The 57,671-nt window shown below is 39.5% G+C and carries 42 protein-coding genes (1 of these 42 running past the window's edge); 21 read left to right on the top strand and 21 right to left on the bottom strand.

Translation table 11 applies throughout. From position 1 onward, the window contains the following. Both HMJ38_RS15455 and HMJ38_RS15450 read right to left on the bottom strand, forming a co-directional pair. Positions 1-747: the start of an FAD-binding protein gene (locus HMJ38_RS15455; protein ID WP_194975320.1), read on the bottom strand. 876 nt of this gene lie to the left of the window's left edge; the window shows 747 of its 1,623 coding nt (coding positions 1-747); the start codon lies at positions 745-747; the stop codon falls past the left edge of the window. An 11-nt stretch (positions 748-758) separates the two neighbouring features. Then, on the bottom strand, positions 759-1,088 hold the full coding sequence (locus HMJ38_RS15450; protein WP_194975319.1) for a hypothetical protein: 330 nt from the start codon (positions 1,086-1,088) through the stop codon (positions 759-761). 198 nt (positions 1,089-1,286) lie between these two features. Between HMJ38_RS15450 and HMJ38_RS15445 the strand changes: the two genes are divergently transcribed. Continuing rightward, on the top strand, positions 1,287-2,531 hold the full coding sequence (locus HMJ38_RS15445; RefSeq protein WP_194975318.1) for a S8 family peptidase: 1,245 nt from the start codon (positions 1,287-1,289) through the stop codon (positions 2,529-2,531). On the opposite strand, the gene HMJ38_RS15440 is transcribed toward HMJ38_RS15445, so the two are convergent. Both HMJ38_RS15440 and HMJ38_RS15435 read right to left on the bottom strand, forming a co-directional pair. Next, complete coding sequence (locus HMJ38_RS15440) at positions 2,522-4,738, bottom strand: adenylate/guanylate cyclase domain-containing protein (protein ID WP_194975317.1); 2,217 nt, start codon at positions 4,736-4,738, stop codon at positions 2,522-2,524. The genes HMJ38_RS15445 and HMJ38_RS15440 overlap by 10 nt on opposite strands. Before the next feature lie 75 nt (positions 4,739-4,813). Then, positions 4,814-5,332 (bottom strand): YfiT family bacillithiol transferase, encoded by a 519-nt coding sequence (locus HMJ38_RS15435; protein ID WP_194975316.1) that lies wholly within the window; start codon positions 5,330-5,332, stop codon positions 4,814-4,816. A 103-nt stretch (positions 5,333-5,435) separates the two neighbouring features. Between HMJ38_RS15435 and HMJ38_RS15430 the strand changes: the two genes are divergently transcribed. Next, a complete protein-coding gene (locus HMJ38_RS15430) occupies positions 5,436-6,674 on the top strand; it encodes a hypothetical protein (RefSeq protein WP_194975315.1) in 1,239 nt (412 codons plus the stop codon). Positions 6,675-6,688: 14 nt separating this feature from the next. Here HMJ38_RS15430 and HMJ38_RS15425 read toward each other — a convergent pair whose 3' ends face one another. The 9 genes from HMJ38_RS15425 to HMJ38_RS15380 form a co-directional block, all read right to left on the bottom strand. After that, positions 6,689-7,234, bottom strand: a complete 546-nt coding sequence (locus HMJ38_RS15425) for a hypothetical protein (RefSeq protein ID WP_194975314.1) — start codon at positions 7,232-7,234, stop codon at positions 6,689-6,691. Between the two features lie 106 nt (positions 7,235-7,340). Then, positions 7,341-8,435, bottom strand: a complete 1,095-nt coding sequence (locus HMJ38_RS15420; RefSeq protein WP_194975313.1) for a DUF6563 family protein — start codon at positions 8,433-8,435, stop codon at positions 7,341-7,343. A 164-nt stretch (positions 8,436-8,599) separates the two neighbouring features. After that, positions 8,600-9,310: a uracil-DNA glycosylase family protein gene (locus HMJ38_RS15415; protein WP_194975312.1), complete on the bottom strand. Its 711-nt coding sequence runs from the start codon at positions 9,308-9,310 to the stop codon at positions 8,600-8,602. A gap of 169 nt (positions 9,311-9,479) precedes the next feature. Beyond that, positions 9,480-11,999, bottom strand: a complete 2,520-nt coding sequence (gene priA / locus HMJ38_RS15405) for a replication restart helicase PriA (protein ID WP_194975311.1) — start codon at positions 11,997-11,999, stop codon at positions 9,480-9,482. Between the two features lie 8 nt (positions 12,000-12,007). Next, complete coding sequence (locus HMJ38_RS15400) at positions 12,008-14,032, bottom strand: thioredoxin domain-containing protein (protein ID WP_194975310.1); 2,025 nt, start codon at positions 14,030-14,032, stop codon at positions 12,008-12,010. A 380-nt stretch (positions 14,033-14,412) separates the two neighbouring features. After that, positions 14,413-15,396 (bottom strand): GSCFA domain-containing protein, encoded by a 984-nt coding sequence (locus HMJ38_RS15395; protein WP_194975309.1) that lies wholly within the window; start codon positions 15,394-15,396, stop codon positions 14,413-14,415. 204 nt (positions 15,397-15,600) lie between these two features. Further along, the gene (locus HMJ38_RS15390; RefSeq protein ID WP_194975308.1) at positions 15,601-15,984 is read right to left on the bottom strand and encodes a GxxExxY protein; all 384 of its coding nucleotides are present in this window, start codon (positions 15,982-15,984) and stop codon (positions 15,601-15,603) included. 186 nt (positions 15,985-16,170) lie between these two features. After that, complete coding sequence (gene purL / locus HMJ38_RS15385; protein WP_194975307.1) at positions 16,171-19,851, bottom strand: phosphoribosylformylglycinamidine synthase; 3,681 nt, start codon at positions 19,849-19,851, stop codon at positions 16,171-16,173. A 454-nt stretch (positions 19,852-20,305) separates the two neighbouring features. Continuing rightward, positions 20,306-22,270: a tetratricopeptide repeat-containing sensor histidine kinase gene (locus HMJ38_RS15380; RefSeq protein WP_194975306.1), complete on the bottom strand. Its 1,965-nt coding sequence runs from the start codon at positions 22,268-22,270 to the stop codon at positions 20,306-20,308. A gap of 166 nt (positions 22,271-22,436) precedes the next feature. Between HMJ38_RS15380 and HMJ38_RS25805 the strand changes: the two genes are divergently transcribed. From HMJ38_RS25805 to HMJ38_RS15360, 4 genes are all read left to right on the top strand, one after another. Then, positions 22,437-22,655: a winged helix-turn-helix domain-containing protein gene (locus tag HMJ38_RS25805; RefSeq protein WP_194975384.1), complete on the top strand. Its 219-nt coding sequence runs from the start codon at positions 22,437-22,439 to the stop codon at positions 22,653-22,655. 273 nt (positions 22,656-22,928) lie between these two features. Further along, entirely contained in the window at positions 22,929-24,131 is a 1,203-nt protein-coding gene (locus tag HMJ38_RS15370) for a DEAD/DEAH box helicase (protein ID WP_194975305.1), read from the top strand. Positions 24,132-24,255: 124 nt separating this feature from the next. After that, on the top strand, positions 24,256-25,080 hold the full coding sequence (locus HMJ38_RS15365) for an amidohydrolase family protein (RefSeq protein WP_194975304.1): 825 nt from the start codon (positions 24,256-24,258) through the stop codon (positions 25,078-25,080). A 47-nt stretch (positions 25,081-25,127) separates the two neighbouring features. Then, positions 25,128-25,907: an L-fucose dehydrogenase gene (locus tag HMJ38_RS15360; RefSeq protein WP_194975303.1), complete on the top strand. Its 780-nt coding sequence runs from the start codon at positions 25,128-25,130 to the stop codon at positions 25,905-25,907. A 232-nt stretch (positions 25,908-26,139) separates the two neighbouring features. On the opposite strand, the gene HMJ38_RS15355 is transcribed toward HMJ38_RS15360, so the two are convergent. Further along, positions 26,140-26,673: a hypothetical protein gene (locus tag HMJ38_RS15355; protein WP_194975302.1), complete on the bottom strand. Its 534-nt coding sequence runs from the start codon at positions 26,671-26,673 to the stop codon at positions 26,140-26,142. Positions 26,674-27,113: 440 nt separating this feature from the next. On the opposite strand from HMJ38_RS15355, the gene fucP reads away from it, so the two are divergent. From fucP to HMJ38_RS15305, 10 genes are all read left to right on the top strand, one after another. Then, the gene (gene fucP, locus HMJ38_RS15350; protein WP_194975301.1) at positions 27,114-28,418 is read left to right on the top strand and encodes an L-fucose:H+ symporter permease; all 1,305 of its coding nucleotides are present in this window, start codon (positions 27,114-27,116) and stop codon (positions 28,416-28,418) included. 601 nt (positions 28,419-29,019) lie between these two features. Next, entirely contained in the window at positions 29,020-29,796 is a 777-nt protein-coding gene (locus HMJ38_RS15345; protein WP_194975300.1) for a hypothetical protein, read from the top strand. A 674-nt stretch (positions 29,797-30,470) separates the two neighbouring features. Continuing rightward, on the top strand, positions 30,471-30,905 hold the full coding sequence (locus tag HMJ38_RS15340) for a hypothetical protein (RefSeq protein ID WP_194975299.1): 435 nt from the start codon (positions 30,471-30,473) through the stop codon (positions 30,903-30,905). Positions 30,906-31,148: 243 nt separating this feature from the next. After that, positions 31,149-31,358, top strand: coding sequence for a helix-turn-helix domain-containing protein (locus tag HMJ38_RS15335; protein ID WP_194975298.1), 210 nt, complete (start codon positions 31,149-31,151; stop codon positions 31,356-31,358). A gap of 29 nt (positions 31,359-31,387) precedes the next feature. Beyond that, positions 31,388-31,693, top strand: a complete 306-nt coding sequence (locus HMJ38_RS15330) for a hypothetical protein (RefSeq protein WP_194975297.1) — start codon at positions 31,388-31,390, stop codon at positions 31,691-31,693. A 610-nt stretch (positions 31,694-32,303) separates the two neighbouring features. After that, a complete protein-coding gene (locus HMJ38_RS15325) occupies positions 32,304-34,913 on the top strand; it encodes a TPR end-of-group domain-containing protein (RefSeq protein ID WP_194975296.1) in 2,610 nt (869 codons plus the stop codon). 136 nt (positions 34,914-35,049) lie between these two features. Next, positions 35,050-36,663 (top strand): ABC-F family ATP-binding cassette domain-containing protein, encoded by a 1,614-nt coding sequence (locus HMJ38_RS15320; RefSeq protein ID WP_194975295.1) that lies wholly within the window; start codon positions 35,050-35,052, stop codon positions 36,661-36,663. Positions 36,664-37,084: 421 nt separating this feature from the next. Next, positions 37,085-38,497, top strand: coding sequence for a sodium:solute symporter family protein (locus HMJ38_RS15315; RefSeq protein ID WP_194975294.1), 1,413 nt, complete (start codon positions 37,085-37,087; stop codon positions 38,495-38,497). Next, on the top strand, positions 38,466-39,647 hold the full coding sequence (locus HMJ38_RS15310; protein ID WP_194975293.1) for a class I SAM-dependent rRNA methyltransferase: 1,182 nt from the start codon (positions 38,466-38,468) through the stop codon (positions 39,645-39,647). Before HMJ38_RS15315 ends, HMJ38_RS15310 begins: the two co-directional genes overlap by 32 nt. 315 nt (positions 39,648-39,962) lie before the next feature. Beyond that, positions 39,963-40,397 carry a hypothetical protein gene (locus tag HMJ38_RS15305; RefSeq protein WP_194975292.1) on the top strand — a complete coding sequence of 145 codons (435 nt, stop codon included), beginning with the start codon at positions 39,963-39,965 and terminating at the stop codon, positions 40,395-40,397. A 60-nt stretch (positions 40,398-40,457) separates the two neighbouring features. Here the strand turns inward: HMJ38_RS15305 and HMJ38_RS15300 are convergent, their stop codons facing one another. Genes HMJ38_RS15300 through HMJ38_RS15285 form a run of 4 tightly spaced genes read right to left on the bottom strand, consistent with a single transcriptional unit; the run spans position 40,458 to position 43,390 of the window. Further along, the gene (locus HMJ38_RS15300) at positions 40,458-40,796 is read right to left on the bottom strand and encodes a nucleotide pyrophosphohydrolase (RefSeq protein ID WP_194975291.1); all 339 of its coding nucleotides are present in this window, start codon (positions 40,794-40,796) and stop codon (positions 40,458-40,460) included. After that, positions 40,789-41,346, bottom strand: coding sequence for a hypothetical protein (locus HMJ38_RS15295; protein ID WP_194975290.1), 558 nt, complete (start codon positions 41,344-41,346; stop codon positions 40,789-40,791). Before HMJ38_RS15295 ends, HMJ38_RS15300 begins: the two co-directional genes overlap by 8 nt. After that, positions 41,339-42,412 carry a mannose-1-phosphate guanylyltransferase gene (locus tag HMJ38_RS15290; protein WP_194975289.1) on the bottom strand — a complete coding sequence of 358 codons (1,074 nt, stop codon included), beginning with the start codon at positions 42,410-42,412 and terminating at the stop codon, positions 41,339-41,341. The genes HMJ38_RS15295 and HMJ38_RS15290 overlap by 8 nt, the downstream gene beginning before the upstream one ends. A 9-nt stretch (positions 42,413-42,421) precedes the next feature. Then, positions 42,422-43,390 carry a KpsF/GutQ family sugar-phosphate isomerase gene (locus HMJ38_RS15285; RefSeq protein WP_194975288.1) on the bottom strand — a complete coding sequence of 323 codons (969 nt, stop codon included), beginning with the start codon at positions 43,388-43,390 and terminating at the stop codon, positions 42,422-42,424. Between the two features lie 102 nt (positions 43,391-43,492). On the opposite strand from HMJ38_RS15285, the gene recQ reads away from it, so the two are divergent. From recQ to HMJ38_RS15265, 4 genes are read left to right on the top strand one after another with little or no spacing between them, the layout of a single operon-like run. Beyond that, a complete protein-coding gene (gene recQ, locus HMJ38_RS15280; protein ID WP_194975383.1) occupies positions 43,493-45,670 on the top strand; it encodes a DNA helicase RecQ in 2,178 nt (725 codons plus the stop codon). Positions 45,671-45,686: 16 nt separating this feature from the next. Continuing rightward, on the top strand, positions 45,687-46,994 hold the full coding sequence (gene purD / locus HMJ38_RS15275; RefSeq protein ID WP_194975287.1) for a phosphoribosylamine--glycine ligase: 1,308 nt from the start codon (positions 45,687-45,689) through the stop codon (positions 46,992-46,994). 33 nt (positions 46,995-47,027) lie between these two features. Continuing rightward, positions 47,028-48,404, top strand: a complete 1,377-nt coding sequence (locus tag HMJ38_RS15270) for a PSP1 domain-containing protein (protein ID WP_228780084.1) — start codon at positions 47,028-47,030, stop codon at positions 48,402-48,404. Between the two features lie 60 nt (positions 48,405-48,464). Then, a complete protein-coding gene (locus HMJ38_RS15265; RefSeq protein WP_194975286.1) occupies positions 48,465-48,917 on the top strand; it encodes a gliding motility lipoprotein GldH in 453 nt (150 codons plus the stop codon). Between the two features lie 84 nt (positions 48,918-49,001). Here the strand turns inward: HMJ38_RS15265 and HMJ38_RS15260 are convergent, their stop codons facing one another. From HMJ38_RS15260 to HMJ38_RS15250, 3 genes are all read right to left on the bottom strand, one after another. After that, positions 49,002-52,946, bottom strand: coding sequence for an AAA domain-containing protein (locus HMJ38_RS15260; RefSeq protein ID WP_194975285.1), 3,945 nt, complete (start codon positions 52,944-52,946; stop codon positions 49,002-49,004). Between the two features lie 6 nt (positions 52,947-52,952). Further along, positions 52,953-53,765 (bottom strand): SDR family oxidoreductase, encoded by an 813-nt coding sequence (locus tag HMJ38_RS15255; protein WP_194975284.1) that lies wholly within the window; start codon positions 53,763-53,765, stop codon positions 52,953-52,955. Positions 53,766-54,026: 261 nt separating this feature from the next. Next, positions 54,027-55,634, bottom strand: coding sequence for a beta-N-acetylhexosaminidase (locus tag HMJ38_RS15250; protein WP_194975283.1), 1,608 nt, complete (start codon positions 55,632-55,634; stop codon positions 54,027-54,029). Between the two features lie 229 nt (positions 55,635-55,863). Here HMJ38_RS15250 and HMJ38_RS15245 point away from each other — a divergent pair, with 229 nt between their 5' ends. Beyond that, the gene (locus HMJ38_RS15245; RefSeq protein ID WP_194975282.1) at positions 55,864-57,333 is read left to right on the top strand and encodes a Gfo/Idh/MocA family protein; all 1,470 of its coding nucleotides are present in this window, start codon (positions 55,864-55,866) and stop codon (positions 57,331-57,333) included. Positions 57,334-57,671: the final 338 nt, after the last annotated feature.

Below are 57,671 nucleotides of genomic sequence, written 5' to 3'. Positions count from 1 at the left end.
TTCCAATAGAAATTTGTCTTCTACTTCCACCAATACGCCATGGATAATCCCAAAGCTTCCAAAACTGACCAAAATGGCATTAAAAAGTGCATCGTCTATAAATACTTCTGCCCCTATCTTTTGATGAAAAATATGGGAAGTGATTTTACGGGAAGCTCTTTCTACATAAATATGCCTATCAGATCCAGTGATGACATGTAAACCAACCACCATGTCAGGAAGTGCTCCAGAAAATACTGCAGCACCATGCGTACCTGTTGAAAAAGCACCGACAATGGTCTGACCATTACTGCCACCACTGACCTTGATGCATTTTGCAGGTTGACATTGCTTTTCGAGATATTCGTTGATATTGATGATGGTATTGCCGCATTGGAGAAAGCGGTAATCTTCGGTTTTTCCGCCGTTACTCAAAAACTCCTGATCGAAATTTTCCGAACCCAACAAAAATTTATGGCGGAGTCTCTTGGTATTGATAAGGGCATCTTCGCTTACCGCAGCTTTACTGAGGGACCATCCACTGCCCATAGCCCTGACGTTCAATTGTTTTTCAAGGCAGTGTTTGATGATCCATTGAAAATTCTCTGTGCATTTATTGTACTGTGATAGCTGATCCAGGTTTTGAAATGAAGGGTCATCCAAAAACATGTCAAATGATTGGTCTTCATCCAAAGGTTGGGTGAAATTCTGGTGTACGTTGGTGAATTCCTTGATCTTCCAAGGTCTGACTCCGGCTGGGAATGGCATGGCTTATCGGTTTAAATTTCTCCTGGTTTAGGTTCTTCTGCACAACAGAAATACTCTAAGGTCTGGGGCACAACAATCCCCAAAGTGATAAATGAAACAATGATTTGACCTGCATTCGTTTTTGAAGTGACTTGGCAGATCGACTTGCAACTGGGGTCTGTCCTTACATCCACAGGCTGTCTCAATCCCCAAAAATAGGAGACCTTTGTGACTGTTGTTGGTACTGGGTTGTCAGAATCATATTTGGCTACTACCCTTAAGTTAGAACAGGCTGATAAAAGGAATATCAGACTGAAAAACAATACTGCCAATTGTATTCTATGTCTTGGATCAACATTCATAAGCAATGAATTAGAGGAGTTAACAATCTAAAAATCAAATATTAAAGAGGATTGAATGTAAACAATTTTGAGGGTAATGGCAAGAATAGTGGAAATGTATTTTTTTAATTCAATTATGCTTGAAATTTATTTGAAAATAAATTAACTTCATGACAGTTAAGTTTTTAGAGTTTTTTTTCACCAATAAATATTTTAGTCATGAAAAGCGAATCAAATCAATCCTTAGTTCCCATTATTGTTTATTTTATACCAGAATTCAGTAATCCCATCATTTCAGAGGAAGATTTAATGGGAGGAGATATAAATAAAATTATAAATTCAAAAAGCCAAGAGATAGAAGATCTCATTGCTAAGATAAATGAATTTTGTTCTTCTTATGGAATCAACCCTGAAAGCATTTTCTACTTGTTTGAGGTTGGATTCACATCTGAATTTCCATTGGAGAAAATTTCAAGTTTAGAGGCTGATCAATATGTCGGGTTTCTTGAGGAGGACATCATAATGCAAAGTGGACCTGCATCCCAAAGGAGTAGACCAAGGATGCAAGGCAGAAGTAGACCAAGGATGCAAGGCAGAAGCAGGCCAAGGATGCAAAATGGAGAACTTGTCTCATTATTTGAACCTTATGATACCCAATTTAATACAAGTTGCGCTGTCTTGTTATCGGGAGGCCCGGTTCCCAATAGTAGTAGTAGAAGGATTTGGGTTCTTGATACAGGGATAGATGGGAATCATCCTGACCTCAATGTCAATAGTCAACTTTCAACTTCCATTCCTAGTACTTTGGGAAGTCCATTGGTAGATAAGAATGGTCACGGAACGCATTGCGCAGGAATAGCTGCTGCAAAATCCACAAATGGCAATCTGTATGGAATGAATGGCATATCTATGGGAGCCGAACTTGTATCAGTTAAAATCCTAAATGAATGTGGTATCGGAAGATTCTCATATGTTTTTCATGCCTTAGAGCATGTGTTGATTCATAAGAGACCTGGGGATGTAGTCATGTTATGTCTTGGAGCAGTGGATCCATATTTGAGCTTTGATACCGACAATCCAATAAGTTTAAGAATAAAATGGCTTACTGAGCTATATAAGGTTTTTGTAGTAATGTCAGCGGGAAATGATTTTGGTGATGCAAATTTGAATTTTCCTGGTAGCTATTCCTATCCAACAAGAGCTATCACCGTGGCAGCGTTGGACTACACCTGCCAATATATATCCGGATTTGCACTTTATTCTAATTTTGGAACCTGTGCCAAATGGGCTGCTCCCGGAAGCGATATTTATTCAACTTTACCCAACAATGATTATGGATACATGTCGGGTACCTCAATGGCCTGCGCCCTGACAGCAGGGATAGTTCATGCAAAAAATGATTTACCCTCAACTCAGGATTATATAACCTACAGAGGTCAGGATTACAAAATCCCTCATCTATAGCAATCCAAAAATGTAGCAATCCCTTTATTAAGATTATCATTGTTGATTTTAAGGGAGTTCTTCCGTTTTAAATTAACTTTCATATTCTGATTGTTAACTGATCTTTTAAATTCAGCTTCATCATTAAAGACATCAAAAATGGGGTTATGGGTTAAGAAAAAAATATCATTCCAATGGTGTATTTCAGCTTCTTTAAGAGATTTTAGACAATTGTTCAAATCCTCTTTAACAGCATAATATTTAACCAAATCAAAAAAAATTTCGGGATCCTGACTCCCAGCTTTGATATTGCCATCCAAATAGGCTTTACAACCTTCTATTAATATTTCGGACTTGAATTTATTGTTTTTGATGATTTTTTCAAGATAGCCGAGATACATTACCATAGGATTCGCCTCACAATTAAGCTGGTTTGGATCTAATTGATAGGCAAAATTGAAATTCAAATATGCCTTTTCGAAATCCCTACACATAAAATAAATCATCCCAGCCATTTCCCGCTTGTTTTTTTCCTCAATATCAAGATTTAATATTTTTTCTGCCACCTCTTTGGCTGCCACCAAGTCATTCAACCCTATATGGGCATAGGCCAATTGCTCAAAACTAAGAAGGGTTGGTTTAATTTTAATTGATTCCTCAAGCCAACAAATTGCATTTTCATAATCCTTTAACAATCTATAATTCCAACCGATATTTTGGAAAGAAATAAAACTCTGCGGGTTGAGTTTTACTGATTTATCCAAATAAATCAGAGATGAATCGATTTTACCAAGTACCATGAGGGTTGAACCCAGATTTGCCAATGCCCGCGAATTGTTACTATTGATAGAAATTGCTTTTTTAAAATATCCCACAGCCGCCTGATAATCAAATTTATAATAACTGGCGCTTCCAAGGGATAAATATGCATCTGAATACATTTGGTCAATTTTCAATGCGGCATTGCTGAAATAGATACTGGAATCTATCCAATAATCTCCCATACCATAATAATAATAATTCTGGGCATAGGCATCGGCAAGTCCTTGGTAGGCTTCTTTGAAGTTTGGAGATAATCTCAAAGCCTTTTTAAACTCCCTGATTGCCTCCTGATTTTCTGCCCTATCGTATTTTTGATACTTCTTTTTCCCTAATAAAAAAGCCAGATAGGCATCCTGACTTTCTGTTGGGTTTGAATTCAGGTTTTCCATTTCCAATACCGTCAACTTTACATCGAGTCTTTTGGAAATTTGGAGGATAATTTGCCTGTTTAATTCAAGGATATCCTGCATTTCATCTCCAACAGGAAAATCTTCTGACCATAGAATATCGTCATTATCAGCCTCATATAGTTTGATATTTATTTTCCTGTTTTCGCCATTTTGATATGTATTTCCAGTCACAAGATATTTAACCCTCAATTTATTGGATATGGCATTGACTGGCTGATTTTGGATATTATATTTTTTGGAACTGGCTGTATCAATTACTATAAAAGATGATATCTTGGATAATCCATTTATCAAATTGTCTGTAAGGTTAAAATTCAAAGAATCATTCACCTCTGAATATTCAATATCATAAAAAGGTAAAACCGCTATGGACTTTTCATTGATATTGATTATTTTTTTCATAGATGACTTATGGTAAATACCGAAAACCACCAAGCCAAGAGTCATTAAAATGAATCCCCATGTCAGGAATTTTTTAACCCTACTTTCCAATAACTTGAGCATTTCCCCTCTTTTGGGAATTACAAGTCCATTATTCGTAAGAGCAAATATTTCAACAGGCTCTTTTACATTTTTTAACCTAAAGTGGCCGAGGGAGATTGAATGTAAATCTGAAATGTTTTCCAGATTTTTTCGTATTTCTTTTGAGAATAAAACCGAACCTGGTAGCCCTAAAGTCTGAACCCTTGATGCGATATTTACCGCATCCCCAAAAACATCGTTCCCATCCAAAATCACTTCACCATAATGGATCCCAATCCTAAGCTTAAGTACTTTGGAATTTAAATAGTGTGTTTGAAGGTCACGTGCTGCCTCAACAGCTTCCTTGCAACTTGGAAAAGCGCACAAAACACCATCTCCCAGTTCTTTTATCAATCTCCCATGGTGGTTTTTGATTATTTGCTGATGAATTTTAGTGTTTTCCTTAACCAATCGGAATGCCAAATCTTCATTTTCACCCATTAAGGCTGTATATCCAACAATGTCGGAAAACATAATTGCAGAATAGGTTTTATTTGGCCCCTTTTTTAACATAAAAAAACAATCCGATCTAATATATAACTTTTTGCATTATTTTCTTCCCAAATCCGCTACTATTTTCACATGCCCCAAATGATGTTTCCCATGCCAGGCATACAGGGCTATGGTCTGATCAAGGGGAATGGATTTCTGCTTTTCGGGATGAAAAAAAGTCTTTTTTAAATCCTCAGGCCCCAATGATTTCAAAAGTGCGACCCACCTTTCATGTAACCCTTCAAGCAACTTCAAGCTGGATTCAATAGGATAATCCCAACCATCAGGCAACTTTGCCCACTTGGCCTCATCATAGCCTTTGATGGTCGGATTGTTTTCGGTAAGCGCTAATTTGAACCGGATGAAACTGTTCATATGACTGTCTGCGCAATGATGCACCACTTGTCTGACAGTCCATCCACCTTCCCGGTAAGGGGTATCCAATTGTCTTTCTTTAAGGTTTAGAACCGCATCCCTAAGCAAATTCGGAAAGGATTCTATTTCCTCAATCCACAATTGAATCATTTTATAAGTGATTTCATTAGGAGAAATAAAAGGGCCTATGGGATATTTCATAAATACATTTTTTTGATTTGGAATTTACTGAAAATATTTTAGTTACGCTGATTGAATATCCTGGTATTTTACTAAGTTTCGGAAATTTTTAATTTCATCACCCATGAAAAAAAATCTCGCAGCCATGATCATGGCAATCACCTTGGTTTCCTGTGAACCAATGGAAACCCCAAACAATTTATCAAAACAAGCATTCAATATCAGAATTGAAGCAGACTATCTTGAAGAAAATGAACCTGCTTGGATTTTATTGCATGATATGGAAGGCAACCCATTGGATTTCAAACCCTTTTCAAATAATGTAAACTTGGCATTTGAAATTGATAGCAATGAAGAACGGGTACTTGTGACCGTTGTCAAAAAGCGGGATAGAGAAAGTTTTGACCGATACATTGTTGAAACAATCACTTCTGTAGATTCTAAAAAGGAGTTTGTCCTGGGATTAAAAAAACCTTTGAGAAGTAATTCTTTTGATCCGAATGGAGAATTCGAAGTAATTGTCTCTCATCAGCAACATTTGAATTCAACTTTCATCAGCAACTCAGAAGGGCATACTTCAGGGTCAGCTATTTTTGGAGGATTCCAATCCAGTGCCAAAATGACGCTATCACAAAACAGCCAAAATTACTTTGCCAGTACGCGGTCTGATTCGGAAGAGATCAGGTATAGTTTTATTTCCCAACCTCAAAATGGGCAGCAGGTCAACTTGACCTTTTCTCAAATGCAGACTTTTGATAAAGTTTTAAAAATCCCCTATTACCAGGTAGGTAGCCTGATTTATACGGTGAAGGTTCTCGAAAAAGTCGCTGGCAATTGGAAAGAAAGCTTTTGGTTAAATACCAATATACAGGAAGGCCATCCAGCCATTGACGATTATCAGATCGGGTATTTGAACCGATTTGAAACCTACGAAACGTTTATCAGAGCTACAATTTCAAGTCAGACCGTCGCTGGCTTGGTCAAAATTGGAAAGGCACCAACAACTTTACAATTGCCCCTCAGTAAAAATATAGACATGATATCCTCCAAGATCAGCAATCCAGAAATCAATAGTGACATGGTTTACAACAACTGGTCGGGAGATTGGAGACTGCGGGATGGGTCGGGAAACCTCACCGTAATGTGGACTGTTTGGGGAAAAGATTCTGGCTTTAAGTTGAAAGCATTTCCATTGGAATTTACCACCGATCATCCACAATTTTCCAATTTGGAGTCATTCCAACTCATTTCCATGAAGCTAATGCAGAGCCATTTGGATTATGAAAATCTGGTCGAACGGAAATATGTTGAGCTGGACATTTTGGAGGAAACGGAGGAATATTATTTGCAAAAGAGGTTTTGATCAAAGGAAAATATTTAATCGACCCCAAAAAGATTGAATACATCCCTTGAACCATCCAAAGTCATGGCATACTCTCCCGGTTGCAATTCAGATATATTGACCAAATAAGAACTCTCACCATATTTGGTAGCTTCAAAGGGTATAAATTCAATGTCAAGTGTAGAGGACTTATTGAAGTTAACTTTACCGGTGACGATCAACCTGTGATCCTTTTCAGAATCAGATTCCATCTTAAAAATATTGATGACATCTACAGGATCAAAATGGTTTTCTTTGACTTTGACAATAAACTGGATGTTTTCATTGTGGGCGGTACGTACAGGGCTTGAGGAACCCTTTACCATATTCATCCCTTTTGCTTTGGATACCCCAAAAATAGCAGCACCGATATCTGCTTTTGATGCATTGGAAGACTTTTGTTTTTCAAGCTTTTCTCCTGTATTCGGATCTTTTACCAAGAGAATAATTCCAGTAAATTCTGGTTCTTCAATCGCAATATCCTGCGCTTGAAGGGTACCAAATAAGGAAATGATCAAGATAATTGACAGTAACTTTTTCATAAGGCTGGGAGGGTTAAGAAAGAAGTACTGGTCAATTTAACCATTTTTGGCAAAATTATCATTTCTTTTACAATGAAAGGATTTAAAAAAAACGCCACCCAAATATTTAATCCTTTTCCTGCAATACTTCATTTAACATGACCATAAGATCCTTTTTGATCTCCCTCTTCCCATCTGAAATCTCCCAGGCTTTTAGTATTTCAGGATGACCTGAAAGCAATTCTTTTATATATCTGTCATCCAAAACCCTGACGGTACCGAATTTGGGATTGAACAGATATAGGTTTGTCTTAGTAGAAGCTAAGGCTCCCACTAAACCAAAACTGGCAGTAGCAGCCGCATCAGTTACCTGATCTTCAAAAAGAAAATAAGGTCCAACTAACTGGGCTTTGACAAAATAATCTGCAGCAGTATATTGTGAAGCGTTCAAGTAAAAGGATTCACCATCCGAAAAAGCAAAAATTCCTTTGATGCGTTTATTGGTTTTTTCATCCATGGGCTGATACCTTGGAAACTTCCCTCCTTCTCCCATGCCTTTTATTTTGAAGCCTGTTGGGGATTCATTTCCAGAATCCAAATTTACCCATTCACTATAAGATTTGAAAAGACCCTTTCTCATCAATGGTTTGTAGTCCAAAAAACCAGATTTCTCTTCAATTGGAACAAAAGCCAACATCTGTTTTTCTGAAGAGGAAAACTGGTGCAGGCAGTTCATCAATACCTGATAAATCCGCTCTCCATGACCTGAGGTCACATCAAGACCTGACTCCTCAATGTTTGCTTCAAACTTACCGAATGAAAATATCTCCCCGTTTTCTTCCACCAAAACTTCTATGGCCAAATCCGCAAAACCAATTTCCTTGGTAGCCATAGTCCTTTCAGAAACACTGAGTCTGTCCACCTTCAGTACAACTTCGGTGACATCCGTATAAGTAGGCAGGTTATTTTGAAAATAACCCAATAGATAATCTTCTACAGGCTTTGAAAAGACAACATCTACCTGCCTGTTGGACATTCCTTTTTGAGCTGTCCCTATGGTTTCCTTCTGGATTCTATTATCCAAAACCGAGGTGATGTTAAACGTCTGATTAGGAATATAAATCCCATGATTGGGTATTTCAACTACATGGGATTTGACGTTTTGGCACTGACCATAATGCACCAACATGGTCAGCAAAAAGAGGGTGATAATCTTCTTCATAGGTTGATAAAATTTCGCATGGAATGTGAAGAAAAAAATTATAATTTCAATCATAGTTTGAAAAAATATTTTTGATGTTTGGAATAACTCTTTCCGCCAAATCTTCATGCCTAATACCTATTCAGGAATCCCTCTATATTCTTCGTTCTGGGAGTCGTCGATTTCTAAGGAAAGTAAGGTTTTCTTACCTCATTGAATGCACTTAAATATTTTGAAATATATGCCTCTTTTGATTTGGATTTATATTGCATGACATAGCGGGGATGTTCCAAGGCTATGATTTTCTTAAAGAAGCCAAATTGATTATTCAATTCGAGTAAAAACTTTTCGTTTTTCCCGGTACCAAAACAATAACATATATCAGTATATATTCCCATTTCTATTTGCTTTCGGATGTTTTCAATAATAAAATCAAAAACCGATTGGGTCAACTCCTTACTGTCATAATAATTGTAATTGACTTCTTTGCCATTCTTCCCTAATGAAGTAAAACCCAAGGGGCAGATTGAGTTGATATAAAATCTCTTGTAAAATGCTTCTTCGCCGCCAAAAGCATTAATTACCTCATAAACGAAAACCGAAGAAGGCTCGTGTGCCAAATGACCATTGAATTCAATCCCACAGTTCGCAATCAATCTTTTGGGATCTGTGAAAGGAATACCTGTCAGCCCTGCACCAAATCTCCCGGGATTTATCCCCAAGATCAAGTGTCTTTTATGATTGTCGTTGTAGTACTTTTTATAAAATGTAGATGAAATCGGAATAACATTTTTATCCTCCTGAAATGGATTCATGATTCGGATGCCCACTGGAAGTTTTCCTTTGAATTCAAGAGATGAATTATAGGAGATAATTTTATCGGCAAATGTTTTCATTTCAGAAGGTAAATAAAGAATATAGAATTAAGAAAGTTATCAATGCTTTTAAATTCAGCAGTTGCTAACTGCACAAATGGGTACCTTTCTGAAAAAGATTTCATATTCATTAGGTTGCGATGGGAAAAACCCCGTAAACCCTTTAGTTCTTGTTGTAAATCTTTAACAATTAGTAAGGATCCACATCCACCACAAACCTCACTCCCCTAAACTCCTTATGGGTCTGCAATTCCTCCATCAGGTGCTGCAGTTCCAGTTTGAAGTGGGCTTGGGCATTTCCGGCTTTGTCGAGTTTGGCGATGGATTCGAAGATATATTGGTTTTTGATTTTGCCGACAAGGCCTTTTTCCGGACCCAAGAGGATTTTCTTGACCTGGATTTCTGCCATCAGGTTATGTAGATTTCGTGCTGCCCTTTCGGCGGTTTTGAAGTCCTTGTGACGGGTGGTGACTTTGATGATCTTGACAAAAGGTGGATAGAAAAAGCGTTGCCGCTCCCCCATCTCCTGTACATAAAAATTTTTATAATCTCCTGACATGATTTGCCCGAAAATGGCCTGTTCAGGTTTTCTTGTCTGAATGATGACTGTGCCTCTTTTGTCCCTTCTTCCTGCCCTACCGGCCACTTGGGTGATCTGTTGAAATGCGCGCTCCCCTGCCCTGAAATCAGGGAAATACAAGATTCTATCAGCATCCATAATCCCTACTACCGTCACCCTATCGAAGTCCAAGCCCTTGGTAATCATCTGGGTTCCGACCAGGATATCCACATTGCCCCCACCAAAATCTTCCAGCAGTCTTTGATAGCCATACTTACTCCTTGTCGTATCCAAATCCATCCTGGCAATCCTGGCCTCGGGAAATAGCAGGGAAAGACTTTCCTCTATCCTTTCGGTTCCCAAGCCAACAGCACTCAGCTTATTGCCGCCACAGGCAGGACAGGCATGCGGTACTTTCTCTTTGAAGCCACAGTAATGGCAGCGCATTTCCTCCCCAAACTGATGGTAGGTCAAACTGACATCACAATGCTCACATTCCGGAATCCAACCACAATCTTCACAGGAAATATAGGGTGCATAACCCCTACGGTTTTGAAAGATCAATACCTGTTCCTGATTTTTCAGCGCTTCCTGTATTTTTTCCCTTAACAACCTTGTGAATTCCAGTTTGAGCAGGTTTTTCTTTTTATCCACCAGCATATCTGCCAATTGGTATTCCGGCAATTGCGCTTCCCCATAGCGGATGTCCAAAGCTACATAACCGTACTTTTTCATCCGGGAATTGTAGTAGGATTCAAAGGATGGTGTGGCCGAACCCAACAGTGTTTTTGCCTGATGGATCCATGAAAGCATGATGGCAGCATCCCTTGCTTGAAATCGTGGTGCAGGATCATATTGCTTGTAGGAAGATTCATGTTCCTCATCCACGATCACCAAACCCAAACTGTCAAAGGGAAGAAAAATAGAAGACCTAACACCGATGACAAAAGATAGCTTTCCACTCAGCACACCGTTCCAGACTTCTACCCTTTCATTGTCGGAATATTTGGAATGATACACCCCCATCTTGCTGCCGAATACCTGTCTTAATCTCCCGACCATGTGGGTAGTCAGTGCGATTTCCGGCAAGAGCAACAATACCTGAGAACCCCCTTCCATTGCTTCTTTGATCAAAGTGATATATAATTCCGTCTTGCCACTCCCAGTGATGCCATGAAGTAGGACGGTATTCTTTTCCTCAAATTGCGTTTTGATCTCTTGTTGGGCGGTAAGTTGTTGGGGTGAAAGAACTATTTCCTCTTCACTCCCTTCCATCTCCTCAAAGCGGCTGATGATGATCTTGTATTCCTCCAAAATCCCGTTTTTGATCAGGGTTTTGAGTGAGGAAACGGAAAGGCCTGCATCTGTAAACACCTTTTTGTCAAGGCCTTTTTGGTTGAGTTCAGGTTTTTTATAAACCGGGATTTCCTGCAGATATTTGAGCAGGATTTCCTCTTGTTTGGGTTTTGAAGCTATTTCATTGAAAAGGGTTTCCAAAAGACTTTTGTCCAGCACATATTCCTTTACCAATCGGATACGGAATTCAACTTTTGGACTGTATTTCTCTTTGACCTGTTCAAAAACCAAGATGGCTTCCTTGATGACGAGGCTTTTGATGATGCCGTGAATGGACTTGATTCCCAATACCGCTTCACAATCTTCATAACTCATTTCCTCTTTATTGGCCAAGGCCTGCAGGAGTAGTTCTTCCCTGTCATCTAAAGGGTAAGGGGATGTATCCGAATCATACGTAGGATTGATCTGAATCTTGCTTTCACTGCTGAGTTTGAGGCCTGAAGGCAGGGCTGCATTCATCACCTCGCCGATATGGCAACAATAATATTCCGCCATCCATGCCCAAAATCTGATCTGCAGGGGATTGACAGTGGCATGGTTGTCAAGAATATCCAATATCGGTTTGGCTTCATAGGCCACGGGTGGTTTTTGGTGGACTTTTCCGATAATTCCGGTAAGTACCTTTTTCTTGCCGAACTGAACAATTACCCTGAATCCTATCCCTATTTCCTCAGAAAGATTTCCAGGGATTTTGTAGGTAAACATTTTAGGTATGGGAACAGGCAATATGATATCTGCAAAAAGGTTTGTTTTGCTGTCCTCAGTATCGTATAGGTCTCCGAATAAACTCTCCAAAAGGAATATCAGGCTAAAGTTGGAAATTGTGCCAATGCTTCATCAACAGTGGTGACCGGCTTTTGGCAGGCCTTATTGAAGCAAACGTAAATTAAGGCATTTCCATCAGAATCTGCTGCTTTATATTCCAAAAGGGGAATATTTTCTCCGACATCTGCTGTCACTGATAAAACATAGTTGGGCAAGTACTGTCCCTGAAGCGCTTTTGCTTTTTGTTTGGCATCCTTTCCCACAATTGCCACCTCGGCTTTTGGAACCAAAGAATTGAGGTATAAAGATGCCCAATTGCACAAAAAACCCGGTTCTGTAATGATGAGCTTTTTCATGGCCCCCAACATTTTCTCTGAAATTTCGAGATATTGATCGTTGTAAAAATATAAGCCCAAATCGTGCAGGTTTCGGGCCATGATGGAATTGGAAGCCGGGATTACATTGTCAAACAGTTCCTTTTTATTGGCTATCAGTTTTTCTGCTTTGGGATTATTGAAAAAGAAAAATCCATCGGTCTCATCGTAAAATTGTTCCAAAACAATGTCTGTAAGTTCTTTAGCCTTGAGTATCCATTTGGTTTCAAAATCCAATTGGTATAGAGCAATAAATGCGCGAATCACCGCAGCGTAATCCTCCAAAAATGCTGGAGTATAAGCTTTCCCGTTTTTGTAGGAACGATAAAGAACAACATCTTTGAACATGTTTGCCAAGAGGAATTGACCATTGTTCAAGGCCAATTGTTTTGCCTTTTTCTCTCCTGTTGCCAGATATGCCTGCACCAGTCCGGAAATCATCAGTCCATTCCAGCCACTCAATACTTTGTCATCGAGACCGGGATAGATTCTTTTATTCCTGACTTCCAAAAGCTTGGCTTTAAGTTGATTCAATCTGTTGAGATAAGCAGAATCAGATAATCCTTCCTCTGATGCCAAATCTTGGTAATCTTTGGTTTGAAAAAGGATATTCACTCCCTCTTCCCAATTTCCCTGATATTTGAGGTTAAATAACTTTTTTAACCAAACCAGATTCTCTCCGGCTGTGGCTTCCAATTCATCGTAGGTCCAAGTATAGAATTTCCCTTCTACCCCTTCGGAATCCGCGTCTTGGGCAGCATAAAATCCACCTTCTTCCTGCAACATTTCCGATTCCAGCCAATGGATAGTTTCCATGACTTTCTCCCTGAAAAAATCTTCCCCACTGACCTGATAAGCTTTGGCAAAGAGTTCCGTCAATTGCCCATTGTCATAGAGCATTTTTTCAAAGTGTGGAGCAAACCACTCCCCATCAACGGAATACCTGGCAAAACCTCCCCGGAGATGGTCATATATCCCGCCCATGCCGATTTTCTTCAAAGTGAAAAAGACATGATCCAATAATGACTGATCCTTTTTCAATAAAGCATAATCCATTAAAAATGACCAAATGGCCGGCATCGGAAATTTGGGTTTTCGGTTCAAACCGCCCCATTCCCTATCAAATTGGACTTGGAGTTTTTGGACTGCATTTTCGAGTTCCTCCTTAGATAAATCTGCTTTTTCCAGACTGATTCCATATTTTTCCAATTCCGATCGGCCAAGGCTCCTTCCAAAATCTTCCGCACTTTCTGCCAATTGGTCATAATGGTTTTCATAGGCATTGGCTATATTCTGCAACAGTTCCTTCCATTGCTTGTTGGGGAAATAGGTGCCACCGTAAAAAGGTTTTTGGTCCGGCATCAGAAACACATTCAGCGGCCAACCCCCATTCAAGCCCATGGTCTGAATGGCATCCATATAGATATTGTCCAAATCAGGTCTTTCCTCCCGGTCAATCTTGATGCAAACAAAATGGGCATTCATGATTTCCGCTGTAGCCTCATCCTCAAAACTCTCCTTCTCCATCACATGACACCAATGACAAGCGGAATATCCGATACTGACAATCATCGGCTTATTCTCCCGCTTCGATTTCTCCAACGCCTCTGTACCCCAAGGATACCATTCCACAGGATTTTGGGCGTGTTGGAGGAGATAGGGGGATTGGGAATGGATGAGTTGGTTCATGTTATTAAGATTTTAGATCTAAGATTTTAGATTGTAGAATTAATGTCCAGTAGCTATTGGGATTAAATTGGAATGTTGTCCTCGTTTTGATGGATCGCTATTGGAATTTAACTTTTCCTTGTTTCGAACTTAGAGAGAAATCTGTTCTACCTTTTAGGTAATTAGCCCTCTTCCGCCACGGCCAAGACCTGTCGTTGAGGTGACAAGGACACGGTATCCTATTCTCTTGAATACTATTTTTAGTTCAATGGTGTTAGCCTCTTGAATCTTGGCTCCACAATATTCATCGGGACAGGCTATGATTCTTGGCTCTTGTTTCTTGTTTCTTGTTTCTTGCCTCTTGTTTCTTGCCTCTCGCAACTCGCCTCTTGCTTCTCCCCTTACTTCCTCTGCTGCACCTGCTTCCTCAACTGATCCATTTCCTTCGAAAAGTCATAGTCCCTGCTATACTTTTCCAATTTCTTTTGGAGGTTTTCGAGGAATTTTAAGTGGGCAGGGCTATCGGGATTGAAGGGCCTGTGTGCCAAATCCCGTTTGATTCCTTCGAATTCCTGGATCAAAGGACGGGCTTTGGGGTCTACCCAAGTCTTTAAAAATCTTTCCCAAATATAATCCTCGGCTTGTGCAGTCGGATGAATCATGTCTTCTTTATAAAAACGATAATCCCGCAACTCATCCATCATCATCTCATAACTTGGAAAATAATGCACAAAATCGTAGGTCTCCGTTAAATCATGAGCAGCCAACCGTAAGATACTTTTACTCAGTTGGTTTTCAGGAATACCATCCTTGGTATGTCTAACAGGGCTTACTGTTAAAATGACTTTCACATCAGGATTAACCTGTCGGAGAATATTGAAAAATCCTGCAAAATCCTTTTGGATTTCCTCAGGGTGTAGCAAACGTTTTTCAAATTGATCAGCAGGTTTTTTATGGCAATTGGCCACTATCAGTCCTGATTTTTCATGCTCATAAACCCAAGCTGTACCAAATGTAATGAAGATATGTGTTGCCTTTTCAAGCTGTGTTTTTGCTTGAGCTTGCTTTTTATTGATCAACCTTTCCAGGGAATCCTGACTAAATCCTACCACATCGGAATGCATCCCAAAGTGCAAATACAACCCATCCCTTACCAATACCATCTCTGAATTCATGGGCATTTCCAACACCGAATCTTCCAACACCTGACAAATAGAAACAGGATTGAAGAGTGTTCCAAAAGAATTATTGATGATATTAAATTTCCTTTCAGAAAGCTTATCTCCTATAACAGTCGAAAAACAGGAGCCTATAGAGAATAAAACTGATTGGTGATTGATCTTGGGTGATCCCTCCGGGATATCAAAAGCGGTAGTCATTTGCATGGCTTAAAAATAGGAAGAAAGGGCGCAAATCCTTTAAAAAAGATGCAAAATTTTTGAGGGGTTCCCGCGAAGACGCTAAGGCGCAAAGAAAAATAAATTTCATTTTACAAATCCGTTTTCCTTCCACTAAAACCAAATCCTAAATCCCCTTGCGTTAAATTGACAAGATCTTTTTCCCGAGAAAACTTTAAAATAATTTCGCTATTAATCCTCAAGACCGTTAACTTTTCTGGAAATACCTTCTTTAATTAGATTCACATTGAAATTGATCAACAAACCTAATTTAATTCCTTTTAGCCTCATATAAGTCAATGTGATTTTGTGATAGACATTATCGACTTTTTCACATGATTTGAGCTCAATTAGTAATTTATCCTCCATAATAATGTCAGCTCTAAATCCTTTATCCAATACAACATTTTTGTAATGTATCTTCACTTTTTCCTGCCTTGTGAAAGGGATGCCCCTTTCCGTCAGTTCATATGCAAAAGCCTCCTCGTAGACACTTTCCAATAATCCTGGTCCCAAGTATTTGTGGATTTGGTAAGCTATATCTACAGCCTCTCGAGCAAGTTCATTCTCTGTCATTTTCTAAAAAGTTTATATTAAAAAACCTCAATGAAAATACCAAAAAAATAAGACATACCAAACAATCTGGCATGTCTTATCATTTTTTTTCTTTGCGACTTTGCACCTTTGCGGGATCTTTTTTTCTTTGTGCCTTAGTGTCTGTGGGATTTTTCCATCTTTGCGCCTCAGCGTCTTTGCGGGAAATCACTTCTTACCCATCCACTTATATGCATTCACGAACGCCTCCACCCAAGGACTGATTTCGTCTTCTTGCCTCTCTGATGGATAGTAGGGCCAGTTCCATGGCTTGAGGGAACGCTCTATATGGGGCATGATGGCCAAGTGTCTGCCATCCTCCGAAGCAATACCTGCAACAGCATGATCAGACCCATTTGGGTTTCCTGGATAGCCTTCATAGCTGTACGTCATCCCGATATGGTAGGCATCCTTTGGTTTGGGCAATTGGAATTTACCTTCTCCGTGTGCTACCCAAACCCCTAATCGCTGTCCTGCAAGACTTTTGAACATCACGGTATTGTTTTCCGGGATATTGACATTAACGAAGATTGATTCAAACTTATGGCTTGCATTGTGCAACATCTTTGGTTTGACATCATGGGTTGGCGTTACCAAACCCAACTCCACCATCAACTGACAACCATTGCAAACACCTAAACTGAGGGTATCTTTTCTTGCGTAGAAGTTATCCAATGCCTGTTTGGCTTTTTCGTTATAAAGAAATGCACCAGCCCAACCTTTAGCAGATCCCAATACATCAGAATTGGAAAATCCGCCCACAAACACAATCATCTGAACTTCCTCAAGGTTTTCCCTTCCTGTAATCAAGTCAGTCATGTGTACATCCTTGACATCAAATCCTGCCAACCACAAGGAATAAGCCATCTCACGGTCACCGTTCACCCCTTTTTCACGGATGATGGCAGCAACTTTTCCTGATGGTTCTTTTCTAAAAGGATTCAACCCAAAAGCATCAAAAGTACCTTCCCAATTATTGGAGAAATTATAGGACAATGATTGGTTTTTGTAATTGGTAAATCTTTCCAAGGCCAAGCTATCACCACTCTGTTTTTTATCCAATAAATATGAAGACTTGAACCAAGTGTCCCTCATTTCGGAAACATCCAAAGTCAGACCTGTTCGTTCCAGATAAACTTTGCCATCTAAGGTCAATTCTGCCAATGAATGGTAGGAAAGTCCATAATTTTCCAATATTGCCCTTGTCCTTTCCGCGTTCTTGACTTGAATCAATACTCCCGGATTTTCGGAGAAAAGTGCTTTTATGGGATCCTTTTCATTCAATCTTACTGTTTTCACCTTCAAACCAATATTTTTGGAAGGGAAACACATTTCCAGCAAAGCAGTGATCAAACCACCTGATGAAATGTCATGACCTGCAAGGATTTCCTTTTTTTCTATCAGCTTTTGGACAACCATAAAAGCCTTTGAAAAATACTGACTGTCCTTGACATCAGGGGTTTCATTGCCCACTGTGTTCAATACCTGGGCAAAACTCGATCCACCCAATTTGGCCGAATCTTTGGAAAAATCAATATAATAAACCTTACTGCCTTCAACAGGCTTCAAGTCAGGAGATATGGTCAGTTTAGGATCCGAACATTCTCCAACAGTAGAAATAATCACTGTTCCAGGTGAATACACTGTTTTGCCTCCTGGATATTTTTGGGTCATGGATAATGAATCCTTACCTGTAGGCACATTGATCCCTAATTCAATGGAAAATTCAGAAATGGCTTCTACGGCACGGTAGAGGCGGTCATTTTCTCCGGGGTTCTTTGCGGGCCACATCCAATTGGCACTCAAGGAAACTCCGGAAAGTCCATCTGTAATCGGTGCCCAAACCAAATTGGTCAAGGCTTCTGCAATAGCCAGTCTAGAACCTGCCTCAGGATTTGCCAAGGCGGCTACAGGGGCATGTCCTATTGAGGTAGCGATTCCCTTTTGTCCGGTAAAATCCAATGCCATCACGGCCACATTGTTCAATGGCAACTGTATTTCTCCAGTAGTCTGTTGCTTGGCAACCCTGCCCGTCACTGACCTGTCCACTTTGTTAGTCAACCAATCCTTGCAGGCCACAGCTTCCAATTGAAGCACCTGCTCGATGTAGGATTTTAATTGATCAGGGGTGTACTCAGGTTCTGCGAAATTGGGTTTGATCGGCGTATCTTCCAAGATCGTTTTTGGAGAAGATCCAAACATATAGGCCAGATTCCAATCAATGGGTTTTTCGCCGGTTTTGCTGTTTTCAAATTTGAAATGCATGTCGCCCGTGGTCTCACCGACCACATAGAATGGTGCTCTTTCCCTTTCGGAAATCCTTTGAAGAATTGCTACATCTTTTTCATGGACTACCAAACCCATTCTTTCCTGAGATTCATTGCCCACAATTTCCTTGGCGGAAAGTGTCGGGTCACCTACAGGTAATTTGTCGATATGGATGGTACCACCTGTACTTTCAACTAATTCCGATAGACAGTTCAAATGTCCACCAGCACCATGGTCATGAATGGAAATGATAGGGTTATCATGGGTTTCGGCCATGGCACGGATGACATTGGAAACCCTTTTTTGCATTTCAGGATTGGATCTTTGGATCGCATTCAGTTCGATTGCATTGCTGAATTCTCCGGTATTTACCGAAGATACCGCACCACCGCCCATGCCAATTCGGTAGTTGTCGCCACCCATGACGATGATTTTGTCGCCTTTTACAGGCTCGTTCTTTTTGGCGTATTCTTTTCGGGTAAATCCAACCCCGCCGGCCAACATGATCACTTTGTCAAAACCATGGGCTTTTCCATCCTCTTCATGCTCAAAAGTCAATACAGAACCGCAGATCAAAGGCTGACCGAATTTGTTTCCAAAATCAGAGGCTCCGTTGGAAGCTTTGATCAGGATATCCATCGGGGTCTGATACAACCACTTTCTTGCTGCAAGATTTTTTTCCCAACTCCTGCCCTCTTCGGATCTAGAATATGAGGTCATGTAAACGGCTGTTCCAGCCAAAGGAATGGAAGCAGTACCTCCCGCCAACCTGTCCCTGATTTCTCCGCCTGCACCTGTTGCTGCACCATTGAATGGCTCAACCGTGGTGGGGAAATTGTGCGTTTCTGCTTTTAAGGAAATGACTGTTTCAATGGTTTCCGGAACAAAAAAATCAGGTTTATCCTGGGTCTTAGGAGCAAACTGTTGCGCTTTGGGTCCATCTACAAAGGCTACATTGTCCTTGTAGGCAGAAACAATTTTATTGGGATGTCTTTTGGAAGTTTCTTTGATCAGTTGGAAAAGGGTCTTTTCTTTTTCCTCCCCATCAATGACAAAAGTACCATTGAAGATTTTGTGACGGCAATGTTCTGAATTGACCTGAGAGAAACCAAAAACTTCAGAATCGGTCAAAGGCCTGCCCAATTGTTTGCTGACATCTTCCAGATAGTCCACTTCCTCTTGGGTAAGCGCAAGTCCTTCCTTTTTGTTGTATGCCTTGATGTCGGTGACAGGAATGATTTTTTCCGGCTCAAGATGAATATCAAAAATGTCCTGATCCAGACCAAGGTATTTATGCTGTAGCATTGGATCAATGCTATCATTTTCTGTAATGGGGTAGTATTCTTCAATCCTTTGGATCCCAACAATCCCCATATTGACCGTAATCTCCACCGCATTGGTGGCCCAAGGGGTGATCATTTCCTTTCTTGGGCCGGCATAAGTTCCCTCAACTTTTTCAGCACCAAGCTGTTTTGCCTCTCCGAAGAGCCAAATGAGTTTGTCAATATCTTGTTGGTGTAGTGGTTGTTTTGCCTGAACGGCATAAATCAATGCTTGAGGTGATTGGAAAAAGAGGATCATGTGCGGTTTTTTGAAGCCTTTTTTGAAGAAGCAGCAAAGGTAAACATTTGGGGCAAAAGTTTAAAGGTTTGTTTTGGGGAAGTGCAAGGAAGTTGGCAGTGTTCAGTTGGCAGTTGCCCCGATGATCCCAATCCCGAATGGGATTGAATACCGATATGGTTATTTGCCCCGGGTGGAACCCGGAGGTGATTTGGATATATATTCAGCGTAATAAACTCCCAACCCCGAAGTGGGTTGAATTATTCTTACCAAATCACGATTTTGCCTTCAATCCCTTACTCAAGCTTATAATTTAAATGTTCCAAGTTTCAACCAAAAAAATATTCGCGCCGGACTTTAATTCCTCAGTGTTTACGGAAGTTACAAATTCCCGGACTCAAGGTCACAAAACCAAAGACTTTGGACAAACAGGTAGGAAGTGGGAGGTAAGTAGGCAGCGCTTGGATTTCAATTTTCAGTAAGTCGGGATCAATTTTGCGCCCAATCTGATAATAAATGTACTCCCATTATTAATCGAGCTTTCCACTGCTAATTCAGCATTTATGCTTTCTGCAAAATCCTTACAGAGCATCAAACCTATCCCTGCGCCGCTTTCACCGGCAGTGCCTTTGGTAGATAAAGTCTGAATCTTAAATAGTTTGCTAATCAACTCCGGTTTAATGCCTACTCCGGAGTCTTTAATAAGGATTTCCCCATTATTCACATCTTTAAACTCCACCTCTATTTTACCACCCTCCGGTGTGAATTTAATCGCATTCAGCAGGAAATTTCTGATGATAAAATTCAATCTCTCCTTATCGCTGTTGACAAACCTGCTTTCCGGAACATGATTGATCAATTCCACATTTTTTCGGTTCATTTGGACATTGAAAAGCTGTTTGTTTTCTTCTAAGAGTTTGTTCAGATTAATTTCATGAAATTGCACCTCATTTGATTCCATTTGAGTTCTTGCCCAGTCCAAGAGATTTTCCAGCATCAAAAATGCAGCATCATTATTCTTCGAAATCATTGACATCACTTCCTCCATTTCTTGGTTTGAGAGCAACTGTGAATTCCAAAGTGAAATGGTACTTTGAATATTGGCAAAAGGTGCTCTGAGATCATGGGATATTACTGAAAATATTTTATCCCTGAATTTGTTGGCAACATCTAAAGCTTTGTTGGTTTCATGTAGGCTTTCGGCTTGTTCCTGAATTTGAAGATGCTGTCGGTTTACCAAATCATGTGCTTCTTTTAATTTCTGATGTGTTGATTTTAGTTTTCTATGATTTTTTAATTGGATCCAGAATAAAACCAACAATACCAGCACGGCAATGACGATGACCATCAATACTTCATTTTTCCTCTTCAAGGAAAGGGCAAAATATTCCTGGTCTTTAAGCAGCTGTTGGTTTTCCAATTCTTTCTTTTCACTTTCATATTGGATGGTGAGCTCATCCCTGATTTTTTGCCTGTTTTCATTGAACAAAATTTCCTCATTGGCTTTTTGAATGGTCAGGAATCGGTAGGCTAGCGAATAATTGTTAAGTGATGCCGCAATTTTGGCAATTTTCTCCGCAGCAATGGAAATCTGATAGGGCGATTTAGAATTTTCCGCAATCTCAAATTGTTGATTGGCATAATCGAGGGCTTTATACATTTCCCCTTTTTCATAGTAGTATTGAACCAGGTTACCCAAAACTCCAAGTTTACTCTCTACATCATTGAAATTTTTGGTTATCACCCAAGCACGTTGTAATAATTCAAACCTCTTTTTGTCGTCTCCGATTTCTTCATAAAGGTCCGATAACTGATTGAGCGTATTGATCATTCCACGGTTGTCTCCCAAAGTTTCTTTGATCCCTAAAGACTTCTGAAGATATTCCAAGGCAGCGTCAAAATCTTCTTGATTTTGGTTCAAATTCCATCTATCCAGGTGATAACTTCCCAAGTTGTTATAAATGAGTCCCAATCCTCTTTGATTATTGATTTTCAATCCAAAAAAAAGTGCATCATGGTAGAATTTAGCTGCTTTATCCAGCTCTTTTGACCGATAGTAAATATTCCCAAGATTTAGATTAGACTCCAACATACCTACAGAGTCCTTTAACACCTCCCTTATTTTGAGTGCTTCAAAATGGGCTTTTAATGCAGCCTCGTAGTCTGATTTGATCAAATTACTAACTCCCAATATGTTTAAAGCATTGCCATGGTTTTTTTTCAATCCCAATTCTTCGGAAATTTCAATAGATTTATTGGCAAAATAAATCGCACTATCTTGATCAAAAGTATAGTAATGCTTGCTCAGACTAAAAAAAAGATGCGCTTTAATGGAATCATTATCAGCTTGATGAATAATTGATTTTAGGCTGTCGGGATAGGATTGTTGGGTAGTAAAGGCTGCTGCAAAAGAAAAGAACAGCAATAACACAGTTAACATAATAAATCAATTGGTAAATTAAGAATGGAGATAGTAAGTTGGTGGCGTGAACTAAAGATGATCAAGTAAATATGCATTCTATCTTAACAAAATCAAAACGTAAGCAATGAGGTCGGGCGGATGATATACATGATACTTTTGTCAACAACCATCTCTATGTTGAGGGATCGAATTCTTAAAAAAAATCGCTCAAACTTTTTGCCTCCCATCAAAATCAGATTTTGGAGCGAGAACGCTACTCAAAGAAATCTGGGAAGATGGAGGGGTATTTGTAGGAAGAAGTCTGGATATGTTTGTATCCAAACTCCGCAAAAAACTGCTTTTGGATCCAAGTATCCAACTTGAAAATATCAGGGGAAGAGGTTATATGCTTCAGGTGGGTTGATCTAATCCTGTTTTTTATCTTTTTTTTCGGGTAAAAATCATTTCCTATTTAATTCAAATTCAGATGTATTGATAAAGTTTTAGACAAAGACTTTTTTCTTTGCGCCTTGGCATCTTTGCTGGAATAAACAAAATATGCTTTGCTAGACAAAAAAACCTTACCTTTACAATACTTTATAAATAAAGCACGGCAAGTTGTAGGCCGCTTTTAATCAATCTCCCCGCTGGGTCAGAACATACAACATCTCACTCAGCCCATTTACATTCAGCCAACATGGCATTCAAAAATTTAGGAATTATTGACCCTATCCTTAAGGCGGTCGCCAACGAAGGATACACTACCCCCACGCCCATTCAGCAACAAGCCATCCCTCTAGTATTAGGAGGCAGAGACCTGTTGGGATGCGCACAGACTGGCACCGGAAAAACCGCTGCATTTGCAATACCCATCATTCAATTGCTCAGTCAGCACAAACAAAGAAGACCTGGAATCAAATCCCTGATCTTAACACCGACCAGAGAATTGGCCATTCAGATTGACGAAAGTTTTGCCGCGTATGGCAAATTCGCAGATATCAGACATACCGTTATTTTTGGCGGAGTCTCACAACTTCATCAGACCAATGCCCTGAAAAGAGGCATTGATGTACTGGTAGCCACTCCGGGAAGGCTTATTGATCTGATTAACCAGAAATTTGTTGACCTCAGGCATCTTGAAATATTTGTCTTGGATGAGGCAGACAGGATGTTGGACATGGGTTTTATCCATGATGTGAAAAAAATCATCGCCCTGCTTCCCCAAAAAAGACAGACTTTGTTCTTCTCGGCCACCATGCCGCCCGAAATCCAGAAGCTCGCTGATACCTTATTGACCAAACCTGCTTTTGTGGAAGTTACCCCACCTTCATCCACAGTGGATAAAATTGAGCAAAGGCTTTTTCTTACTTACAAAGCAGACAAGCCCAAACTGTTACTACATCTTTTGGATAAAAAGAATATCGGTTCTGCATTGGTATTTACCCGGACCAAACATGGCGCCGATAGGGTTGTCAAATTTCTTGTGAAGGAAAATGTAAAAGCAGCTGCTATCCATGGCAACAAGAGTCAGAATGCCAGACAAAATGCCCTAAATGATTTTAAAAGTGGTAAGCTACAGGTTTTGGTTGCCACAGATATAGCCGCAAGAGGAATCGATATTGATGAATTGGCCAATGTATTTAATTTTGACCTACCCAATATCCCGGAAACCTATGTTCACCGAATCGGTAGAACAGGCAGGGCAGGAAATTCCGGTATTGCCATGTCTTTTTGTGATGCAGAAGAATTAAAGGACCTCAAGGATATAGAAAAACTGATAGGGAAAAAAATCCCTATTGTCGAAGGTCATCCTTATGAATTTAAAGGCGTCATGAAAGAACAGGCGCCCGAGAAAAAAAAGAAGCCACAGCAGAATCAAGGGAGAAGAAGACGCTATTAGTCGTTCCGGTGTTCAGTGGGCAGTCTCAGTTTGCAGTTGGTAGCCTACTGTAAACTGAACTGCCTACCGCACATTTGCCCCTGAAGTCACATTTACTCAAGTCTCACGTCTTAAATCTAAAGAATTGCAACTCGACTCCCATCAGCATTTTTGGAAATTCGATCCTGTGAGGGATGCTTGGATTGATTCCAGCATGAAAGTCATTCAGCGGGATTTTTTGCCAAAAGATCTGAAGCCGGAGTTGGACAAAGCTGGAATAGATGGCTGCATTGCGGTACAGGCAGACCAATCAGAAATGGAAACCAATTTCCTATTGCAAATAGCAAATGCTAATCCATGGGTAAAAAAAGTAGTAGCTTGGGTTGATTTTTTTTCAGCAGATGTTGAATCCAAATTAGAAGTTTACCAATCCGAGAAAAAATTGGCAGGTTTCCGGGTAATTCTACAGGCATTACCACCTGAAGCCATGGAAGATAAGTTTTTTTTGAATAGTATCTCTTTGTTGGAAAAGTATGGTTTCACTTATGATATCCTGATTTATCCCAAACACCTTGAGAAGGCTTTCCATTTTGCCAAAAAATTTCCCAAACAACCATTTGTGATTGACCACTTGGCCAAACCGGATATCAAAAATGGAGAATTTGAATTCTGGAGTCAAGGAATGAAGGCAATGGCCTTACTGCCAAATGTGAGTTGTAAAGTTTCAGGAATGGTCACGGAAGCCAATTGGTATCATTGGGAAAAAGAGCAGTTTTACCCCTATTTGGATTTTATCGCAGAAAGCTTTGGTACAAAAAGGTTGATGTATGGAAGTGATTGGCCGGTATGTTTGTTGGCAGCAACTTATCAGGAGGTTTATGCTATTCCTGCCAATTTTTTTAAAAATTTCAGTTCAAATGAAAAAGCTGCTATTTTTGGAGAAAATGCGGCAAGATTTTATAAAATTTAAAGTTCTAGGGAAAACAGGATTTTATTGGAATCATAAGATAAAACGTCATGGACCTTCAGATTCAACAAAAAGTATTTCTCATTTCAGGTGGTGCCAAGGGGATAGGTGAGGCCATCAGTCGATGTATCGCGGAAGAGGGTGGTTACCCTGTCATTATTGATCCATCGGTAATTGAGGGAAAAAAATTGATGGTTGAATTCAATACCAATGGGATAAAATCATTGCATATCGCCAAAAGACTTTCAAATCCTAGTGATGCCAAAGATGCTATTGAACAAACTGTCAAAGCTTTTGGGAGAATTGATGGTGTGGTCAACAATGCAGGATCGAACGACGGCGTGGGTTTGGAGAATGGGACTCCCGAAGCTTTTAGAGCTTCAGTTGAGAAAAATCTTGGGCATTACTACGATTTGGTCCACTATGCCCTTCCTTATTTAAAGGAAACAAAAGGAAGTATTGTCAATATCGGCAGCAAAACAGCAATCACAGGCCAAGGAAATACAAGCGGCTATATCGCAGCTAAAGGGGGGCAGCTGTCATTGACAAGAGAATGGGCAGTAGAACTTTTGAAATACGGTATTCGGGTCAATGCTGTCATTCCTGCCGAAGTGATGACACCTTTGTACAAAAATTGGCTGGAAACCTTCGAAAACCCTAATTTAAAATTGAAGGAAATTGAAAGGAAAATACCTTTTGAAAACAGGATGACCACTGCAAAAGAAATAGCTGATACCGTTGTTTTCCTCCTCTCCAATCGGTCATCCCACACCACAGGACAGCATATCTTTGTAGATGGTGGCTACACGCATTTGGATAGGGCGTTGTGAGAAAAGAGACTCAAGATACATAGCCTGCCCCGAGTATCAGGGAAACAAGGTTCAAAACTAAAGATTAGAGATGCGAGATCGAAACCTGATAGGTCGGGAAAAGAATTTCGGATCCGCTGTAATTCTTTGCAGTAGACATATCTGCTCACGGGGCACTGCTGATAACCTTAAGAGAGGCGAGTCCTGTCGACTTTTTCAAATAGGTGATTCAGGGGGATGATCAGGTAAGAAGTTAAAAGGTGAGGCCAAAAGATAAATAAGGCCATGGTATGACCTGTAAACCCATACGACCACCCAAACTAACAAAAGGTGAAAGCCCTGCTCTAAAATTAAAGCCGCCATCAATGGGCTGCCTCCTGTATCCTACATTCAATAAAGGTGTTTGCCAAAGTCCAAATCTAGAACTGGGCCGAAAATCTTCTATACCTGAATGCATATTTGGATTATACTTGAAGGTCTCCGAATATGCAAGAGATAATCCTGCCCCCAATTCCAAGTACTTTCCATTTGCACCAAGTAGCCAATTGACCATCAAAGGTATCGTGACCATCCGATCACTCGACCATTGAAAATAGCCAACTCCAGTCCTCATCCCAAAGCCAGTTGGAATATCCCCAAATCTAAGGTCATAATTAAGGGAAAACAGTCCTCCCGGCCCTGCTAATTCCCCAAATACTGTATTTCTTTTGAATCCGTCTTGGGCTTGCGTACATGAGATGTTTCCCAAGAGCATCAAAGCAATGAGGGACAATACTGTTTTATTCATTATATTGGTTTTTTCGTTACTAAATATATTTAACTATGCCTTTAGAAAAAATACTATCCTAAAATATTTCTTTGTAGAAGCAATTAATTTTTAACTAGACGCAACCGCTTTGACAAGTGTCTCACTCACAATCTGTATTTGGTGACTGTAAATACATGTAAGGGTAAATCCATAATCTTAAATGGTTATACGCTTCCTTGCCAGCAGCCCAATATTCTACTGCAAACCGGTTGGAAGTCCCCAACCTGCCGGCAGTCGGGGATCTACTGGAAATTTAAGGTCATGGCGAGATTTAAATTGAATTACCATTTTACTGGCATCATTGCTTACATACATGTAATCTTATTAACTTTACCTTTGATCCAAATGAAGCAAATACTTTTTACAGGACAAACTTAGTTTGACAAAATAGAACAACCCTATAACCTCCCAACCATCCTATGCCCACAAACCCAACCTCCTCCCCCCTTATTCCAAGAACCCTCCTCCTACCCTTTATCTTGATCACATCCCTTTTTGCGCTTTGGGGATTTGCCAATGACATCACCAATCCTATGGTGGCTGCATTTAAGCGAGTGTTGGAATTGAACAATGTGCAGGCATCTTTGGTACAGATGGCTTTTTATGGGGGATACTTTACGATGGCATTGCCTGCTGCGATATTTATCAAGAAATACAGTTACAAGGTTGGGGTGCTGATTGGATTGGGTTTGTATGCTTTTGGAGCATTGCTGTTTTACCCTGCTGCTGCATGGGAAAGTTATTTCTTCTTTTTAACAGCACTCTATATCCTGACTTTTGGATTGGCTTTTTTGGAGACAACTGCCAATCCTTACGTCCTATCTATGGGACCTGAAGAAACAGCCACACAACGATTGAATTTTGCACAGGCATTTAATCCAATGGGGGCTTTAGCAGGTTTGTTTGTTGCCAAAGAGTTTATACTCAATGCACTACAATCCAATAATGTTGATGCTGATGGAAATCTGATTTATACCACGCTCGACGAAACCTCAAAAGCCATTATCCGAACCAATGACCTTTTGGTCATTAGAAATCCCTATGTAATGTTAGGATTAGTGGTCATAGCTTTGGCTGTGGTAATTTTCATGGTAAAAATGCCGGAAAACAAATCCAAAAACGGCAGCATCGATTTTTGGCCTTCCATGAAACGCTTGGCAAAAAAAAACCAGTTTGTAGAAGGGGTTATCGCCCAAATGTTTTATGTGGGCGCACAAATCATGGTATGGACGTATATCTATCAATACGCCGAAACATTGGGGATTGACAATGCTTCCGCTGTCAATTATGCCTATACTGCTTTGATCCTGTTTTTGGTGGGAAGATGGATCTGTACTTTTCTATTCCGTTACTTCCCCCCTGCCAGGTTACTGCTCTATTTTTCCGTTTTGGCGATATGCTTCACCTTGGGGGCAATATTTATCCAAGGTATGTTGGGGCTTTATTCCCTAGTGGGTATTTCTCTTGCCATGTCACTGATGTTTCCGACCATTTATGGAATTGCCCTGGAGGGACTTGGAGAAGACGTGAAATACGGTGCTGCATTCTTGGTGATGGCGATAGTCGGTGGTGCCATTATGCCTACGCTACAAGGAGTTATTTTGGATTTCGGTGGCCCGGGCTATGACGATATTAGAATCTTGGGCGTTCCTGAAGTCAATTTTTCATTTGTCTTGCCTTTGGTTTGTTTTATGGTGGTTGGGGTTTTTGCTTGGAGGAGATGATTTGAAGTGGGAAGATGGGGAGTTGGAAGTTAGGGAGGTTTTGGCGCTGTCATACTGGGTGGATCTTCTTTTCTCCTTGGTTCTAATGAAAACCTGAATACGAAGTGAAAGCCTACCCTGGAGAATTTCAGGTAATCTCTATAGTCAGAGAAAATGGTATGGTTTTTTTATAAAACTAAAAATTAAATATATTCTTAGAAGGATTATAGAGGAACTTTTAATTTAAAATTATAGTCCAAAATATTCATAATAAAGTATCAAAAAAATTGTTTTAAATATTTTTTTTTGTAAATTAGAATGCAATTTATAATTACAACAGTTTAAGCGGCCAACTATTATCAAAAATGACCCCGCTTTTATTTTGGAGAAGCCTATAAACAATCTATTTCATATTACTTATTTCGATTCCAAAAATCTGCATTTTTAATCCATTTGAAATTTTCATAATACCAAGTATTTAAAAAAAGTACGCTTCATCGGTGCTTGTTATAATCTAAAGCAATCATTTTTTTTTTGAAGAATACTTTATCTGAAAATATTCAAAAGGAACATACCGAAAATCCTAAAACAGAGTAGGTACAAACATTTAAATTACAGCTAAATGAAAACTTATTTTTCCCTGAAAATTGGGCTGACCTTTGGATTAGCGTCAGTCCTTATGTTTACTTCCTGTCAGAATGATGAAATTAGTGAAGCTTCTCTTTTGGATGAAGAAAAGGTACAGGAATTAACTGCGGATGCTGAGGAATCGGACCCGACCCTTCGGATAAACACCTCGGTCCTGTTTCCAACATCGGCATGTTTGTTTGGAAAGTGTAACGACGATTGGGCCATCCAACTTGGAAAAGCAGCTGTTGCCTTGGATTGTGAAAATGTCCTTCAACCACAAATGCTGAGATTAACCGATAAAGTGATTGCACCTTATGGTAGTTTGGACAAGACATCCGCTGAATATACCATCACCAAAGACCAATTTGTATTTCTTTCGCCCGCATTTTTCTTCAATAATTATCCCTGTCCCGCAGAGTATGAATGGGAACCGGCAGATGGACAAAGTTTAGAGGAGTTTTTGAAAGAATATGCCAAAGAAATTATGGACGCCGTTGAAAAACTGGAAGTTTATTTTGATGGCATTGAAGTTGAAGATATAAATGAATATCGGCTTAGTACAGATTTATTTTATTTTACCGGAAATCCTGAATTAAAAGAATGTTATGATGCATGTATTCAGGGATCGTCTCAACCTGGCCTTATCGACGGTTATTTTATGATGTTCAAGAAAATGAAATTCGGAAAGCATGACATAGTCATCAAAGGTGAAGTTCCTTCTATAGGTTTAGTCTTTGAAATAAAAATTATCTTAAATGTAGTAAAATGACCATTTAAAAATCTGGATTTTTGTTGATATCAAAATTAAAAACCCTGGGTGATAATTCAGGGTTTTAGTTTTTGAAAGAACCCATAGAATATTGTAGGTTTCTGAAGTCAATTTCTCCTTTGTGTTGCCTTTAGTTTATTTATGGTGGTTGGGGTTTTTGCTTGGAGGAGGTAAGATTGAGGGAGAAAGGGTGAAGATGGAAGGCTGAAGGTGAGTAGAGGGTAGAAATTTAAATCTCGTCATTCTGAGTCCCCAACATTTTAATAATGTTCAGAAAAGAAATGACATCCTAGTGGGCCGCAGACCTCTCTCCACGATACCTATCGGGATCGAGGTGACAAGGCAAAGTTCTTTAATAGATTTGAATGCTATTTGTAGTTCTAAACCATCAATTTCCAAGTATGTCATTGGTAGTCCCAAATATTTTGAAAATTTTCAATAAATGAATGACACTTGTTTTCCCACAGCGACCAGTTCGAATTCGCTGCAAGGACTGTCTGACATCTTTCCACTCGTCATTGTGTGCGGAGCTTTCTTTCGCTTCATGTTATACAAAGGATCTTAATACGAAATGAAGAATTTAATTGTTGTGAGTCATCTAACTAATCCTAAAAAAATTTAAGCTTTTTTAAGGTAAAAAGGTTATTTTGCATTAAATTGTAAAAACTAAAGTTATGAAAACAAGCATGAAGTTGATTGGGAAAAATATCTTATTGATGAGCATGATGGTATTTCTATTTACTGCATGTGCTAAAAAAGTTGCCTTTTTAAATTCTGCAGTTGTACCATCAGCAGAAGGAACGATATCGATTAAAAAAGGAAAAAATAACAATTACAACATCGATTTGAGCGTCAAACGCTTAGCTGAACCTAGCAGACTTTCACCGCCAAAAACCATGTATGTGGTTTGGATGGAAACCGAACAAAGCGGGGTACAGAAAATTGGCCAATTAGACTCCTCTACTTCAATGTTCTCAAATATGCTTTCGAGTTCATTAAAAACAGTATCTCCAAATAAGCCAACCGCTTTTTTTATTACAGCGGAAGACGATGCTGAAGGAAACTATCCAGGAACGACTGTAGTGTTAAAGACAGGCCCAATAGATTAAAATATATAAAGGACTATCTATTTTATTACAACAATAAGGAAAAAGGAATCCTTTTGGTGTTTAGAGTTTGATGTTTATTATACCTAATGTCCTTTTTAAGTAGAAATAAAATCACGTTTTATTGTAAAAATCTTTTCATTCACTCTCTAATAATCACCATCAGTTAGCCAAATCACATTATAATGTGATTTAATATGATTTTTTAATAAATCCTGCCAGTTTTGCATAAAAAATCACACTATAATGTTGTCTGCGCACCTTGGAGAGACCATCAAAAGAAGAAGAAAAGAGTTGGGCATCACCCAACCACACTTGGCCGAATTGGCTGGCATCAGCACCAATACGCTTTACAAACTCGAACGTGGACAAAGCAATCCTTCTTTAGAGGTATTGAACAAGTTGTTTGAAGTATTGGGCATGGAAATCAAATTGGAAGTCAGAAAGAAGTATTGATTGAATGAGAAAGGCAGAAGTATACCGCAATGGAATATTGGCTGGAATTCTCCTGGAAGAAGACCGTCAGCATTTTGTTTGCCGATGATTACGAGACAGAAAGTTTCAAGGAATTGGGATTCTATGCCTATGATGACTTTTATGAGTTCGGATTGAAAATCGGTATGTTGGAAAATCGTGTCAGAACGATTTTGGATAAGTACCGAAGCAAAAACAAACAAGTCATTGTTTTAACACAAAGTTCTTTTTTGACGGAACCTATTAAGGAACTATATATCAATCATTATCTAGATCGATTGAAAATGTTGAATAATTCATGCTCTATCCGTATTTGAAAAAAGCTCTGAAAAAGCAATATTAATACGCTAAGCGCTGGTTAAAATTGAATAAATTATACCTTCCCTTAATATCAGTATCGAATCAGCCCTGAAAGGGCATAATACTCCAACACAGGGTGCAGCCCTGTGTTGAGAAAGAAATAAACTCCTTACCTAGCCCTGAAAGGGCGCAAGATCAACTTCCCGGAACACAGTTACCATATATAGGGAATTTCAGATTGAAGTGATCGGTCAAGCGATAAACCAAGCTAGACAGGAAAGTAAAATGACCCTCGATTAATTGGGAAAATTAGTTGGTGTTCAAAAATCGAAAACAGGGTTAAAAACGCGAGATTTGAAACCATTCTGAAAGTTTTTGAAGAATTGGGAGCAAGGCTGAATTTTAATTTGGAATTGGATAAAAAAATCAATTGCGGACTGATTTAAGCTCAAAATGAAAAATTGGGGAAACCAAAAGGCAAAATCTCCATTCTTGAATAAAAAATTAGTAAAAATACCTTGTTCACGGTATTTTTTGTCTTAAGAGAAATAGGTAGTTTTAAAAAAACAATTGAGGTTTTTTTGAAAGAACAAAAATGTCATCATTTTTCTATAGAATTTGAATATAATGAAAGAGATTAAAATTGAACAACTAGCCTATCTTCTAAAACAAGCTAAAGCCAAGAATAAACCTCAGCCAATTTTCTTTTTGGGGGCTGGTGCCTCGCGTTCTGGACAAATCCCATTAGCTGATGAAATAGCAGCGAAAATTTTGCGGGATTATCCCGATCACCCTTTCATTGAGGAGACTCCTGCATCAGAACGGACCTATGCAAAATTAATGGGTTGTTTGCTTCCTAACGAGAGAGATGAGCTTCTAAAAGAATTAATAGACAATGCGAAGATTAATGTAACACATATTTATTTGGCGCAGTTGATCAAAGAGGGTTACCTCGATTATGTTTTGACAGTGAATTTTGACAATTTGATGTTAAGGGCATTAGCTCTGTACAACATTTTTCCCTCTACGTATGATATGGCAATACTTAATGATCTAACCACATCAACATTCAAAGAAAAATCTGTTGTCTACTTACACGGACAACACCATGGACTATGGTTGCTCAATACGTTTGAGGAAATGGAAAGGGTCAAAACCACTGTGCCAAGAATATTTGATTCTATAAAAAATAGGCGGCCTTGGGTTTTCTTGGGATATAGTGGGCAAGATCCAATTTTTGAGCATATCAGAAACCTCGGGAGATTTGATAACGGCCTTTATTGGGTAAGTTATAAGGATAATTACCCAAATAAAGATGTCCGTGATTTTGTTTCAAATGTTAATACAAATGGATTCATCATAAAAGGATATGACTCTGATTCCTTTATGTTGGAATTAAATAAAAACCTTGGTTTGGAACAACCTACGATAGTTGATAAACCGTTTACCGCTATGCAGAATCTACTTGAGGAAATTGTTGACATCGATGAACAAGAACATTTCAAAGGTGTAAAGCAAAGGTTGGATATTTCAAAACGGCAAGTTGAAGATGCAATATTGAAATATGAGTTAGGGGAAACGGAAACTCCAAGAAGTTCTTCAGATAACAAGATTGATTTGTTAAAACGTGAAATCATAGACTTAATCATTTCTGAAAAATTTAATGAAGGAGAAATTTCGGAAATTGAGAAGAGGGTTGTATTCAGTAAAGATGCAGAAGCACAGGAATTGCTTGCTAACTTGTTTTTTCACTGGGGGCTTCATTTTGGCAATTTGGCGCAAACCAAAGTGGGGCCCGAGGCAGATTATTTATTCTCCCAATCGCTTGAGAAATACGCAAAATGTATTGAAATAAATCCTAAAAGGTTCGAAGCATTGAATAATTGGGGAGGTGTCTTAGTAAGCTTAGGCAGATCGAAAAGTGGAAATGATGCGAATAAATTTTTTCAAGAATCGATTAAAAAATTTAAGCGTGCAATAGAAATAAAACCTGATTTCCACGAAGCGTATTATAACTGGGGAGTTTCATTACATAATTTGGCTAAGCTAAAAAAAGGCATAGAGAAAGAAGAATTGTTAAGTCAATCTTTAATAAAACTCATGATGGCTTTGGAATTGAGCCCTAATAATCCTCAATATCTTTCAAACATGGGAGTTTCATTGTTAGATTTAGCTTATTCCAAAGAGGGAAATGTCGCAGAGGAATTGTTTCAAAAATCTATCGAAACTTTTGAAAGAGCTTTAGGTTTTGGTGCTAACGAACATAGTTTTTTTTACAGCTATGCAAATAGCTTGCAAGGCTTTGCGAAAATGAAAAGTGATATTGAGGCGGAAAATATGTACGATCTTTCGATTAAAATGTATAAAAAAGCCATAGAAAATAAGCCTGATGATTATGAAGCTTTTAACAATATGGGTTTCATTTTAGCTGAATTAGCAAGAAAAAAGAAAGAAGGATTAGAATCTGATCTGTTATTCAAGCAATCTTTCGAGAAATTTAATATGGCCCTCAAAATAAATCCAAAATTTCAGATGGCATATCATAATCTAGGTTATTTCATGGGGATTTATGCCAAATCGAAAGATCTAATTCAGGCAGAAAATTTACTTAAACAATCTTTAATTTATTTTCAAAGGGCGACAGAACTCGATCCTGAAGACTATAATGCATATTTCTGTTGGGGAAATAACCTTGGATATCTTGGAGATTTAAAGGAAGGGGATGAAGCAGAAGGCTTTTTTGAAGAATCTTTTAAGAAATATGAAAAAGTAATAAAATTAAACCCACATTATCATGAAGCATTCTATAACTGGGGTAATCATTTAATGGCTTTAGCAAAAATGAAGGAAAAAGGTGAAGCGGAAAAATTGTTTCAAACATCTTTTCAAAAATTTAAAAATGCTGTTGAAATAAAACCCGACTATTTTGAAGCTTATAATAATTGGGGTATTAGTTTATTAGAGCTTGCAAATTTAAAAGTGGGAATAGAAATGGAAGAATTGCTAAAACAAGCAGTTGAGAAATTTCAAATTGTGTTTGAGTTGCATGGGAATTGCTACAACCTTGCATGTGCAAACGCGATCTTAGAAAACATCAAAGATGCATATTCTTATTTAGACCAAAGTTTAAAAAATATGGAAGTTTCAGTTGAGGAGGTAATAGGCGAAGAAGAGTGGGAAAGTTATCTGAAAGACCCAGATTTCATTAAAATAATAAACAAACATTCAAAAAATTAGACACTAAGTCCCATGATAGGGTTTATATATTAGGCCTTTTCCCCCCACTTTTTAATTTCCCAACCATTTCTCCCCTCTCCCTTAGCGCCTTTGCGGGAATTCCCTATCTTTGCACCTTCAAAATTCCAAGCAATCAATGATTACTGTAGATAACCTCTCCCTCAAGTTCGGCAAAAGAACCTTATTTGATGAAGTAAGCCTTAAATTCACACCCGGCAACTGCTACGGTGTCATCGGTGCCAACGGTGCCGGAAAATCCACTTTTTTGAAAATCCTGTCAGGCGATCAGGATAGCACTTCGGGTTCAGTTCACATCACGCCCGGCCAAAGAATGGCTGTGTTGAAACAGAATCACTTTGAATTTGATGAGGTAGAAGTGTTGAAGGCCGTCATTATGGGCCATAAAACCTTGTATGCCATCATGGAAGAAAAGGACGCCATCTACCTCAAAGAGGATTTTTCGGAAGCTGACGGTATCAAAGCCTCAGAATTGGAAGCTGAATTTGCCGAAATGGATGGATGGAATGCTGAATCCGATGCAGCCTCCCTCCTTTCCGGTCTTGGCATCAGCGAGGACCTACATTACCTCCAAATGAAAGAACTTGCCGGTAACCAAAAGGTAAGGGTCCTGTTGGCACAGGCGCTTTTTGGCAATCCCGACATCCTGATCCTCGATGAACCTACCAACGACCTTGATGCACAGACCATCAACTGGTTAGAGGATTTTTTGGTAAACTTCAAGAACTTGGTGATCGTGGTATCCCACGATCGTCACTTCCTTGATGCGGTTTCCACCCATATCGTGGACATTGACTTCAGCAAAATCAGGATTTACTCCGGTAACTATACCTTTTGGTATGAATCTTCACAGTTAGCCGCCAAACAGAAGTCCGACCAAAACAAGAAAGTAGAGGAAAAGAGAAAGGAATTGCAGGAGTTTATCTTGCGCTTCTCTGCCAACGTCTCCAAATCCAAGCAGGCTACTTCCAGGAAGAAAATGTTGGAGAAACTGAATGTGGACGACATTCAGCCATCCACAAGAAAATATCCGGGTATTATCTTCAAACCTGAAAGAGAAGCAGGTGATCAAGTTTTTATGACAGAAGGATTGGAGCTGAAGGATGAAAATGCCGTCTATTTCAAAGACGTCAATCTGATGGTGGACAAGGGGGATAAAATCGCCTTCATCTCCAAGACCAAACAGGCGGTCACCAAGTTTTTCCAAACCATCATGGAAGAAATTCCTACCCAAAAAGGGAGCTTCAAATGGGGTGTGACGATCAGCAAAGCCTATTTGCCTAATGACAACTCCAAGTTTTTTGAGACACAATTAAACCTGATCGATTGGTTGGGGCAGTACTCCCCTAATCAGGAAGAAGCCTATGTCAGGACATTTTTGGGAAGGATGTTGTTTACTGGGGAGGAATCCTTAAAAAAATGCTCTGTGCTTTCCGGAGGTGAAAAGGTGCGTTGTATGATCTCAAGGATGATGCTCCAAAACCCAAATCTTTTGGTTATGGATGAACCTACCAACCACTTGGACCTGGAATCCATCACGGCTTTCAACAATGCCATCATTGACTTCAACGGCACGGTTTTGATGACTTCCTATGACCATGCCTTCGTCTCCTCTTCCGCAAACCGGATCATAGAATTCACCCCAAAAGGCACTATAGACAAAAGAATGCCTTATGATGATTATCTTGATTCGGAGGAAGTTAAGGCTTTGAGGGAGAAGATGTATAAGTAGATGTGAGATTTGAGATTTGAGACGTTAGACATAAGACGCAAGACACAAGACGCAAGACTTTTGGGTTTGGAGAAGCAATAAATGTTACCGTATTTGTTTGAGGGTTTTGATTTTGATGTATGGTCAAGATTTTGAGATAATCAAGGGATATATTAACCTCCTAAATGTCCTTTTTGTAAATTCAAGGATTTGGTTGAATCTTGGCTTCTGGATATGCATTGGAACAAGTTTTGTTTTTTGAAATTAACCTCACACAATAGTGTCACAAACGCCATAACTCAGCGTCACAAAGCCTCAGGCTTCGGGCAACCCCGTCTTGTTTCTTGTTTCTTGGCTCTTGGCTCTTGGCTCTTGGTCCTTTTGTCTCATGTCTTGTGTCTCAAGTCTCAAATCTCACGTCTCAAGTCTCACGTCTAAACAAATGCTTCTAACCGCCATCATCATCTACATAGCCATCACCGTAGCGATAGGTGCCTGGTCTTCGAAGCTGGTTAAAAACTCCAATGACTTTGTGTTGGCAGGGAGGCAATTGCCGCTTTTTTTATCGGCTTCAGCTTTGTTTGCAACTTGGTTTGGTTCTGAGACGATCTTTGGGGCCTCTTCTGAATATCTTGAACACGGACTGCAAGGTGTGATGGAAGATCCTTTTGGAGGGGCATTGTGCCTGGTATTGTTCGGGATGTTTTACCTGAGACCAATGTACAAGATGAATGTCCTGACGATAGGCGATGTGTATAAGCGGATCTTTGGAAAACGGGTTGAGTTTTTTGCTTCCGTTTTTATGATACCCCCATATTTCGGCTATGTAGCTGCACAATTGGTTGCCTTATCTTTGATATTCACTACAGTTGCCGATATCAGTATTGCACAGGGAATAGTCATCAGTGCGGGCATTGTGGTCTTCTATACTTTTTTGGGAGGGATGTGGGCCATTTCGATCACCGATTTCATTCAGACAACCTTGATTGTGGTGGGATTGATTTGGGTAGCGGTATTGGTGAGCGGAAAAGCAGGTGGTGTGATGCCCATCTTGGAATCAGCACCTGAGGGAAGTTTTCAGTTTTTCCCCGATGCCAACCCGATTTCATGGATGAATTATCTAGGGGCTTGGATGATTATAGGTTTAGGAAGTATACCCAGTCAGGACATTTATCAAAGGGTCATGTCCGCCAAGTCAGAAAGAGTCGCTATCCGTTCAGCTTACCTGGCGGGAGGCTTTTATGTAACCATCGGCTTATTGCCTTTATTTATTGCCCTTGGAGCAAAATTCCTGTATCCGGAAATTTACCTTGAAAACAAACAATTGCTTCTCCCGGAAATGGTCCTTAGACATGGCGGAATGCATGTGCAGATTTTATTTTTCGGAGCATTGATTTCAGCCATCATGAGTACAACGAGTTCGGGATTGTTGGCACCATCTGCCATCATCTCAGAAAACTTGATCCGCCCCTATTTTGGAAATAAATTGAAGGAGAAGCATTTTTTGTGGATTTTAAGGATAAATATCGTTACTGTCGCTGTCGTAGCAGTGGTATTGGCCCAATGGAAAACCAATATTTATGAGCTTGTGGCCGGAGCCTCGATATTGATGTTGGTTTCCCTCTTTGTTCCCCTGACAGCAGGGCTTTATTGGAAAAAAGCTTCGGAAATGGGTGCCCTGATGTCCATAGTTTTTGGGATGATAGCGTTTTTGGGTTTTTCTTCTTTAGATTTGCCATTCTATCCCCACTTGCCGGCGACACTTGTCAGTGCAGTTTCTATGGTATTGGGTTCTTTGATTTTCCCTATCAACAAAAAAACCAATGCTACCCTATCCGAAAATAAAACTTCTTAAAAACAAGGAAATCTCCCTCTATCGCAAACACCATTGGATTTTTTCAGGAGCAATAGATACCAAAAGCGACGAACTAAAAAACGGCGACTTAGTACAGGTCTTCAGCGCCAAAGATAAGTTTTTGGGTGTAGGTCATTTTCAATATGGCTCCATCATGGTACGTGTGGCGAGTTTTGAGGAGGAATTGATTGGTTCGGATTTTTGGGTGAAAAAACTCAGCGCAGCTTATCACATGCGTGACAGCATTGGATTGGTCAAAAATCCTGAAACCAATGTATACAGGCTGATTCATGGTGAGGGGGACGGTTTACCAGGTCTGATAATTGATTTCTATAACGGTACAGCTGTCATTCAGACCCATCATGTCGGTATGTACAAGCATGTCAAAGATATCAGTCTTGCGCTGCAAAAAATATATGGCAATGCCCTTCAAGCCGTTTATGAGAAAAGTGCAGAGACTTTGCCAAGAGATATTGGAGTAGAAAACAGGATGCTTTTTGGCACTCCTCAAACCAATATGGTTTTGGAGTATGGCTGCCAATATGAAATAGATTGGGAAAAAGGTCAAAAAACAGGATTCTTTGTGGATCAAAGAGAAAACAGGAAACTCTTTGGCCAGTATAGCAAAGGAAAAAAGGTGTTGAACACATTTTGTTATTCAGGTGGTTTTTCAGTTGCCGCGTTGAAGGAAGGTGCATCAGAAGTTCATTCTGTAGATATCTCTGCTAAGGCAATCGAACTTACGGATAAAAACGTTACTATCAATTCAGGATTTCAAGGCATCCACCAATCCATTGTGGCGGATGTCGTGAAATATATCAAAGAAATTGAAACAGACTATGATATCATAGTCCTTGATCCCCCCGCCTTTGCCAAAAACATTAAATCCAAACACAATGCCGTTCAGGCCTACAAAAGACTCAATGCGGAAGCCTTGAAAAGAATCAAATCAGGCGGGATATTATTTACTTTTTCCTGTTCCCAGGTGGTTGACAAGCAGCTATTTGCCAATACAGTTACCTCAGCGGCCATGGAAGCAGGCAGAAATGTTCGCATCCTGCACTACCTCTCCCAACCTGCTGATCATCCTGTCAATATCTTCCATACCGAGAGTGAGTACTTGAAAGGTTTGGTTTTGTATGTGGATTAGGGGGGGGTAGATTTTAGATCTTAGATCTTAGATTTTAGATTTTAGATTTGAGACCTGCCCGTCGGCAGACAGGTTTTAGATTTGAGGATGGGTTATCCGAAGCTTGTGGCTTTGGATCATTGAGTATTGAGACTCTGGCTCAATTGATGCGAGTTAGAAACTCCCAACTCAACAGTCCGAAGGTACAACCTTCTGACAGCGGCATGTCTCCTCACGTATTCCTAAGACACAACCTTCGGACAACTTAAAAATTATCTTTGCTCCTTGGTGACTTTGCGGGATTTTACCCTAATTTTAAAACAAAAAACTTAAAACATGTATACAGGATTAAAACACTTACACTCTGGACTTGCTTATTTGGCTTTGGCGGCCTTGGCTATTATTTTTATTTATGCATTAATTGGATCTCTTTCGAATAAAACCTATACCGAGAAAGACAGAAAGATAGCCTTGATAGGATTTATTTTGGCGCATGTCCAATTGTTGATCGGACTGATTCTCTACTTTGTCAGTCCACTTGGATTTGCTTTGTTGAAAGCAGGCGGTGCTATGAGTGATAAAGTCGCAAGATTGACTGCATTGGAACACCCTGTGATCAATATTATTGCCATAGTGGTGATTACTATAGGTTACTCTAGAGCAAAAAAATTAACCGAAAGCCGGGCTAAATTCCGTTCCATCTATATGATGTACGCTATTGGTCTGGTTCTGATACTTTCCAGAATCCCTTGGACCAATTGGTTGGGTTAATCAAAAATTCAATAACTCCACAAGGCAGGCAAAAACCTGCCTTTTTTTATTTTTAAAAAATCACCTCAACTTTTTATTCTCCTTATGCCGGTCCCTATCCCGGATATTCTTTTTCTCAAAATTCTTTTGCAGCGCATCCGTCAGGTCAACTCCTGTTTGGTTGGCCAAGCACATCAGGACCCAAAGTACGTCAGCCATTTCATCGGCCATATTGACCTCTTTGTCTGACTCTTTGAAAGATTGCTCTCCGTATTTTCGGGCCATGATTCGGGCCAACTCCCCCACTTCTTCCATCAAAATCGCTGTATTTGTCAATTCATTAAAGTACCTGACACCAACAGTTTTGATCCAGTCATCTACTAGTTTTTGGGCCTCAGCGATAGTAATATCCTTAGACATATAGGCGATTAAAAGTATAGCTTACTATGGTATTTACCCAAGCTTTTGTATTGAAATCATAAATTCTCTGGGGGACCTTCACTTTTATCTGAAATTGATTCAGCATTTCCATTTCTTCAATTCTACCAATTTCCTCAGTAATGGCATTTGAGTTCAAAATAATAAAATCTTTGTTGCCGGCTTCCAGATCCACATTCAATGTTTTCGCAACATTGCTGTATCGAATCAATGGTATATTGTCAGGAAGCGTGGTCAGCAAACCGGGTTCGATGAGATTCATGTTGACCAAATCAGGACTTCCTGCGATTATGGTTAGCTGATTAGCACTGAAGTTGTACCCTTGAGCGTCTTCTACCTGCTTCATGAGATTTGAAGAAACAGTTCCGGTGTTGACAAAATCATATTGACCTTCTGTTTCAATGACAGTCACCACATAATTGCCATAAATACTGATGACAGGTTGTTCATCGTCTTTATCACAGGATAATGCCAGAAAAGTAACCAACAATAAAATTGGAACAATCCCTAATCTCTCAAATCTATTAAACATAATTTTCTCCTTTCTTTTTGGCTTCACTTACAAATTCCCTGAATTTTTTTTCTCCATTCAATTTGCATATCAATAAGACATTCTCTGATTCAGTCACAAGGAAGTCTTCCAAACCTTCGATGACAACAAGTTTTTCGGGACTTACTTTGATAAAACAATTTTTGGTTTCATAGAGAACAGCATTTGCGTCTACTACATTTCCCAATTCATCTTTTTCTTTGGTTTCGTGCAAACTTAACCACGAGCCCAAATCTGACCAACCAAAATCTCCAAGAACGGTATATACTTCATCAGCTTTTTCCATGATACCGTAGTCGATGGAAATGCTTTTCACCAGAGAATATGCTTTTTTTGTAAAAGCCTCTTCCTCAGCCTTGCCAAAATGAACCAGCCCTTCTTCAAAAGCTTCAGCCACATCAGGCATGTGTTTTTCAAAAGCCTTGATGATACTTCTTGCCTTCCAGATAAATATTCCGGAATTCCATACAAAATCACCACTCTCTATAAAGGTCATGGCTAATTTGATAGTGGGCTTTTCAGTGAATGTTTTTACTTTCTTTACTGGATTTCCATGATTACTGATATATTGGATATATCCGTAGCCCGTTTCCGGTCTGTTTGGCCTGATTCCCAAAGTAATTAGCCTATCCTCTTGTTCAGCTGCCTGAAGCGCTATATCCATGGCAGTGTAAAAATTACCCTCCTGAATAATAAGGTGATCAGCGGGGGTGATAATTAATTTGGCATCAGGGTCTTTTTGAAAAATTCTGTAGCTCGCATAAGCCACACATGTCGCAGTATTTCTCCTTAACGGTTCAGTAAGGATTTGATCTGCCGGAACATCAGGAAGCTGTTCACGAACTATATTGTAATATTTTTTAAATGTCACTACATAAAAAGAAGACTTGTCCGATAATTTGATGAACCTGTCGTAAGTCATCTGAAGTAAGGTTCTTCCTGTTCCTAGTATATCCAAAAACTGCTTGGGTCTGCTGTTTCTACTGTATGGCCAAAAACGAGAACCAATACCTCCCGCCATAATTACAATATATGGTTTGTCTTGCATTTTCGTAAATTAAACGATTCCTTCCTTCATAAGATCGTGAATATGAATAAAACCTGCAACGTTTTCACCATTCATCGCTACAAGCTGTGTGATATTAAATTCCTTCATGCGGTTCAATGCTCGGATGGCATACTCGTCCACCGCAATGGATTTCGGATTTAAAGTCATAATATCCTTTGCTACCACTTTGGTAATATCCTGCATTTTTTGAAGCATCCTCCTTAAGTCACCATCTGTAATAATTCCCACGAGATGGTCGTTAGCATCCAAAACTGAGGTTGCGCCCAAACGTTTGCTACTGATTTCCATAATAATTTCTGGCAGCTTGGCATCTTCCCTGACTTTTGGAACCATGTTTTTTGGTACCACGTCCCCTACTGTCAAATACAGTTGCTTCCCAAGTGCTCCCCCGGGATGATATTTGGCGAAATCTTCACTGCTGAATCCTTTTGCTTCCAAAAGGCAAACTGCCAAGGCATCCCCTAGTGCCAAGTGAGCGGTAGTACTTGTTGTCGGTGCAAGGTTGTTTGGACATGCTTCTTCAGAAATAGTAGCATTTAGAACATAATCAGCATGTTCTGCAAGATAACTATCCGTATTGCTTACCAATGCAATGAGTTTGGATCCAAGCCTTTTGAGCAAAGGAACAAGAACTTTTATTTCAGGTGTATTCCCGCTTTTTGAAATACAAATGACAAAATCGTCTTTCTGCACCATCCCAAGGTCACCATGAATGGCATCTGCTGCATGCATAAAAACCGCTGGAGTACCAGTCGAATTCATCGTAGCGACAATCTTATTGGCAATAATAGCACTTTTGCCTATTCCTGTGATTACCACTCTTCCCTTTGAATCCAAAATAGCCTCTACACAGGCCTCAAAGTCATCATCAATATAACTGATTAATTTTTGAATAGCATCTGCCTCCGATTGAAGAACTTTTATGGCGCTACTTTTAATATTTTTTACTAACTTCAAAATTGCTGTCGTTAATCATTAAATTTGTAACAAAGGTATGAAAGAAATCCTTTAAAATTTAATGGATACCGATTGAGGTAACATTGTAATAACATGCAAACTGTGGATCAAAGCGTAAAAGAAAAACTCAAGAAAATTTTTGGTTTCAACCAGTTCCGAGGAACTCAAGAAGCCATTGTGGATAATGTGCTGAATGGTAGAAATACATTTGTCATCATGCCAACAGGAGCCGGCAAATCTCTTTGCTACCAATTTCCGGCTGTAGTCAATGAAGGAACTGCCATTGTCATTTCTCCCTTGATAGCATTAATGAAAAATCAGGTGGATCAATTGAATGCCTTTGGAGTCAATGCCTATTTCCTGAATTCTACCCTCAACAAGTCCGAAACCAACAAAGTCAAAAAGGAGGTGCTTTCAGGTAAAACCAAACTGCTCTATGTAGCACCTGAATCCCTGACCAAGGAGGAAAATGTACTGTTTCTAAAAGAAGCGAATATAAGCTTTGTGGCAATTGACGAGGCACATTGTATTTCAGAATGGGGACATGATTTCAGACCGGAATACCGTAAGATAAAGTCGATAATTGCCCAAATAGGATCAACCCTCCCTATAATTGCCCTTACAGCCACCGCAACACCCAAAGTCCAACAGGACATTCAGCGGAACCTTCAGATGGAAGAGGCTGACCTTTTCAAATCCTCTTTCAATAGGACAAATCTTTATTACGAGGTAAGGCCAAAACATAAGAATGAAACCAAAAAACAGATCATCAAATACATCAAAACCCATAAAGGAAAATCGGGTATCATTTACTGTCTGAGCAGAAAAAAGGTAGAAGAAATAGCCGAATTACTTAGGGTAAATGGGATCAATGCCGCTCCTTATCATGCGGGTTTGGATCAAAGTATAAGGGTCAAAAATCAGGATAATTTTCTGAATGAAGAATTGGATGTCATTGTGGCAACAATAGCCTTTGGTATGGGGATTGATAAGCCGGATGTCCGGTATGTCATCCATTATGATGTTCCAAAATCCCTTGAAGGATACTATCAGGAAACAGGCCGTGCCGGTAGAGATGGATTAGATGGACATTGTCTGATGTTCTACAGATACGATGATATTGTCAAATTGGAAAAATTCAATAAGGATAAGCCTGTTACAGAAAGAGAGAATTCCAAAATCCTATTGGAAGAAATGGCAGCCTATTCTGAAAGTTCTGTTTGCAGAAGAAAAGTATTACTTCATTATTTCGGTGAATATCTTGAAAAAGATTGTGGATTTTGTGACAATTGCAAAAAACCCAAAGATAAATTTGAAGGTATGGATCATCTCCTTTCTGCAATTGCTGCTGTCAAAGAGACCAACAACAGGTTTAACCTAACCCATATCGTCAATGTAATCAGAGGGGAAAGCAATGATTATATCAAAAGCTATGGCCATGACAAGATTTCAGTTTTTGGAAAAGGTAAGGATGAGGATGAGAAATTATGGAGAACTGTAGTCAGGCAGGCCCTGATCATGAATTTTCTGGAAAAGGATATTGAAAATTACGGTATCATCAAAATTTCTGAAAGAGGAGAGAAATTTCTGAAGGATCCCTATGCTGTTTCCTTAAGCAAAGACCATAACTTTGAAGAATTGGAAGAAAGTACTACTGCGGATGATATATCAAGTGGTGGCAAAGCTTATGACGAAAAACTCTTTGAACTTCTCAAGGCCGAAAGGAAAAAGGTAGCCAAATCCAAAAACCTCCCTCCTTATGTCATTTTCCAAGATCCTTCATTAGAGGAAATGGCTACGGTATATCCTACAAGTAAAGATGAATTGGCCCAAATCAATGGAGTCGGAATGGGAAAAGTGACTAAATTCGGTGCACCCTTTCTGAAATTGATTGAAAAATATGTGGACGAAAATGATATCATTACGGCCTCAGATGTAGTCGTGAAAACTGCAGGAAACAGGTCTAAGGTCAAAATATCCATCATACAACAGGTAGACAGAAAAGTCAACTTGGATGAAATTGCCGATAACCTTAACCTTTCCATGTCAGAACTCATAGGGGAAATCGAGCAGATCATTTACAGTGGAACCAAACTCAATATCAATTATTATATTGAGAATATTATGGATGAGGATAGGGAAGATATGCTGCATGATTATTTTATGACAGCGGAATCAGATAATATCAAGGTGGCATTAGATGAATTGGAAGACGAAGACTTTGCAGAAGAAGAAATCAGAGTCTATAGAATCAAGTTTATCTCAGAACATGCCAATTAAAAAAAGAATCTAATTGATGAATATATTATTATTAGGTGGCGGAGGCAGGGAGCATGCATTCGCATGGAAGATTGTAAACAGCCAGAATTGCTCACAGTTATTTGTTGCCCCCGGTAATGCCGGTACTGCTGCTATTGCTAAAAACATACCCATCTCTCCCATTGATTTCCCAGCATTGGCAGAATTTATTTTGAATAATAATATTGAGATGCTAGTGGTGGGACCTGAAGAACCTTTGGTAAAAGGCATTGTGGATTTTTTTCAAAACCACCCTAAATTGGGGTCACTTCCTGTCATCGGTCCCAGTGAAATCGGTGCCAGGCTTGAAGGATCAAAGGATTTTTCCAAAATATTCATGCAAAGACATGGCATTCCCACTGCGGCCTATGAAACTTTTACCAAGGAAGAAATCGAAAAAGGTCTGGATTACCTGAAAAAGCAGTCTCTTCCTATTGTATTGAAAGCAGATGGGCTTGCAGCTGGAAAAGGTGTTTTGATCTGCCATAGTCATGAAGAAGCCGAACTGAATCTCAAAGAAATGCTACTGGAAAGCAAATTTGGTCAGGCATCCTCTAAAGTTGTGGTAGAGCAATTTCTGGATGGGATCGAACTTTCTATATTTGTTGCGACGGATGGTAAAAGTTATAAAATTCTACCCGAGGCAAAGGACTACAAAAGGATTGGCGAAAAAGACACCGGATTAAATACAGGGGGAATGGGTGCTGTAAGCCCGGTTCCTTTTGCTGACGAAGAATTCCTTGCCAAGGTAGAAGATCTGATTGTAAAACCCACCATCAAAGGCCTTGAAGAGGAAGGCATATTTTATACAGGTTTTCTTTTTATAGGTCTGATGAATATAGCTGGCGAACCCTATGTGATCGAATACAATGTCCGAATGGGGGATCCTGAAACCGAGGCTGTCCTACCCAGAATCAAAAGTGATTTTGTAAACCTTTTATATGCGGTGGGTACCAGAAATCTTTCGGATTATCACATGGAAATTCACGAATTCACAAGCACAACGGTTGTGATGGTGGCAGGTGGCTATCCTGGAGCATATGAAAAAGGCCATGAAATCATTGGACTAGACAAAGCCAATAAAGGAAACAAATCCATCATATTCCACGCAGGAACTCAACTCAGTGATTCCGGCAAAGTCCTTACCAATGGAGGAAGGGTGATGGCAGTAACTGGGATTGGGCCGAATTTGGATTTAGCCCTCCAAAATGCGTATCAGACTGTATCAGAAATCTGCTGGGAAGATTTATATTTCCGGAAAGATATCGGTCAGGATATTCTTAATTTAAAAATCAAATCCAATTAACGAGGAGACAAATCTCCCTTAGTATATATAATTATGGCAGGATGTAGTAGCTGCTCGACGTCCACAGGAACAAGTGGGGGCTGTAACAATAACGGCACATGTGGTACGAGCGATTGTAATAAAATGAACGCTTTTGATTGGTTGTCCCATATGGGAATCCCAACCGTCGATAAGTTTGATATTGTTGAAGTCAAATTCAAAGGAGGTAGAAAAGAGTATTACCGCAATGTGGATTTTATTCCACTGACCACGGGAGATCCAATAGTGGTAGATGTGCCAAATGGGCACCATATCGGTTATGTTTCCCTACAAGGAGAGCTGGTTCGACTTCAGATGCAGAAGAGAAAAATCAAGAATGATGACAATATTCTGCGCATCTATAGAGTGGCTAATCAAAAAGATCTTGAAAAATGGGAGGAAGCAAAAAACAGGGAAATCCCTACACTCTACAGGACCAAACAGATCATCGATGAACTAAAACTTGAAATGAAGCTTTCTGATGTAGAGTTTCAATCAGACAATTCCAAAGCAACATTTTTTTACTCTGCTGAAGACAGGGTGGATTTCAGGGAATTGATCAAAATTTTGGCCTCAGAGTTTAAAATCCGGGTTGAAATGAGACAAATTAGTCTCAGGCAAGAAGCAGGAAGATTGGGCGGAATAGGCGTCTGTGGACGTGAACTATGTTGCTCTACGTGGATATATGAATTTAAGAGTGTCAACACCTCAGCCGCGAGATATCAGAACCTTTCACTCAATCCCTCCAAACTATCAGGACAATGTGGAAGGCTGAAATGCTGTCTGAATTATGAATTGGATACCTACATGTCTGCACTCAGCGATATACCCGAAGTAGATAAGCCTCTGCTGACAGAAGCAGGTTCGGCCAAACTTCAAAAAACAGACATCTTTAGGAAACTGATGTGGTTTAGTTATAACAATGACAACAACTGGCATTCCATCACTTGTGATCGGGTAAGGGAGATTCAGGAACTCAATTCGAAAGGAACTAAACCTACGGATCTAAAAAACAACCATACAAGGGATATTGAAGATCAGATTTCAAAATCAAACCTTGAATTGGAAATTTTGGACAAAAAATTCAGCAAGAATAAAAGAACCAAAAAGAAAAAGAAAAGCCGAGGTGATGGAAATAGTCCTGCTTTAAATAAGGAGGCAGGCAATCCCGAGCCTCAAAGGCAGAAAAACAATCCAAATCAAAATCAAAAAAGGAGGAACAATCCATCTGGTCGAATACCAAGAACCAATCCGCCACAACAAAGCGCTGCCTCAAAGCCTGCATCTCCTCAATCCCAAGAAGGTGGGTCTGAACAAAAACCAAAAAATAAAAGAAACAATAAAAGAAGGTTTAACCCAAAGAATAAAGGTGACCAAAACACAGGTCAATAAGTTCTTTATTTGATAATTAGAAGTTTATAAACTAAAACAATTGGTATCATATCAATAAATATGACTTTAAAACCCAAAGTTATCTCCCTTCTACTATGTGTTTTGATGTTTGGCTGTGACAATAGCCGAATCTTTGAAAAATATCAGGGAATGGAAACAGGTTCATGGAACATAGCCGATACAGTTTCATTTGACTTACCCAAGATTTCTGCCACAGACAAAGCCATTGTAGCCATCAAATACAACGATGACTATGAATTCAGAAACCTTTACCTGACATATATTCTCAAGGACAGTCTTGACCTAATAATTGAATCCCAATTATTGGAAATTCCTCTTTTTGATCATAAATCAGGTAAGCCGGTGGGGTCTGGTTTTGGAAATACATTTACCAAATATGACACCCTTCCTTTGTCCGGAATTAAGCCCTTTATCAAAATCGAATTATTGCAGTACATGAGAGTGGATGAAATAGCCGGTATTGAGGCTGTTGGGGTTAAGTTTGTGAAGTGATTGTTGTCAGATGTCGGGTGACCGATGTTCTGGAGAAGCGAGAGAATGGAAGCGAGATACGAGACCTGCTTTACGGTCAGGTTTTCAAACCCCTAAAAGCGGTTTTTCCATCCAATATTGTCGGCTAAAATAAAATCTATAAGGCCATCCCTTTTCTTTCAATTGTAAAGGATGATAGACAAATGCTTCCTTGGAACCCAAGGCATCGTAAAGTCTTTGGTCATCAGTAAGTATTGCCTCTGCATAAATCCCCTTCTCCCTTAAAGCCAAATCCATTAAACTTGATGACGGGTATCTTTCCAATTCATAGCCACCATTGGAGCCTTGGATTTTGTCTCTCAAAGACCATGTGTTGTCAAATCTATAGGTAGGCGCTACAGGAATATCTAAAGATTCCCCTTTGCTGACATTTTTGACAAAGTCAATATAATCCCTCAACATACTTATGCCTTCATTTTTCAATTGGTCATGATTAAAATCCTTTGGTCTCAGACTTGTCACAACTGTAATATTATTTTTGGCCCGCGTAATTGCCACATTCAGTCGGTTGACTCCTCCTCTTTTGGAAAGCATTCCAAAATTAGCAATCAATTTACCTTTCTTGTTTTTGGCATATCCAATACAGAGAATCACCCAATCAAATTCATCCCCCTGCACATTTTCAATATTTTTTATGGTAAGTTTTTCATTTTTGATTTCATCTTCCCCATTGACCGATTCCTGTATCAATTCCATTTGGAAAAAATTAAACGTAATCACACCAATTGAATACGATGGGTGATGTAGTTGAATATATTTAATTTCCTCGATCACAGCATTCGCCTCTTCTTTGTTGGTCTGTTTATCCCATATTCCCTCTACCCTTACCAATTTGAAAGGAGATACTTTTGAGTTGACAAGCTGTAACTTTGCAAGCATCTTCAGCCTATTTTCATAAAAGTGTTGATTAGAAAAATGTATCAATGCAAGCTGTGCGCTACGGTAATGACCTTGCAACCAGAATTTCTGAAAAAATCCGGATGCCAGTTCCAAAAGAGATTCAGTCTCTGTTTCAATACCTTCATCTTCCGATTCCATTCTGACCTGATACAGGTCAAAGGGACGTAATTGATTGGAATCTCCCGCTATAACTGTTTGCTTTCCCCTTAACATGGCCGGAAGTCCCCGTTCTACATAACATTGGGAAGACTCATCAAAAATCACAAGATCAAATGACTGTTTCAAGGGGAAAAGGGCCGAAACAGTTTCCGGTGATGCCAGCCAACAAGGAATCAGGTTAAAGATTTCATCTTCAAATGATTCAACAAGTTTTTTAATACTCCAAATTCTTTTTTGTTTACTAACTTGATGACTGAGCTCCCTATAAGTCAAGAGATTATTGAGCCTGTTAAACTCAAGATTTTTGTAAGTGAATTCTCTGACCCTAATATCTGCGATATACTTTGAAAGCTTCCATTTTTCGACAACAGCATCCATCAATTCTTCTTGCATGTTGATGGTTTTGGAAGATACTACCTCTGTCAATATAGGATATTTGGTTTCAATATGGCCTATCCAGCTCATTTTAAGTCCTGAAAGAAATAATGCCTTTAGCTCCTCAAAACTCCGCTCAGGATAAGTGGAGAGCAATTTATCCATAACATTGATATCCTGTGCCTTTAACCTTTTTCTCAATCTGTCAAAGTGAACCATTTCATCAAAGATCTCTGGTACCTGATCCTGAACCTCAACTATTTCATCCCCCAATCCCCTTGCCATCAAATGTTGGATCTGAATTTTGCCTAGGTACAAAGACCAATAAGGCATCTTCTCTTCCAACACCTGCAGGTGTTTGAGAACTCTATCAACCCTTTTCAAAAATGCTTCCCCTGAATCTACTTTTACCTTCAGGAAACCGCTTAATCCACCAAGATCATGCATGGCAAATTTCGCCTTTACAGCCTCTTTATAAATGGTGGATATATGATTGAATGTGGTATAATCAAAAGGTTTGTCAGGAAGCGTGATCCATTCTTTGTCGTTTAATAAGGTAAACTGATGGTTGAGGTTCATCCTGTTTTCCAGTTTTTTGATCAATATTTTTACGCCATAATTGCTGTTTTCTAGATCATTCAAGATTAAAATTCTATAAATCGGCAGAAATCTCTTTTTCTTCCAGATTAAAGGAAAATGTTTTCTCCATCCTTTTTTCCTTGCCAAAAACTCAATGGCCAACTTCATTAATCCCTCTGCCTCTCTGTCAAGGCTATTCCACTCCACACCTTCATCAGATAAAAGGGATTTGATGGCATCCAACTTGTGTTCCAGCCACAATAGATCAATCTCTGTTTTGAGTATATTTTTTAGTGACCAAAAACGATCCAAACTTTCCTGATGATGCAATAGTTGGATGAGTTCTTCCAACTTGGATTTTTGCTCATAAAAAGAAAACAGAAATGATGGGTCATAATCCTCAAGATCTGAAAAATCATTTTCAAAATTTTCCTTGACTTCCCTAATTTCAAGAAAAACTTCTTGTATCCTTTTTGAAACTACCGGGTCAAAGCCACTAAAATCTACCCTATGCAACCAAAATGATTCTGGATTTTGGTATTTTTTGAAGTATCGCTCGTAATCTTTGAAATCCCGAAGAAAATCATTTACCCTACCTGCATGGAATTTTCGATAATATTGATTCATGTCAAATGACTCTTCCGATAGCTTTGAACCCAAATAAAGTTCCTTTACAGGAACTCCGCATTCTTCGGTATTGAACAAGGCTTTTTTTAATGAGCTGAAATAATCCGAATTATGATCAATTAATCTGGATATTTGGGCAAACTTCCTTTCAAGCTGAATGGCGTCAATCCCACGGTTTAACTCTTGGTAGTTATCGATTGACCTAACCTGACTGAGAATCTTTTTATATAGTTCCTTTCTATCTGACCTAAAATCATGAACCAATGCCAAAAATGCCTCGAAGCCTTCAGAAGCAAGGCGTTTAAAAACCACATCCAAAGCTGCTCTTTTTTGCGAAACAACCAACACTCTTTTTCCCCGGGCAATATAATCAATGACCAAGTTGCTGATCAATTGGGATTTTCCGGTACCGGGAGGACCTTCTACCACGCAGGATCTACCTTCTCTTACAGCTTTGATAACTTCTTCCTGACTGGAATCTAAGGGAAATACGGTATAGAGCTGATCCTCTCTGATGGGATTTGACTGTATTTCTTTGGGTGCAAACCATTGATGAAAAAGGTGATCTAGGCCAGGAAAATCATGCTGGACTTTCAATTGCTCATAATCCTGAATAAGGAAGCTGGTTTTCTGTGAAAATTGCCCCATTACAGCATAAGGCTTTAGCTGAAGTTTTCCCAACTGCATTTTTTCTTCATCAAGGCTTTTGGTGGAATCAGGAAATGTATCCAACTTGTTTTCATACAGCTCTCTGGAAAAATTCAGTGAGAATTCCTGATCAAGAAATACATACAATTCATTCCTAAATGAAACTGAATCCGAAGAAAAATTTTCAAGTGGATTTTCATCTCCAAACTTATTGGGATCCTTACCATAAGCTTGGGAATATGCCAATACAAAGGCCTTGTTCAAAAAAGGACCATCCCCATTATTTCTTGTTAAATGCCATAAGCTCTCTTCGGCTTTGATTTCAATAGGAAAAAACATCAATGGGCATCTGATCACTTGCCCGGTGATCATCTTCCCTTCTACATATGGCCAACCCACGTATAGACTTTTTTCTCCTGTTTCTGCCTCTGCAACCTTAACCAAATGCTGCAGTTTTTTGATTCGGGTTGAGAGCAAATTGGTATGCTTATCCCTGGGATCTGACAGCGGAAATAAGGGAAGTCTGTTTTTTTTACCGATGAGTTCTTCAATATAACCAAAGGCTGGAAGGTTGTTTACAAAATCAAAATCCTTCAGGTCAATCATTTGACCTGATATCAGCCTGGAAAGATAGATGGACCTGTTCCGACTGGAAAGATCTACCAATCTATTGAGGTATACCTGAAGAACATCTTTAAGCATAAGGTATTATTTGAACGGAGAATCTTTTTCCTTTGCCATATGGTTATACACAACTCCATCCATGATACCAGGAATCCATTTATTTAAAAACACAGCCAGCTTACCTTGTCCCGTCAATACAATATCTCTTTTTCTCGCTAGGGTAGCTTTTAAAATCTCCTGAGCCACCTCCTCTGAAGACATCATTTTTTTCTCTTCTCTCGGCGATTCTCCCTGCACTGTGCCATCGGCTGTGAGGGCATTATTCCGGATATTGGAAGCTGTAAATCCCGGGGAAGCTACCAACACATGTACACCTTTTTTCATCACTTCAGTTCGCAAGGACTCAAAAAATCCATTCATGGCATATTTGCTTGCTGTGTAAGCAGTGCGGGCCGGAGTTCCCCGATAGCCATTGATAGAAGAAACACCTACTATACTACCCTTACTTTTTAATATGTGGGGAAGGCAAAATTTGGTGGCATAGACTGTTCCCCAAAAATTGGTATTCATCACTTGATGGAACACCTCAAGATCCAGGTCTTCAAATAATGCACGCATTGAAATCCCGGCGTTATTGATCAATATATCAATCCCACCATAATGTCTGATGGCCTCATCAGTCATTTTTTGGTTATCTTCCAAAGATCCTGCATCAGCCAAAACCCCTACTGCAGAAATACCTTGATTTTGTAATCTGTGAAGGACATTGTCAAGCTTCACTTGAGAACGTCCAGTAATGAGAATTTTTGCACCCTGTCCTCCAAAAACAAAAGCACAAGCCTCTCCAATTCCCGAGGTTGCACCTGTTATAATTACTACTTTATCCTTTAATTTCATTTTTATCGGTGATTTCACCCTAAAGATAAAAATTTAGGAAAAAGTCCTTACCTAATCGAAATGTTTTTAGGTTTTTTTAAATGATTTTAATATAAATAGGGAATTTCTTGAAGCCAAGTAATTTTGTCAGATGCTTATATATTCCAAATAAACCATTGATTTGGATTCAATATCCACAAATATCCAGTATCTACAAATATCTTATCCAGTTCAAGAGCCAATGCCATCCCTGATAAAAAAAGCAGATACCCCAAATCAATCTCAATCCCAAATGACCTTGGGAGACTTATAATAGTTAAGTCCCATAGCATCCCACCTTCTTCCATGCTTTTTGATCCTTGTACTGAAAGAATCCCAACTTCTGAGATCTTTGGACGTCCAGGCTATTTCTGCTATGGCCGGTAGTCTTGGAAAAGTCAGAAACTCCATATCTGCCCTGCTTCTAAGGGTTTCTGCCCATAATGGCGCCTCTACTCCAATAATATTTTCTCTTTTGATGTTTTCATTCAATTCGGTAGGATCCCAATTGTACGCATCATCCAATTCAATCAAAGCAGCCCAGGTATATCCAATTTGGGTAGTAGTATCATATTTCATATCCAAGTATGCTTTTTTTGATGGTGAAATCAATACCTGTGCACCCTGTTCGATGGCCATTACGGCGTTTTCTTCTACCGCCCAAAATTGCGCAACACTGCTGGGAAGCAATTTAGCATGTGCCACCTCATCCCATCCCATGGTTCTCTTACCGTATTTGGTGACCAAGTCCTGCGCCCTTTCTATAAAGGGGATATAATCCTCCATAGCAGTAACATGGGATTCATCACCTCCGATATGGATAAAAGGCCCTGGTGTGATTTCAGCCAATTCCCTGATCACATCTTCAACAAATTGGTATGTGATGGGCTTTTTGGTATCCAAAGTGCTGAAGCCAACTTCTGTACCTGTGTACAAAGGAGTAGCCATGCCATCCACTCCGATATTGGTTCTATCATAAGGTAAAGCTCCTTTTTCCGGTACTATGATTCCGGGATTCAATTGTCCATAAGAAGCCAAAGCCGAGTTGGTATGTCCCGGCATATCAATCTCGGGAACTATCGTTATAAATTTATCCTGAGCATATTTAACGATTTCCTTATAATCCTCTTGAGTGTAAAAGCCGCCCTCACCACCTCCAACTTGGGTGCTTCCTCCAATTGTAGTCAACAGTGGCCAAGACTTGATTTCTATCCTCCATCCCTGATCATCTGAAAGGTGAAGGTGAAGAAAATTGATTTTGTAAAGTGCAATCAGGTCAATCAGGTGCTTCACATCTTCAACCGGAAAAAAATGTCTCGCTACATCCAGCATCATTCCTCGATAAGCATATTCCGGTTTGTCTTCAATTGTTCCGGTTGGAATTATAAACCTATTGTTTGTACCTTTTAATTCCTCCCCATCTGTTGGAATTAACTGCGTAAAGGTCTGTGCCGCATAAAACAATCCTGCAGGTTTAGATGCCGTTATTCTGATTTTATCTTTCTTGATATCAATTTTATAAGCCTCCTCTCCCTGGCCAAAACTTGGGTTCAATTCAAATACAATTGCATCCTCCTGATCTTGGTCCGCAGAACCGAGATTTAAACCAGTGAGGTGGTATACACTACTTTTGAAATTCTCAGCAATTAAAACCATCTGCGATTGGTCACCTATGGCAACAATTTTAGTATTGCTGTTTAAAGCGAACCTTCCCTCACTATCAAGGACAGAGGCCGGTAGAGGAATTATACTGTGCGTGCTTAAGGGCACTACTTTCTCCTCCGAGCAGGAAGCAAAGCTGAATGCAATCAACGCTACAAGAACTGAGGAAATACTTCTGAATATTTTCATAGATTAAGGTGGGTTTGTCATTGGATTAAGCTATAAACTTAAATAAAATTTTTAAATAAGATTTTACCATTTAATAAATTGTTTGACTAATAATTAACTCCATCCATTTATCCCATTTATTTTCCTTATTTCCTAAATCAAAAGATAAATGAACCCTAAAACCGATTTTTTAAATAAATTGGATTTTTTAAAAGTCATACTTCCAATAATCATTCAAACAATAGACCTGATGAAAAAAGAATCAATAACAGAAAAAGATAAATCAAGAAGGGGCTTTATCAAAGCATCTGCTACTGCTATTGCAGGGTTTTATTTTGTCCCAAGGCACGTTTTGGGAGGTCCTGGTTTTGTAGCCCCATCAGACCGGTTGAGAGTAGCAGGGATTGGTGTAGGAGGAATGGGAAGTGGTGATGTAAGGGGAGTGTTCAACAGTGGAAAAGCTGATTTTATAGCATTGTGTGATGTGGATGATTCACGGGCAAAAGGCAGTGTTGCAGCACATCCCAAAGCAAAATATTATCGGGACTTTCGAACAATGCTAGACAAAGAACATAAAAATATTGATGCGGTCACAGTCTCTACTCCCGACCACATGCACGCCATACAAGCAATGGCAGCAATGCAGTTGGGTAAGCATGTCTATGTACAAAAACCACTTACCCACGATATTTATGAGGCGAGGATGCTAACTGAAGCAGCAGAAAAATATAAAGTAGTTACCCAAATGGGCAATCAAGGCTCTTCAGGTGAAGGTGTCAGGAAAATGGTGGAATGGTATAATGCCGGATTGATTGGTGAAGCTACCAAGGTTTGGAGTTGGACTGACAGACCTGTATGGCCACAGGGAATTCCTTGGCCAAGTGACAATGCCACACCTCCTGCAGACTTGGATTGGGATTTATGGTTGGGCACGGCACCTTACAAAGACTATGTCCCCAATCTGATTCCTTTCAATTGGAGAGGTTGGTGGGATTATGGTACAGGCGCTTTGGGAGATATGGCTTGTCACATCATGGAACCACCTTTCAGGGTTTTGGGATTAGGATATCCTGAGTCTGCTGAGTGCAGTGTAGGATCTGTATATGTTGGAGAATTCCAAAGAGGATATTTCCCGGACAGCTGCCCACCTTCTTCGCACATTACTTTAAGGTTTAAAAGAGAAGGAAAAGAAGACCTAAGCTTCCATTGGATGGATGGCGGCATTCAGCCTTCAAGACCGGAAGAATTGGGTCCAAATGAAGTGATGGGGGATGGTGGCAATGGGGTCATCATAGAAGGTACTAAAGGTAAAATGATGTGCGGCACTTATGGAAGAGATCCAAAACTCTTGCCGACATCTTTAACAGAAGAAATAAATGTCCCTCAAACCTTGTATAGGGTGCCCGAGGGAGATAGAGGACATTATAACAATTGGGTAGAAGCTTGTATTGGTGGATATGGAAGTCAAGAGTACGACCGGTTGAGTTCACCGTTTTCTATTGCCGGTCCTTTAACCGAATCTGTGTTAATGGGAAATCTTGCCATCAGAAGCAATGATTATAGAATGCCAAGACCTGATGGTTCCAATAGGTTTGATTATCCCGGCAGAGGTATCAAATTGATTTGGGATGGACCAAATATGAACATCACCAATTTTGAACCTGCCAATCAGTTTGTGAAGAGGGAGTATAGGGAAGGTTGGAGGCTTGGAAAAGGATAAGGGATGAAGGATTTCCAAGTCTTAGGGTAGAGACTCCCCGAATCCCGATAGCTATCGGCCCGGGGCAGGCTTTCCTAGGTCAGAGTGACGGGTCCTAAGTTTATGTCATCAGTTGGCAAAAAGGATGTCAGCATCAATGCGCACCAATAATCCCTTGATTCATGGCTCCTAGTACTTGTCTTTGGGCCCTGGATTCCTAATTCTTATTTCTTGGCTCCCTGATACTCGGGGCAGACTATGTTTCTTGGCTCCCCGATACTCGGGGCAGGCTTTGGCTCTTGTTTGTGCATCCCTGATTAGTGTTGACCGTTTTGTGATTGAATTATATTATTAAATAT

Source organism: Aquiflexum lacus, from assembly GCF_015476655.1.
In the GTDB taxonomy this organism is placed as follows: Bacteria; Bacteroidota; Bacteroidia; order Cytophagales; family Cyclobacteriaceae; genus Aquiflexum; species Aquiflexum lacus.
The sequence above is the reverse complement of the archived record's forward strand: the minus strand, read 5'-3'. Positions and strand labels throughout refer to the sequence as shown.

What these genes read in the sequence shown, in the direction of transcription:
- HMJ38_RS15450 (WP_194975319.1), bottom strand. Translation starts at nt 1,088, where the DNA reads ATGAATGTTGATCCAAGACATAGAATACAATTGGCAGTATTGTTTTTC.
- HMJ38_RS15445 (WP_194975318.1), top strand. Translation starts at nt 1,287, where the DNA reads ATGAAAAGCGAATCAAATCAATCCTTAGTTCCCATTATTGTTTATTTT.
- HMJ38_RS15440 (WP_194975317.1), bottom strand. Translation starts at nt 4,738, where the DNA reads ATGTTTTCCGACATTGTTGGATATACAGCCTTAATGGGTGAAAATGAA.
- HMJ38_RS15435 (WP_194975316.1), bottom strand. Translation starts at nt 5,332, where the DNA reads ATGAAATATCCCATAGGCCCTTTTATTTCTCCTAATGAAATCACTTAT.
- HMJ38_RS15430 (WP_194975315.1), top strand. Translation starts at nt 5,436, where the DNA reads ATGAAAAAAAATCTCGCAGCCATGATCATGGCAATCACCTTGGTTTCC.
- HMJ38_RS15425 (WP_194975314.1), bottom strand. Translation starts at nt 7,234, where the DNA reads ATGAAAAAGTTACTGTCAATTATCTTGATCATTTCCTTATTTGGTACC.
- HMJ38_RS15420 (WP_194975313.1), bottom strand. Translation starts at nt 8,435, where the DNA reads ATGAAGAAGATTATCACCCTCTTTTTGCTGACCATGTTGGTGCATTAT.
- HMJ38_RS15415 (WP_194975312.1), bottom strand. Translation starts at nt 9,310, where the DNA reads ATGAAAACATTTGCCGATAAAATTATCTCCTATAATTCATCTCTTGAA.
- HMJ38_RS15400 (WP_194975310.1), bottom strand. Translation starts at nt 14,032, where the DNA reads ATGAACCAACTCATCCATTCCCAATCCCCCTATCTCCTCCAACACGCC.
- HMJ38_RS15395 (WP_194975309.1), bottom strand. Translation starts at nt 15,396, where the DNA reads ATGCAAATGACTACCGCTTTTGATATCCCGGAGGGATCACCCAAGATC.
- HMJ38_RS15390 (WP_194975308.1), bottom strand. Translation starts at nt 15,984, where the DNA reads ATGACAGAGAATGAACTTGCTCGAGAGGCTGTAGATATAGCTTACCAA.
- purL (WP_194975307.1), bottom strand. Translation starts at nt 19,851, where the DNA reads ATGATCCTCTTTTTCCAATCACCTCAAGCATTGATTTATGCCGTTCAG.
- HMJ38_RS15380 (WP_194975306.1), bottom strand. Translation starts at nt 22,270, where the DNA reads ATGTTAACTGTGTTATTGCTGTTCTTTTCTTTTGCAGCAGCCTTTACT.
- HMJ38_RS15370 (WP_194975305.1), top strand. Translation starts at nt 22,929, where the DNA reads ATGGCATTCAAAAATTTAGGAATTATTGACCCTATCCTTAAGGCGGTC.
- HMJ38_RS15360 (WP_194975303.1), top strand. Translation starts at nt 25,128, where the DNA reads ATGGACCTTCAGATTCAACAAAAAGTATTTCTCATTTCAGGTGGTGCC.
- HMJ38_RS15355 (WP_194975302.1), bottom strand. Translation starts at nt 26,673, where the DNA reads ATGAATAAAACAGTATTGTCCCTCATTGCTTTGATGCTCTTGGGAAAC.
- fucP (WP_194975301.1), top strand. Translation starts at nt 27,114, where the DNA reads ATGCCCACAAACCCAACCTCCTCCCCCCTTATTCCAAGAACCCTCCTC.
- HMJ38_RS15345 (WP_194975300.1), top strand. Translation starts at nt 29,020, where the DNA reads ATGAAAACTTATTTTTCCCTGAAAATTGGGCTGACCTTTGGATTAGCG.
- HMJ38_RS15340 (WP_194975299.1), top strand. Translation starts at nt 30,471, where the DNA reads ATGAAAACAAGCATGAAGTTGATTGGGAAAAATATCTTATTGATGAGC.
- HMJ38_RS15335 (WP_194975298.1), top strand. Translation starts at nt 31,149, where the DNA reads ATGTTGTCTGCGCACCTTGGAGAGACCATCAAAAGAAGAAGAAAAGAG.
- HMJ38_RS15330 (WP_194975297.1), top strand. Translation starts at nt 31,388, where the DNA reads ATGGAATATTGGCTGGAATTCTCCTGGAAGAAGACCGTCAGCATTTTG.
- HMJ38_RS15325 (WP_194975296.1), top strand. Translation starts at nt 32,304, where the DNA reads ATGAAAGAGATTAAAATTGAACAACTAGCCTATCTTCTAAAACAAGCT.
- HMJ38_RS15320 (WP_194975295.1), top strand. Translation starts at nt 35,050, where the DNA reads ATGATTACTGTAGATAACCTCTCCCTCAAGTTCGGCAAAAGAACCTTA.
- HMJ38_RS15315 (WP_194975294.1), top strand. Translation starts at nt 37,085, where the DNA reads ATGCTTCTAACCGCCATCATCATCTACATAGCCATCACCGTAGCGATA.
- HMJ38_RS15310 (WP_194975293.1), top strand. Translation starts at nt 38,466, where the DNA reads ATGCTACCCTATCCGAAAATAAAACTTCTTAAAAACAAGGAAATCTCC.
- HMJ38_RS15305 (WP_194975292.1), top strand. Translation starts at nt 39,963, where the DNA reads ATGTATACAGGATTAAAACACTTACACTCTGGACTTGCTTATTTGGCT.
- HMJ38_RS15300 (WP_194975291.1), bottom strand. Translation starts at nt 40,796, where the DNA reads ATGTCTAAGGATATTACTATCGCTGAGGCCCAAAAACTAGTAGATGAC.
- HMJ38_RS15295 (WP_194975290.1), bottom strand. Translation starts at nt 41,346, where the DNA reads ATGTTTAATAGATTTGAGAGATTAGGGATTGTTCCAATTTTATTGTTG.
- HMJ38_RS15290 (WP_194975289.1), bottom strand. Translation starts at nt 42,412, where the DNA reads ATGCAAGACAAACCATATATTGTAATTATGGCGGGAGGTATTGGTTCT.
- purD (WP_194975287.1), top strand. Translation starts at nt 45,687, where the DNA reads ATGAATATATTATTATTAGGTGGCGGAGGCAGGGAGCATGCATTCGCA.
- HMJ38_RS15270 (WP_228780084.1), top strand. Translation starts at nt 47,028, where the DNA reads ATGGCAGGATGTAGTAGCTGCTCGACGTCCACAGGAACAAGTGGGGGC.
- HMJ38_RS15265 (WP_194975286.1), top strand. Translation starts at nt 48,465, where the DNA reads ATGACTTTAAAACCCAAAGTTATCTCCCTTCTACTATGTGTTTTGATG.
- HMJ38_RS15260 (WP_194975285.1), bottom strand. Translation starts at nt 52,946, where the DNA reads ATGCTTAAAGATGTTCTTCAGGTATACCTCAATAGATTGGTAGATCTT.
- HMJ38_RS15255 (WP_194975284.1), bottom strand. Translation starts at nt 53,765, where the DNA reads ATGAAATTAAAGGATAAAGTAGTAATTATAACAGGTGCAACCTCGGGA.
- HMJ38_RS15250 (WP_194975283.1), bottom strand. Translation starts at nt 55,634, where the DNA reads ATGAAAATATTCAGAAGTATTTCCTCAGTTCTTGTAGCGTTGATTGCA.
- HMJ38_RS15245 (WP_194975282.1), top strand. Translation starts at nt 55,864, where the DNA reads ATGAAAAAAGAATCAATAACAGAAAAAGATAAATCAAGAAGGGGCTTT.